This is a genomic window from Mycobacteroides salmoniphilum, assembly GCF_004924335.1.
GTDB classification, from domain to species: Bacteria; Actinomycetota; Actinomycetes; order Mycobacteriales; family Mycobacteriaceae; genus Mycobacterium; species Mycobacterium salmoniphilum.
The window spans coordinates 226790-283424 of the sequence record NZ_CP024633.1; the positions used below are offsets into that span (position 1 = coordinate 226790).

Genomic DNA, 56635 nt, shown 5'->3' on the forward strand with positions numbered 1-56635 from the left:
GCTCCGGGGTGATCGTCACCTGATTGGCGACGACGTCGAATCGCTCGGAGTCCAATCCGGCGAAGATCGCGTCCCACGGGATCTCGACGAACTCCACCGGGCGGCCCAATTTCTCGCCGACAGCGCGAGCCACATCCACGTCGTATCCGGTCAGCTCTCCGGTGCGCTCGTCATGGAAGCTGAAGGGCGCATAGACCCCCTCAGTGCCGACCCGCAGCGTCTCCTGTGCCGGGCCTCCGCAACCGGCTACTGCCAGTAGTGCCAGAAGTGCGAGCGCGACGGCACGAAACACCGCGGGAGGCTAACACGAATCCGTGCCAACCAGGCTGCTTCGGATCAGTGCGGGTATATCCACGGGTCGCGCGGGATGCGCCCCGCGTCGAACTGGCCCAGTAGGTCGGCGGCGTCAATGGCCTCGTATCCGAGCGATTCGCCGATTACGCCGAATGCCCGTTGCGCACCCACATCGGCGATGGTTACCGCGCCATCGCGTTTGGCCAGCCGTGCGCCCGCGGTGTTGAGAACCAGCGGGACGTGGGTGTAGCTCGGTGCCGGGTAACCCAGCAGCGCGCCCAGGTAGGCCTGCCTGGGCGCGGAGGCCAGCAGGTCGTCGCCGCGGACTACCTGGTCGATGCCCTGCGCGTGATCGTCGACCACCACCGCGACGTTGTAGGCGGTCACGCCGTCACCGCGGCGCACCACGAAATCGTCGACCAGGCCCGTGTACTCACCGTGCACTGTGTCCGACACGGTGAGGGTGGAGTTCTCCGTACGTAGCCGCAGCGCGGGCGGGCGTTCGGCGCGGCCCACACGGCGCTGTGCACGTTCGGATTCGGACAAGTCGCGGCAGGTGCCTGGATATGCGCCGGGCGGGGCATGCGGTGCCGTCGGCGCTTGGGCGATATCTTTTCTGCTGCAATAGCATTCGTATAACAGGCCGCGGGAGTTCAGCGCGTCGAGCACCTCGCTGTAGGCGCTGGTCCGATCGCTCTGCCACACCACGGGTTCATCCCACTCCAGGCCGATCGCGGCGAGATCGGCCAGCTGGCGTTGCGCCACGGCGGTGCTGGTGCGGGTATCCAGGTCTTCCACCCGCATGAGGAACCGGCGCCCTGTCGATCGCGCCAGCAGCCACGCCAACAACGCGGTGCGCAGATTGCCTATATGCAGGTCGCCCGATGGGCTCGGCGCGAATCGACCGGCACCCGTCACACCAGGCCCGGAACAATCTCGTTGAGACTGAACGCGATTGGCCGTTCCAGCTGGTCGTAGGTGCACGAATGAGGATCGCGATCCGGGCGCCAGCGGTTGAATTGCGCGGTGTGGCGAAACCGCACGCCCTCCATATGGTCATAGCGGACCTCCACCACCCGCTCGGGACGCAGCGCGACAAAGGACAGATCCTTGCCGGCATTCCAGCGAGAACCCGCGTTCTTCTGCGGTGTGCGTTCACCGGACTCGTGGGCCGCCCAGTTCCAGGGGTGATCGTCGAGGGAGGTGACGAGCGGTTGCAGTTCCTGGAAGAGCCGCTTGCGTTCGGCCATCGGGAACGCACCGATCACGCCGACCGAAGCCAATGCACCGTCGTCCTGATACAGACCAAGCAGCAGTGACCCAAGGGCATCATCGCCCGACTTGTGAACCCGATACCCGGCCACCACGCAATCGGCGGTCCGCTCGGGTTTGATCTTGAACATCACTCGCTTGTTGGGCTGGTAGGCGATGGCCAACGGTTTCGCGATGAGACCGTCGGTACCGGCGCCCTCGAACTCCTCGAACCAGCGCTGCGCGAGGGTCTGATCGGTGGTGGCGGGGGTGAGATGAATAGAGGTGCCGGCCTTGGACAGGGCTTCGGTCAGTGCGGAACGGCGCTCGCTGAAAGGCCGCCCGGTGTAGTCCGCGTTGCCCAACGCGAGCAGATCGAATGCGATGAACGAGGCGGGCGTCTGCTCGGCCAGTAGCCGCACACGTGAATCCGCCGGGTGAATCCGCTGTTGGAGCGCCTCGAAGTCCAGCCCGGACTCGGTGGCGATCACGATCTCGCCGTCGATCACGCAGCGCTCGGGCAGCTCAGCCAGAACGGCAGTAACCAGCTCGGGGAAGTATCGGGTCAGCGGTTTTTCATTGCGGCTGCCCAGCTCTACGTCATTGCCGTCACGAAAGACGATCGACCTGAACCCGTCCCATTTGGGCTCATACGACGCATCGCCCGGGATTTTTGCGACAGGTTTCGCAAGCATTGGAGCGATTGGAGGCATGACGGGCAGGTCCATTCCCATATGATGACGGTAATGCCCACGCCCGCCGAGGAACTGGATGTCGACGGTATCGCCGTCCGGCTGAGCAGCCCTGACAAGGTGTACTTTCCCCAGTTGGGCCCCGATGGCGGCACCAAGCGTCACCTCGCCGAGTACTACCGGACCGTGGCACTGGGCCCGATGATGAACGCGGTGCGCGACCGCCCCACCCACCTGCAGCGCTTCCCCGACGGCATCGACGGCGAGGAGATCTACCAAAAGCGGCTGCCCAAGCACTATCCCGATTACCTGGACAGCTGCGAGGTGACTTTCCCCTCGGGCCGCACCGCCGAGGTCCTGCGGGTGACCACGCCCGCTGCCATCGTGTGGGCAGCGCAGATGGGCACGGTGACGCTGCATCCGTGGCAGGTGCGATATCCCGATCTGGATCACCCTGATGAACTGCGTATCGATCTGGACCCGCAGCCGGGGACCGGATTCGACGAAGCCAAGTCGGTGGCGCTCGACGTGCTGCGTCCGCTGCTCGACGAGCTGGGGTTCATTGCCTATCCGAAAACCTCCGGGGGCCGCGGCATCCACATCTATCTGCGCATCGAGCCCCGTTGGGATTTCATCGAGGTGCGTCGTGCCGGTATCGCGCTGGCCCGCGAGGTGGAACGTCGTGCACCTGAGCGGGTGACCACGTCGTGGTGGAAGGAGGAACGCGGCGAGCGCATCTTCATCGATTTCAACCAGAACGCGCGTGATCGCACCATGGCATCGGCCTATTCGGTGCGGCGCACCCCAATCGCCACTGTTTCCACCCCGTTGACGTGGGAAGAACTCGTCGACGCCGAGCCCGATGACTTCACCATCGCGACCGTGCCGGTGCTGCTGCGGAAACGTCCAGACCCCATGGCGGATATGGACGATGCGCCGCAATCGATCGAGCCGCTGCTTGAGATGGTAGAACGGGACGAGGCGAATGGACTGGGCGATATGCCTTATCCGCCGAACTACCCGAAGATGCCGGGAGAACCGAAACGCGTTCAGCCATCCAGGGATACCGATAGGAAGCACTAGTGACGGTCCGTAGTATGTCGTGGCGGGCGGCCGGCGCTTGGCTGGCGGCCGGGGTCCTGGCGGTGCTGGTGCAGCATTGGCTGATTCCGCTGAACGCCCCCAACAGCTTCGGATTGTTCAGCAACGGCGGCGATCTCATGACCTACCGGTTCGGCGGTCTGCGGGTTCTGCACGGTGAGCCGTTGTATGCCACGGAGATTCCGGATGCGGGATGGTTCACGTATACGCCGTTCGCGGGGTTGCTTTTCGCCCCATTGGGATTCGTTCCGCTGGGCACCGCAAAGGTCATCTGGTTCCTGGTGAATCTGGGAGCGCTCTTCGCCATTATTTGGCGCTGCTGGCGGGTTCTCGGATTCTCGGCCGATGGTCGCCTGGCTGTTGCCTGTGTAGGAATGAACTTGGTGGCCTGGGATGTTCAGCCAATCCATGGAACGCTGTGGCAGGGGCAGGTCAATGTGGTGTTGGCCGCGCTCATCATCTGGGACCTCACCCGGCCCGAGGGTGCGCGGTGGCGCGGCTGGTCGGTGGGTGTCGCTTCGGGAGTCAAACTCACGGCGATCATCTTCGTTCCTTACCTGCTGATTTCCCGTCAGTGGCGGGCCGCGGTGACGGGGATGGTGACGGCGGTGGGCACCGTGGCGCTGGGATGGATTGTGCTGCCGTCGGATTCGTCCGACTACTGGCTGGGTGCCGTGCGAACCACCGGCCACATCGGCTCTCTGGATCATCCCGCCAATGCATCAATCGGCGGTGCGTTATCGAATATCTATACGCCGCAACCCATGCCAACGTGGCTGTGGGTCCTCCTCGCGGGCGCGGCTGCGCTGCTGGGGATGGCCGCCGCACGGCGGGCGCACCGGAATGGTCGGGAGCTGCTGGCGGTCACGGTGGTGGGCATGGTCGGCTGTGTTGTCTCTCCGTTGGCGTGGGGGCATCACTGGGTGTGGACGGTGCCGCTACTGGTGTTGTTGGTCAACCAGATTCTGATCACCCGTGGTGTTCAGCGGTGGCAGTGGACCGCGATCACGGCCATCGCCGCAGCGGCCGTGTCCATGTGGTGGTACCTGGTGCTGTACGTCCGCGCGATGCGGATAGACCCCGATTTCGGTTCCTACATCACCGCGTGGGACGCCGTGATCGCGCAGATGTCGCGCGCGGAAAGGGTCTTTGACTCTGCCCTCTATCCGTTGCTGTTCTTTGTGGTGGCGATCTGGATACTCGCAACCACATCGTGGCGTGCCGGTACCGTGCAGGAATGAAGCGTTGGGCGGCGACCTGTGTCATTGCGCTGCTCGCGGTGGGTGGCTGTTCGTCATGGGACGAACCCAATTCCACCCAGACCTCCTACACGCCGCAAAAGACCGGAGCATCGCCGATTCGCTATGACTCCGCACCGCTGGAGCAGCGTTTCCCGAAGCTACCGAAACCGGTGACCGGTGAATGGGTGCAGGGCTTCTTCGGCGATGAGCCCTTGCCCGGTCCGAACACCACGTATTGGGTCGATGCGATCATCGAAATGCCGCCGCAGCAGTTGGCCGCGTACATAGCGCCCTTCCGCTCCAGCATGGCGCTTGCCGTCAGGCCTCGTCTGTGGAAGACGCTCGATACTGGTGTGTCCTCCTCCGCGCAGTTCGAACGCAGCGACGAACTCGACCGGATGTTGTCCACCAACACCGCCAAGGGCGGGTGGGAGGTCAAGGCGTTCGCGCCCAAAGATGGTTCGGTACTCGTCTTGTCCGCTCAGGGTAAGGACGTGACCTAGGACTTGCGGGTGCGACGGTTCCGGAGACCGCGCGCCGGTTCGGGCGCTTCCTCGTCGTCTGTATTCCTGGTGCCCTCTGCGGTTTCGTCGGCAGGTGACTCCGCTGCCTCCGTCGCCACGGAGTCTTCAGAATCCTCGGCAGGGGTCTCGTCGGCCGTCGTGGTGTCGTCGGTGCCCGTGCCGGGTTCCGCGACCTCGGTGGCCTTCTTCTTGACCGGACGGGGCTTACGCTCTTTTTCCGGGGACTCGGCCACAAACGCCAGGTGATACGCCGCGAAGGCCAGTACTCCGATGGCCGCCGCCGCGCCGTACACCCCGAATTCCCAGATGCCGAACCGGTCCAGGTTCAGCCAGATCTCGGCGAGCGCGGTTCCGAGGATGAGGGCCCCGGCAAGGAAATGGCCGGTGAAGGCGGCCGCGCGCAGCGTGAGCGCCAGCTGTGGCGTCGCGAACTCAGGCTGGCGACTGCTCCGCCAGGAGAGCAGCGCCGGGACACCCGCGGCCGCCAGCAGTAGGCCGGCGAGGATACGCAGCCCGGTACCGACGGCGTGGCCGGTGGCACCGTTCAGTTCGGGCCAGCGGGGCAGCACGAAGAAGAAAAAAAGCAGTCCCGCGATCAAGGAGAGAGCGGCATGGCTGCTGGTCAGAACGGTGGTCGCCGTCCGGCGTCCGGCAGCCATTGCCCTCCTTGATGCGGTCCTGCAGTGGCGGAGGATAGGGGATTTGAACCCCTGAGGGCTATTAACCCAACCCGCGTTCCAGGCGAGCGCCATAGGCCACTAGGCGAATCCTCCGTCGGTCATGGTAGCGGACTGCGCTGAGTGCCAGTGTCCACCATCCCCTTGACCGGCCCCGATGCACGTCGCGTGCTCGCGACGAGTACCGCTCCGCCGATCAGCGCGGCCACCAGCGCCCCGAGCAGCGGCCGGAATCCGAGGGCGTGCGCGAGGTAGGGCGCCGAGCTGGCGCCGAGAAAGACGGTGAAGCCGTACAGGGCAGTACCGGCACCGCGCCGGGGAGCCGCCCGATCACCGAACATGGTGACCATCGCCGTCGACGCGATGGCGATACCGGCGACAAAGATATTGCTGCCGACGACGATGACCGGAACCGAATCGGCCCCCAGGGCCTCGACCGCTAAACCCACCGCTGCCAGCACGTACCCCACCAGCGCCCCGGTTTCGGTGCCGACCTTGCCCACCCACGACCCGACGAACGGCGCCACCAGCATTCCGGGAATGCCCGCCAGCCGAATGGTCGTGACGGTGGACTCCGGCAGCCGCAGTTCGTCGACGAGCTGATTCGCCAGGCTCGTGTACATCGCGACGAACGACAGCATCAGCACGAACACCGCCGCCAGCGGCACCGTGATATCCCGGCGAGTGAGCAGGCGGACTTGCGCGGCGAAACCGGAAACCACCCGCGCCGAGGGATCCCCGCCGTGCTTCTCGCGCATGACGAGTGCCAGCGGACCGACATTGAGCGCGAGCCCGGCCGCACTCACCCAGAACAACCACTGCCATCCCCATGCCTCGGTGATGAGGGAGGCCAGCACCTGCCCGAGCACCCCGGCCATCAGATACGCGGTGGACACCGCGCCGATCGCCGTGGTCGCTGTCCTCCGGGGCAGAGCCTCCCCGAGATAGCTCAGCGCGGACGGTGAGAACGCTCCGCCGGCGAATCCCTGCAGCACTCGCAGCACTCCGAACAGCGCGGGTGTGGGGGCGACGGGCACCAGAAAGGTGAGGACGGCCATCACCAACACACCGGCGATCAGCACTCGCCGACGACCGAATCGATCGGTGATCGGACCGAACAGCAGAAAGCCCGCGGCGTAGCCGAACAGCGCCGCGGAGAGTGCGGGCGTCATGTTCTGTCCGTCATAGGACGCCGATACGGCGTCGTGAATCGGAATCCACACGTAGAGCTGCATGGTGACCTGCAGTGCACACAACACGATCAGGACAACCCGCGTCATTTCTGCACTATTGGCGGGGCGTGGGGTCAGCGGCAACCAACAGCGGCGTTGTCCGTCACCTTTCCGAGCGTGTTGACCCGAATACGACGATTCCCAGCGATTCCCCAGAATGCGCGGGACCTCCTTTCAGGAACCCCACGGACAATCAGGGCGTGCCGCCGTCGGGGACCTGGGTATTGGCCGAGCTGCCTGCGTACGCGCGGAACAATCCGCTCTACTCGGGCCCTTCGCTCATCCATGGCTGGCTCCCGGTGACGATTCAGGTCCTGGCGGCGCTGGCCGTGGTGGTCGGTCTCTACCGCAGACCCCGGAGCTGGCTGCGGGTATGGGTGCCCAGTGCCGCCATATGCGGTACGAGTGTGGGCGCGCTGGCGTACTGGTACATCACCTCGCAAGGAATGGCGGACAACCCGCCACCGCTCATGCTGTGGATCTGGATCGGTTTCGCCGCAGTGGCATTGGTTGTCCTGATCGCCGGCTGGATGCCGGCGCAATGGATACGCCGGGGTGCGATGGTCCTTGCGGTGCCGCTGTGTCTTGTCGCGGCGCTGACCGTGCTCAATCAGTGGATCGACTACTACGACACGCTGCGTTTGGCGTGGGCCGCGGTGACCGCTGGGCCGTTACCCGACGAGGCCGAGCTGGCGGCGGTACAGGATCTGAAAGGCAAGGGTGCCACCGAAACCGGACGTGTTGTTCCGGTCGATATCCCGGCTGAGGTCTCTGGATTCCAACACCGAACCGAGTATGTCTATCTGCCGCCCGCCTGGTTCGCGCAGCCCGCGCCCCCGAAACTTCCTGCGATAGTCATGATCTCCGGCGCATGGTCGACTCCGGCCGACTGGGTACGCCAGGGCAACGCGGCCGCGGCCATGGACCGTTTCGCGCAATCTCATGACGGCGTCACCCCGGTGCTGGTCTTCGTCGACACCGGCGGTACCTTCAACAACGACACCGAATGCGTAGATGGACCACGCGGAAACGTCGCCGAACACGTCACCAAAGAAGTTATCCCGTATGTGAATTCGGAGTTCGGGACGAGCCCGGGCCCCGACAATTGGGGTGTCGTCGGCTGGTCGATGGGCGGAACGTGCGCGGCGGACTTGGTCATTACGCACCCGGAACTGTTCCATGCCTTCGTCGACATGGCCGGTGACCTCACTCCGAACGCGGGCACCAAGGATCAGACTGTGGAGCGGCTCTACGGTGGTGATGAGAAGCGGTGGGCGCTGTTCGACACGCTCTCGGCGATACACGGTCATCGTCGATACCAGGATGTGGCGGGTTGGCTCGACGTATCGACGACCGCGAAGATCAGGGCGGGCCAGGAGCAGCTCACCGGTCCGGTCGCGGCGAGTCGACTGTGTGAGGCGGCACTGCCCGCGGGCATCGACTGCGCGGTGGTGCGGCGCACCGGCAACCATGACTGGGCATATGCGCAGGAGGCGTTTGCACAGGCCTTTCCCTGGGTCGCCGGCAGGCTCGGAACCCCCGGGGTGCCGCGCACGCCACTGCCGATCAACGGGTCGTGAATTGCAAGCATTGGCAACCTAATCCGTCACATTGTGAGCGCAGCGGGCTTACCGCAAGATGTGCGTATGCGCGCCGCCTATATCGAGCAGCGGGGACCAGCCGAAAACATCCAGTACGGCACGCTTCCCGAACCCGTGGCCTCTCCCGGTGACGTGCTCGTCCAGGTCGACGCGGTGGCGGTCAACCCGGTAGATACCTTTGTGCGTTCGGGCTCGTACCCCACCGCGATTCCGCTGCCGTTTGTGGTGGGGCGCGACCTGGTGGGGACGGTTGTCCAGGCATCCGAGGGATTCCACGCCGGTGAGCGGGTGTGGTGCAGCAGCCTTGGATATGACGGAAGGCAAGGGGCCACAGCAGAATTTGCCGCCGTGCCGGCCGATAGGTTGTACGAACTGCCGTCGGATGTGGATCCGGTGGTCGCTGTCGCGGTGGCGCACCCCGCTTCAACCGCCTATCTGGCGACCGTCGAATACGGGGATATCAGAGCCGGGGAAACGGTGCTGATCGTCGGGGCCGGCGGAAACGTAGGGTCGGCAGCAGTTTCCTTGGCGGCCGGTTCGGGCGCGCGGGTGATCGCCGTGGCATCGTGGCGCAGCCTGGATAGATGTGTGCAACTCGGTGCCCACGAGGTGTATGACTACACCTCCGATTGGGTGCCGCTGGTCAGCAAGAAGCACCACGGTGCCGTCGACGTCTATCTGGATACCTCGGGCATCAACGATGTCGCCGCGGCGGTGGATCTGCTTGCACCACACGGCCGGATCGTCCTGATATCGGGCGACGGAACCCCGGAGACCCAGCGGCCGGTGCCGCTCGGTCCGTTGTATCGCAAGAGTGGGTCCATTCGCGGGTTTGTCATGTCCAGGGCGTCCACCCGCCAGCTTGCCGAGGCGGCCCAGCGCGCGGCAGTTCTGCTCGCCGGTGGCGTCATTGCTCCGAATTCCATTGATTTGATGCATTTTTCGGAGACAGCGCGGGCGCATCGGCGTATCGAGACGGAAGTCATGGGCGGCACCCGGCTGGTGCTGCTTCCCGCCTGATTCCCGGCCGCAACCTGGTGTTTACTCCACACCGGTGTACCGACTTGACGGACCCGAAAACCAACTTGACGGACCTTCTCCGGATACATCGCTGCCCCCTGTTGCCGGTGCCAGCCTTTGATGCGTGAGCCTCTTCGAAATCGAAACCAGCGCCTTCTGCACCTCATCGCCCGAAGACCTGTACGCATTGGTCAGCGACCTCCCCGAGAGTGGTCGGTGGAGCCCTGAATGCATTGGTGGACAATGGATATCCGGCGAACCCGGACAGGTTGGCGCGGTCTTTCGCGGCAATAACAATCGCGCGACCGATGTCGTCGCATGGGCACCGGTGGTGCGCGGAGGCTGGCAGACCGAGAGTGAGATCGTGGCCGCTGAAGCGCCGAAGCAGTTCAGCTGGTCCATCCTGAACCGTTCCGGAGAACGGCAGGAGAGTGTCTGGAGCTACTTCGTCGACGCCGCCGAGGGTGGGTCGATCTTGCGGCACCACTACCGGATGGGCAAGCCCACGGAGGGTATTACCGAAATCATGTCGCACCTCGACGAAGAGGGTAAGAAGCGGTTCGTCCGTGAATGGGGCGACAAACTCCGCGCGGATATGCAGGCCACCGTGGACTCCATCTCGCGCATCACCGAGGAAGCCCATGCCACCCAGAAAGCTGGAGTACCCCAATGATTCTGCAGCGCATTGGAAATCGCGGTATCAAGCTCGGCTCACTGTTCGAGCGCGCGGCGCGTAGGCACCCTGCCAACACGTTGACCTTGGACCATCGACCCTCGTTGGCCCCGCAGCTGGAGGGTACGTCGACCATCGCCCAGGTGGCCACGGCCGTTGACGACATCGCGCGGCGGCTGCGAGCGGCCGGTGTCGCGCCCGGGGACAAACTGGTAATTCACAAGTCCGACGGTTTCGACATCACGCTGGCGGCCTGTGCCGCGGCCCGTGTCGGTGCGGTTCCAGTTCTGTTGTCCCCCAAGCTGGACGGCGCGACAGTGGCGACGCTTATTGGACGGGTCGGCAACCCGACCTTGCTGACGGACGCCGCGAAGCTCGAGGGCGACCTGGCCGGACAGCCGATCACGGAGATCACCTCCCGAATCCTGCTCGCCGAAGGCGAGCACCCAGAGGCCGTGACGCTGTCGACGCTCACTCCCGCGGCGCCCGCGCCGGCCTTTGTCCCCAGCCCGCACGATCCGGCGCTCATCACCCACACCTCGGGTACCACCGGGGTGCCCAAGCTCGCGGTGCACACTAACTTCACCTTCGAGGCGCGGTACCGTCCCCAGGCCGCCGTCGCCGCACTGGTACGCCGCCGCGAACCCCTGGTCATCCACGTGTCCTTCGTGCATTCGCGCCTGGTGACCGCACTGGCGATCGCGATGCTACGCGGCTTCCCCGTGGTGGTACTCGTCGACGACGAACCCGAGCACGCCGCGGAGATCTTCCTGCGTGTGAAGCCGGGAATCCTTGAGGCTCATCCGAACACATTCATCAACTGGGAGGTGCTGGCCGACGATCCGCGGCGCCCGCTGGCTTCGGTCAAATACTTCAGCAGCACCTTCGATGCCATTCACCCACGCACGGTGCGCACCCTGCTGGCGGCCACCCAACGCCGTCGGCCACTTTTTGGGCAGCTCTACGGTCAAAGTGAGGTGGGGCCGATCGTCGCGCGCGGCTTCAGCCGCCTCCGGTCCGCAGACTCCGATGGGCGTTGTGTCGGCTACCCCTTCCCCGGCATGACGGATGTGCGAATCGTGTCCCGCAATGGGCAGCCGCCGTCCTCGGAGAACCCCGGTTACATCGAGGTGCGGACCGACGGCCGGATTCGTACCTACCTGGGGGAGCAGGACCGCTACGACAATCAGCTCGACGACGGCTGGTGGCGGATGGGCGATGTCGGCTACCGCACCCGCTGGGGATGCATTCACCTCCTTGACCGCGAAGTCGATCTCATCGACGGCTTCGGCAGCACCCTGGCTGCTGAGGATCGCCTGTTCCTCGCGGTGGACGAGCTCTCGGAGGTGATCATCGTCGCCGGTCCGAATGGTCTTGCGCAGCCGGTCGTGTGCACGAAAAACAATGTGCCGCTGAATCTGCACGCCTGGGATGCTGCGGCGGCGCAGTTGCCGCCGATGGCCCCGCCGCTGCAGCTGCGCCTCGATGAGCTTCCGCAGACCGCTACCACGAAGATCAAGCGACTGGAACTGTCGGCGCGAATCGGCGCGGGGGCTATCTGATGTCGCGGCTCATTGTGGTCGGTGGTGGTATCGGTGGACTTGCCGTCGCGTTGAGTGCCGCCTCCTCGGGTAACGAGGTGGTTCTCCTGGAGAGGGCGCGCGAGTTCACGGAGATCGGTGCCGGTATCCAGCTTGCCCCCAACGGATTACATGCTCTCAACCTGCTTGGCGTGGGCGACAAGATCGAGAGTATCGGAGTCCAGGTGGACTCCCTGCGGCTTTTCGACGCCACCGCCGATCGGCTGATCAACACCATGAGTCTGGGTGCGGACTATCAGCATCGGTTCGACAGCCCCTACCTGGTGGTACATCGCGCCGAGCTGCATCGCATTCTGGTTGACGCCTGTGCTTCGGATAGCCGCATCGAATTGCTCAGCCGCAGTGAGGTCTTTGGATACCGGCAGGATGGCGAGGGAGTACGGGCATTGCTTGCCGACGGCACCACCGTGGGGGGCGACGGTCTCATCGGCGCCGACGGCATCAACTCCTCGATCCGCCGGGTGCTGCTTGACGACGGCGAACCGCGGGTGGCCGGGATCACGGTGTACCGCACCACGGTGCCCATCGACAAGGTCGACGAGAGCCTGCAATCCAATTCGGTGACCTGGTGGACCGGACCCGGCTGCCATCTGGTGACCTACCCGATCGCGGGCGGTTCGCTGCTGAATCTGGCGGCGAGTCGTACCGACGGTGTCACGCAGGCGTTCTCGGGCGTCTCGGTGAGTGAGGCGCGCGTGCGCAGTGAGTTGGCGCCGTTGCGCGGAACGGCGCGCAGCCTGCTGGAGCTAGGGCACGACTGGAGATCCTGGTCGCTCGTGGATCGTGACCCGGTACGGCAGTGGTCGGATCGCCGGGTGGTGCTGCTGGGCGATGCGGCGCATCCCATGCTGCACTACGCGGCACAGGGCGCCAGCCAGGCGCTCGAAGACGCGGTGGTTCTCGGCGCGATCATCGGCGCCGATCCAGACCGCCTCCCGGGCCGGTTCAGCAGGTATGTCGAGGCGCGCCGTGACCGCACCGCCGACGTGACGCTGGCGGCCAGGGACAGCATCGGCATCTGGCACGCGGCGGGGGACGCGGCCGTCGAGCGCAACGAGAAGCTGGGTGCCATGCGAGATTCCGATCTGCATGACGAGCTGGCATGGATGCACGGAGACACCGATTTCGGGCTGGCCGCGGTGGCGTCGGCGGTAGGGGTGCGGTAGATGTCGGACCAACAGATTTGCATTATCGGTGCGGGACCTCGCGGTCTGGCAGTGTTGGAGCGCCTGTGCGCCAACGAGCGCCACGCACCCAGCGCGGACCGAATCGTCGTGCACGTTGTCGATCCGTACTCGCCGGGAGCCGGATCGGTCTGGCGCACCAATCAGTCCTGGCATCTGTTGATGAACACCGTGGCGTCGCAAATCACCGTGTTCACCGACGACAGTGTGGCTATCGAGGGGCCCATCGAGCCGGGGCCGACGCTCTACGAGTGGGCACAAAGCCTCGCGTTGCTCGGTGATCCATCACGTAGCGGCGAGAAGGCGATTGCCGAGGCGCGTACGCTGCGGTCCAACTCGTACCCGACGCGCGCCCTCTACGGGCACTACCTCAGCGACAGTTTCGCGCGGGTGGTCGGATGGGCGCCCGATCACGTCACGGTCCTCGTCCATCGCTCCCGCGCGGTGGCACTGGCGGACACTCATGGGGATATCGATGGCCCACAGGGGGTTCGGCTGGAGAACGGGACCAGGTTGCATGATTTGAGCGCCGTCATTCTCGCCGTCGGACATGTTCCCGCGGGCTTGCGTCCCGGCGAGGCGCGTGCCGCTTCCCTCGCCCGTATTCATGGACTGACCTACGTCACCCCGTCCAACCCGGCCGATATTGATTTGTCCGCCATCACACCCGGTGAACCTGTGGCTGTGCGGGGACTGGGGCTGAACTTCTTCGACTATATGGCTCTGCTGACGGTGGGCCGTGGTGGAAAGTTCGAGCGGGAGCACGGAACGGAAGAGGGGCGGTTGGTGTACCGCCCCTCGGGACAAGAGCCGATTCTGTACGCCAGCTCTCGGCGTGGCATCCCGTACCACGCACGCGGGGAGAACCAGAAGGGTTCCTCCGGCCGCTATTTCCCGCGTCTGCTCACCGTGGAACGGATCGCTTCGCTCCGCGAGAGCCTCGGCGGTCTCCTGCAGTTCCGCCGCGACCTCTGGCCGCTCATCGCGCGGGAGGTGGAATGCGTCTATTACGAAGGGCATTTGACCCAACGCGGAGCGCCGGTCCAAGAGTTCGCCGAGCAGTACCTCGCTGCGGACGAGGGTGACCTGCCGGCGATCTTGTCGGATCACGACCTACTTGAGATCGCCTGGGAATGGGATGATCTCGACCGTCCGTGGGGTGACCGTGCGTTCAGCGGCCCCGAGGATTTCACCGCATGGATCCTCGAACATCTGCGTGCCGACGTGGTGATGGCACGTGAGGGCAACGTCGACGGTCCGGTGAAGGCGGCGCTGGATGTGTTGCGAGACCTGCGCAATGAGATCCGGCTGGCGGTGGACCATGGCGGGCTGGACGGCAAGTCGTATCGCGACGAGTTGGAGAGCTGGTACACCCCGTTGAATGCCTTCCTGTCCATTGGCCCGCCGGCCCAGCGGATCGAGGAGATCATCGCCCTGGTAGAGGCCGGGGTCATGCATCTGGTGGGACCGCAGATGCAGGTGCGCTTCGATACGCATGACCCGGCCGTGGTCATCGAGTCGCCACTTGTGCCGGGGTCGGCTGTCAGGACTCGCAGCCTCATTGAGGCACGATTGCATGAACCAGATCTGCGCCGCAGCAGTGACCCCCTGCTGATCTTCTTGCAGGAGACCGGTCAATGCCGCCCGTACGAGATCCCCACGGATGATCACAAGGCCTACCAGACAAAAGGATTGGCGGTCACCGAGCGTCCGTACAGGTTGATCGGTGCCGACGGTCGGGTTCATCCGCGCCGGTTCGCCTACGGGGTGCCCACCGAGTCGGTGCACTGGGTTACCGCAGCGGGAATCAGGCCGGGAGTGGATTCGGTGACACTGGGCGATGCCGATGCGATCGCCCGCGCCGCGTTGGCCAGTGCACCCACCCCGGTTGCCGATGTGGGTGATCACGGAGTGTTGGTGTGAGCGGTTTCCTGGAGACCGGACTTCTCTCGCCGGTCAGTGCTGGCACCGTCGCCGAGGGTGAGTTGACCGATGCCGCGTGGTTGCAGGCGATGCTCGACGCGGAGGCCGCGCTGGCAGCCGCGCAGGCAGATATCGGAGTTCTGCCCAGGGGCGCGGCGGATGTCATCGCCAAGGCCGTGGCCGGACACGATATCGACGTCCGTGCGGTGGCATTGTCGGCGCGGGAGACCGCCAACCCCGTCGTCGGCCTGATCAAGGAACTGACCCGGGTGGTGGCGGAGATCGATCCGAATGCGACCGATTATGTGCACCGCGGGTCGACCAGCCAAGACATCCTTGATACGGCGGCGATGATGCTGGCCAAGCGGGTGCTGGCGCTCATCGCGACGGATCTGGGCTATGTGGCCGAGGCTCTTGCGGTCCTGGCCGTCGAACACAGGGACACGGTCATGGCCGCCCGTACCCTCGCGGTGCAGGCCGTTCCGACAACGTTCGGGCTCAAGGCATCCGGCTGGCGCGAGCTGATCCTGGAGGCGCGCGCACGCGTGCTCGCGGTCGCGGGTGCACTTCCGGTCTCGCTGGGTGGTGCCGCCGGCACCCTGGCCGGATACCTCGAATACGCGGGACCGCACCGCGCAGATCCCGGGGCATTCGTCGAGACACTGAACACGGCCTTCGCACGGAGGACGGGCCTGGCCGCCTCGGGATTGCCCTGGCACGCGTTACGTGCCCCGATCGCCGATATCGGCAGCACCACGGCCTTTGTGACGGGCGCTCTGGGCAAGTTCGCCATCGACGTGCTGACCTTGAGCCGCACCGAGGTCGCGGAGGTACTCGAACCGGCGCCACCGGGTCGCGGTGTCTCCTCGGCCATGCCGCATAAGCGAAACCCGGTGCTGGCCACGATGATCAGATCGGCGGCGCTGCAGGTTCCGGCACTCAGCACCATTCTGACGAACTCGTTACTCAGCGAGGACGAGCGGTCTGCCGGTGGCTGGCATGCGGAATGGTTGGCCCTGCGCGAATGTCTGCGCCTCACCGGCGGTGCGGCGCAGACGGCCGTCGATCTGAGCCGCGGCCTGCAGGTGCGTGCCCAACGCATGTCGGACAACCTCGGGTTGCTCGGCGGGCAGCCCTCCGCCGAGCGGCTGTCGGCGGCGCTGTCCGCACAGTTGGGCAAGGGGCCGGCGAGGGCCCTCGTCTCTGCGGTCGTCGACGAGGCAGTCGCACGCGGCGTGAGTTTGCGCGAAGCAAGTCTTGCCCGACCGGAGATCATCGCATGGTTGAGCGAGGCCGAGATCGATGGACTGTTGGACCCCGTAACATACGTCGGAGCGGCAGGTCAGCTGGCACAAGCAGCCGCCACGCGGCAGATCTGAGGAAGCCACCTGCGCGAACTTTCGTTCAGGCTGATTCTTTGCGAACTGTTCGCGCGCAAGAGTCTTGACGCTGCCGTACCCCACATTTACCGTTGCCACGCACACACGGCAGACGGGTAGTTGGGATTGACTGACATACAGGTTGGTGGGGCGCGCGAGGGAGGCCCCACCGCATTAGCCGTGCTGCGACTGTTGGCGTCCGGAACGGCGCCCGATGTCTTCGAGGCCCGGCTCAAGGAGATGGCCCGCGAGTCCTCGCCCCCGTGGAGCGCCGCGGATCTGCACCGCGCCCGCGGATACGCCGAACGCATATACGGCCTTATCGAAGGGCAGAACCAGCGGGAGGCCCGACTGTCCAATCTCGTGGGTGTGGCCATCGAGCTGCTTGGTTGCCGCGATATCGACGAGGCATCGACGATCTTGGTAGAACGTGCACGGATCATGCTCGACGCCGACTTCGCGTTCATTTCGGTACGCGATGACTCCGGACCCGATGTGCGGCACCACGTCCGTTATGTCGACGGGTCTACCACCGCGATCAACCGGGGTCTGTACTTCCCGATTGGCGACGACGTCGGATTGGTGAGTCAGTACCGCCCCGGCCACGGCCCGGTATGGACCACAGATTACCCGTCCGACACCAGGTTTAGCCGGGCCAGCGATGGCGACGCCGCGATGCGCTCCGAAGGTGTGCACAGTCTGATGGTCATGCCGATGGAACACGAGGGGCAGCACTTCGGCAACCTCTACGTCGGATCACGTACGGTGCGCAGCTTTACCGGTGCCGAGCGATCGCTCTTCGCCAGCCTCTGCTCATTCGCGGGTATCGCGTTGGCACGCGCCGACGAATTCTCCAGCAATACGGCACAAATCGGCGAACTAGAGCAACGCCTCGAGCTGCGGACCAGGCTTCTCAACGCCGGCGCGGGTCCCGGTGGCATGGATAGCTTTGTCCTCACGGCGGGGGAGCATCTCGGTGTCGCGATGCGGGTGACCGGGCACGACGGCGACGAGATCGCTTCGTATAAATGGGAATCCGATCCGGAAGACTTCGTGACAACCGCGCTCACGGTGGGTGATGACTACCACGGCGAGCTGTCCGTCGCGAGCCTGAATGACGACCCAGTCTCGGTGTACCCGTTGAAAATCCAGGATCTCACCACCACGGCCGCGGTGGTCATGTGCGGTGACAATCGAATGTCGTTGTCGGTTTCCCAGCTGCGTGACGACCTGCTCCACGACGTGCTGGATTACCGCCAGCGTGACAGTCGATTGGTTCAGACCTACGCCCGCCGTTTGTCTTTGGACCTCAATCAGCCCCATGTCGTGGTGATCCTCAGGCCCGAACGTGGCGGATTGGATCGCGCATCGCTGTGGTCTGCGTCGTTCGCCGCACGTGTGCGCGGGCTGCGGACCACCCAGGACGAGGTGGTGGTGTTGCTCGTTCCGGGAGCGGATCCGGGGCGGACCGCCCAGGCGGTATGGGACGAAACAACCACACACCTACGCATGCCGGTGACGGTGTCGGCCGCCGGACCGTCGGATCGTGTCGAGTCCATCGAAGAGACGTATCAGGACGCGATGCGCTGCATGGACGCGATGAGTGCGCTGGGTGCTCTCGGAACCGCCGCCGCCGCAAATGAACTGGGCTTTCTGGGAGTGCTGCTCTCGCGGCACCAGGACGTCGAGGGTTTCGTCAGGTCCATGGTCGGGCCCGTCATCGACTACGACGAAGACCGCGATACCGACCTGCTTCAGACGCTCGACGTCTACTTCACCGTTGGTGCCAGCCCCACGCGTGCCGCGAAGATCCTGCACACCCATCCCAACACGGTGGTGCGTCGCCTCGATCGGGTGAACGAACTACTGGGTGACGGGTGGCAGGATGCCGAGCGGCTCCTGGACACGCAGCTCGCCATCAAGTTGTGGAAAGTTCGCGGTTCGCTGCTCACTCGCCAGACCGGGTGACACCAGGCACCCCACCGCCGCGGCGATGGACACGAGCGTGGCGTGACGATGCCATCCGGTGAACGAGCGTCCCGCGAAGTCCTGCATGCCCATGCGGTTCGCCAGGTGCAGGTATCCCTGTTGCACGTGATCGGCGAGCGCCACCTGATGTGCCTGTGACGAGGTGGAGAACTCGGGGTCGTTGGTCAACCAGAGTTCGGTGCGGGCGCGCGAATGGTCCAACGGCGTCATGCCGACGAGCGTCAACGGTGTCCGTGACCGTACCGCCGAGGGGTCCGCCAGCTGAACCTTGGCGATGCTGATCAGGTGTCGGCGTCCCTGGTAGACGTACTGCTCGGTGCGCCGCGAGCCCTTGGTGGCCTGCACGATCTGCGCGGCGGGCAGGACGCGCCCCTGGTAGCCGGCGAAGGCCGGGTCGACTACTTGAAGCTGCAGGTCGCTGGGTACGCGCGTGGTCGCCACCTGATGGGCCAGCGTTCCGAAGAGCTGTGTCAGGTCCGCACCGCTGGCACCGAGCAGGTCGAAGATCACCGGTGCTTTCGAGGGACGGGCCACCTTGAGGAATTCCTGGAACGACGACAGCGCGCATCCGCTCACCGACTCCAGGGGGTAGTCCTCGGGGATCGAGGTCTTGGTCTTCTTGGTCGCGGATTCCAGCCAGGGCTGCGACAAATGCAACCGCCAGCTCACCGGTACCGCGAATCCGTCGGCGGCAAGCCACACACTGAGGGCGAGCTGGCCGTTGACCGCGCGCCCGGCGCGAGGGCAGTACCGTCGGTCCACACCCACGGAGTGCACGCCCGCCTTGGGAATGAGCATCGGGGTCACCACCCATGCGGCCGCGTGGTACGCGCTGGTGAGGTAGGCGGTCAGGTCCCGGCGCACCGCCCACCAGTCCCAGGTGGAGCTGTTCACGAAGTGATGCAGGTTCTGCTCGCTCACTTCTCTGCCCATGGACTGGCCCATGGAGGCCGCCATGTTCCGCGCCGACTTACGTCCGCGCACCTTCAGCAGGCCGGTGACGTAGTCCTCGCCCTTGGCGCGCTGATCGCAGCGCGGCAGTGATCGCAGCACTTCGGGGCATACATGCGAGGCCACGGACGCCATGGCGTCGACCGAGCTGACGCGGGGCCGCGTATCGAACAGTTCGGTCGCGGCCTGGGCCTTGGTCGCAGATGTCATGTCTGAAGCACCTCAATGAGTTAGCGGATGTTCGGAGTCGTCCCAAGGATGGGCCAGAGTCGCGTCGAGGGCCAGGTATTGGCACCACACAAAGTGACGGACTATGCGGGTGCCCCACTACACCAAGCGTGGTGGACTAATGCGAGATGACGGATTGATGAACAACCCCGTGACCTGCAAATCATTGTCTGCAGGCTGAGTCATTAGGTGGCGCAATCGGGTGTCAGGGGGGTCAACTTGACGGATTCCCTCCGAACTGACGAACTGAATTCACGATTGTTTGGTGCGTGACGCCCCATCTCGAAGATAGAGAGGTGATTACCCGGCGGGCGTTGCTAGGAACGACATTTGCGTTGGCTGGCGCGGCGGCACTTGCCGGCTGCGGCTCGCAGGCCAGCGCGGCGGACCCGCAAGTCTCTGTGACCGGTGGCGCGATTCGTGGGGGAACTGCCGGCAAGGTGCACGTGTTCCGGGGCATTCCCTACGCGCAGCCGCCGACCGGGGAGAATCGATTCCGGTCCCCGCGCCCGCCGGTTCCGTGGCGAGATACCTTGGACACCACAAGATTCGGATCGGACTTCATTCAGCCGGCCGGTGGTGATCCGGTGCGTCAGGAAGACGCACTGTATGCCAACGTATGGACGCCCACGGTCGATGGGGCAGCGAAGCTGCCCGTGATCGTCTATATCCACGGCGGCGGCTGGTCTCGGGGAGCGGGCAGTCTTCCGGTCTACGACGGGGCGGCGCTCGCCGAGCGCGCCGGTGCTGTCGTCGTGAACTTCAATTACCGGCTGGGTGCCTTCGGCTTCTGCGGTCACCCCGCCCTCGAAGACCCCGATACCGGACTGCACACCAACTGGGGCCTCCAGGACCAAATTGCGCTGCTGCGCTGGGTTAGTGAGAACGCCACGGCGTTTGGTGGCGACCCGGGGAACATCACACTCGTCGGGACCTCGGCGGGCGGTGCCAGCACCTGGCAGTTGTCTCTACATCCACAGACGCGGCCGCTGCTGCGCCGAATCATCAGCATCAGTCAGGCACATGTGTGGAGTCCCTACTTGAGCTTGACGCCGGCCGACGCCACCGCGGTGTTCGATGCGCTGGCCGCGGCTCAGGGGGTATCGGTCAAGAACCTGAAAGACGTACCGGCGGACCGGATACGCGACTGGTGGGTCGCCCAGTTCGCCCAACCGAGGTCGCAGCGGGTGGTCAAGAGTGGCCGCCAGTATCGCGGACCCGTCCTCGATCCGGTGCTGCTCCCGGCCTTCGATGTCAATCAACCGATGCCGGACATCCCCACCATCTCCATCTACACCAGCACAGAGGGATCGTTCTTCACCGGCCCTAACGCGCCTGACCCGCAACCGCAGCCGACCGATGCCGCCTCACTGCGCGCCGCCTTCCGTGACATTCTCGAGCAGGGGGCGACGCCCATATCCGATGAGACTGTCGCCGATGCCGTTGCGGTGTACACGGATTCGGCGAAGCAGGATGGCAGGCCGGCGGATCCGCTCTCGCTGTGGACCGAACTGTGGGGAGACGCGCTGATCCGCCACGACGTCCTCGCCTTCACTCGTCGTGCGACGGTCGAGCGGCGTGCACCGCTGTACCTCATGGAGTACGCCCACTCGGTACAACCGCCGTACTTCGGTGTGCCCCACGAGTCGACATCACCGTTCCTCTTCGGTACTTTCGCGCACCCGTCCAATGTGGCCAAGTTCGGCGACGGGCCCAAGGAGCGTGAAACTTCCGCCGCCTTTATGGATGTGGTGACGGAGTTCGCGCACGGCCGTGCACCGGCCAGCCCGCGGCTTCCTCAATGGGATCCGGTTGGCCAGGACTTGCGGCAGCTTGTGCTGCGTGACGGCGCCGGAACCATCACCACTCCTGCCAAGACCACACAGCTGGGCGTTCTCGACGCAGTCCAGTGGGGCAAGTGAATCAGAAATCAATCGAATGGAGATCACGAGAATGTCTGCGTCATCACTGCTGCTCACTACCGGTCGCGCCGTGCAACAACCGGTCTGGGAGAACGACGTGCACCTGGAGCGTGTGCGCGCCGAGCTCAGCGAGCTGCCCGCGCTGGTCGGGGCCGACGAGATCAGGACCCTGCGCGCGCTGCTGAGCACCGTCGCTCGGGGCCGGGCCACCATCATCCAGGCGGGCGATTGCGCGGAGGATCCACAGGAGTCGACCAATGCTCACGTGGCGCGCAAGGTGGCGCTGCTCAACGTGCTCGCCGGCACCATGCGGATGAAGACCCACCGGCCGGTACTGCGGGTCGGCCGCATCGGCGGGCAGTACGCCAAGCCGAGGTCCAAGCCCACCGAGATCATTGACGGTGTCGAACTGCCCTCTTTCCGTGGGCATCTTGTCAATGGCCCGCAGCCGCACCCGGTACATCGGCGTGCCAATCCGGATCGGATGCTGGCCGGATATTGGGCGGCGAACCGGGTGATGGGTCACCTGGGGTGGCGGGTGCCATCCTCGCTGTCGGTCATCGAGCCGCCGGTGTGGACATCTCATGAGGCGCTGCTGCTCGATTACGAGGAGCCGCAGCTGCGGCGCGACGGTGAGAACCGCATGGTGCTCACGTCCACGCACTGGCCCTGGATCGGCGACCGGACCCGGCATCTGGACGGCCCGCATGTTGAATTGTTCTCCCGTATTGCCAATCCGGTGGCATGCAAGGTGGGGCCGTCGATGACGACAGAGGACCTGCTCGCGCTGTGCGACAAGCTGGATCCGGAGCACGAGAGCGGACGGTTGACGCTGATCGCACGATTGGGCGCTTCGGCCGTGCGTTCCAAGCTGCCTGATTTGGTTGCGGCAGTGCGTGAATCAGGCCACCCCGTGATCTGGCTGTGCGACCCACTGCACGCCAATACCGTGTCCACCGACTCCGGTTACAAGACGAGGCACGTCCAGACGGCCATCGACGAGGTGCGCGGCTTCCGTGAGGTGCTCGATGAGGCGGGCGTGCACTCGGGCGGATTGCACCTGGAAGCGACTCCGGATGATGTGGTCGAGTGCGTTTTTGACGATTCGCAGAATCACGAAGTAGGTCAACGGTATTCGACACTGTGCGATCCGCGCCTCAACACCGCTCAGGCCACCGAAGTGGTGTCGGCATGGTAGCGGTGGTGACGGGCGCCGGCGGGGGAGTCGGCTCTCGAGTGGTGACGACGCTGGCTCGCCGAGACGAGCGGGTTGTCGCGGTGGATATCGACGAGGTCGCCATCAAGCAGCTCGTCGAGTATGCCGCCGATGAGGGGCTGGACATCATCGGGCAGGTGCTTGACATCACCGACGACACCGCCGTGGCGGTGGGGGTGGCGGACATTGAATCTCGGATAGGTCCGATCACCTCGTTGGTCAACGGTGCGGGAATACTGAGAACAGGTGCGGCGGTCGAGTTCTCCGACGCTGACTGGGCTCAGACCTTCGATGTCAACGTGCGCGCACCCTTTGTGCTGAGCCGGGAGGTGGCGCGGCACATGATCCCGCGCCGCGCGGGCTCCATCGTGACGATTGCCTCCAATGCCGCGTTGGTGGCCCGCAAGGGGATGACGGCGTACTCCGCATCCAAGGCAGCCGCCAATGCCTTCACCAAGAGTCTGGGGCTAGAGCTTGCCGAGCACGGAATCCGGTGCAATGTAGTCGCTCCCGGCTCCACGGACACCCCCATGCTGCGCGCCATGCTTGGCGATTCCTCCGACTCCGGACTGGTTTCCGGCAGTCTGGATGACTTCAAGCCAGGGATTCCCCTGGGGCGCGTCGCTCAACCACAACACATCGCCGACGCTGTGGCCTTCCTGCTTTCCGACCAAGCCGCCCACATCACCATGCACACGCTGGTGGTCGACGGCGGCGCGACGCTAGGGGTTTGACCAATGACCACCGTTGAACGCGGCATACCGATCATCGCCGAATATGACCTGCCGACTGTGGATTTGCTGCCCGCCAACACGGCGACATGGCAGATCGACCCGGCTCGCGCCGTGTTACTCATCCACGATATGCAGCGCTACTTCCTGGCCCCACTGCCTGCTTCGCTGCGTGCCGACCTGGTGAGAAACGTCGCGGCCATTCGTGACAGGTCTGTGGCAGCGGGCATCCCGATCGCCTATACCGCTCAGCCCGGAAGCATGACTCAGGAACAGCGCGGTTTGCTCAAGGACTTCTGGGGTCCGGGGATGCGCGTGGACGAGGAGCACCGCCAGATCGTCGATCCGATCGCGCCCGATCCCGGCGATTGGGTCTTTACCAAATGGCGGTACAGCGCCTTCCACCGTTCGGCGCTGCTGGAGCGGATGCACGCCGCAGGGCGAGACCAGTTGATTATCTGTGGGGTTTACGCGCATGTGGGGGTCCTGATGACCGCGGTGGACGCGTTCACTCACGATATCGAGACCTTCCTGGTTGCCGATGGGATCGCCGACTTCGATGACGAATCACACTGGATGGCATTGGAATACGCGGCACGACGGTGTGCTGTGCTGACCGTTACCGATGAGGTGCTGACATGAGTGATCTACTGGGGCGTGTTTTGGCCGGGGCAACCGGGCCGTTCGCGCTGCTGCACCGGCCGGAATCCGGCGCGCCCGACGCCGTCGATGTGTTCATCGGGGAGGTGACGTCCTTCGAACGGATCGGCGACCTGCCGTTACGCGATGGACTGGTTGGGCATGACCTGCTGGCGTTGGTGCCCTACCGCCAGATCGTCGAGCGGGGATTCGTGGCGCCCGATGACGGTGCTCCGCTGCTGGCGCTTGCCATCGAGCAGCAGGAGTCGGCGCCGTTGTCTGCGGTGCTGGATCGAATTCCCGAGTACCCGGTGGTGGTGGGCCACAGCGATTTCGATATTGATGACGAGGAGTACGCACGTCTGGCCTCCGGAATCATCTCCGAGGAGATCGGCCAGGGGGCCGGCGCCAACTTCGTGCTCAAGCGAAACCTGCTCGTTCAGTTGCATGACTATTCGATCAACACAGCGCTGACGCTCTTTCGCAGGCTGCTGGAGCGGGAGAAGGGTGCGTATTGGACATTCCTGGTGAGTACCGGGGATCAGGTGTTCGTCGGTGCCACGCCCGAACGTCATATCAGCGTGCAGGATTCGCTGGCCGTGATGAACCCGATCAGCGGGACTTACCGGTACGGTGCCAACGGCCCGAATCTGGATGCCGTTATGGAGTTTCTCGCCGACACCAAGGAATCCGATGAGCTCTACATGGTGGTTGACGAGGAACTGAAGATGATGGCTCGTATCTGCCCGGATGGTGGTCAGGTGCAGGGGCCGTATCTGAAGGAAATGGCGCGGCTTGCGCACACCGAGTATCTGATTTCCGGTGTGACGAACCGCGATCCGCGAGAGATCTTGGCCGAGACGATGTTCGCGCCGACGGTGACGGGAAGCCCGCTGGAGAATGCGTGCCGCGTCATCCAGCGATATGAGCCGAAGGGCCGCCGATACTACAGCGGAGTCGCCGCACTGATCAGTACCGATACTGCCGGTGTACGGCAAATGGATTCGGCGATCCTGATCCGTACCGCGGAGATTTCACCGGACGGAGCGCTTGTGGCCGGCACCGGAGCCACCATCGTTCGGCATTCCAACCCCGCGAGTGAGGCCGCCGAAACCCGTAGTAAGGCGGCAGGATTGCTCTCCGCGCTGACGACACGTCGCGAACTTCGCAGTCATCCCCGGGTGACGGAGGCTCTCGCCAGCCGCAACACCGGCATCGGAACCTTTTGGCTAGGGCACGGGTCAGGGGAGAGCGCCGCGAATCTGGTGGGCCGGACCGCGTTGGTGGTCGACGCCGAGGACACGTTCACCTCGATGATCGGATTGCAGCTGCGGGCCTTGGGCTTACGGGTGGATATTCGTCGCTTTGACGAGGACATCAAGCCCGGTTCGCATGACCTTCTAGTGCTCGGTCCCGGCCCGGGTGATCCGACCGCCATGGATGTCCCGAAGATCGCGACGCTGACCGCGTTGACGAAGACCGCACTGACCCAGCGTATTCCGTTCCTGTCGATTTGCCTGAGCCATCAGGTGCTGTGCCGGCAATTGGGTCTGCCCGTCCGTCGCCGGGAGCAGCCCAATCAGGGCGTCCAGCGGCAGATCGATCTGTTCGGCACTGAGCGGCATGTCGGGTTCTACAACACCTTCGCCGCGGTGACGGGTGGAGAATGGGTGGATACCCCGGCGGGGCGAGTGCAGATCAGTTCCGAGGCCGTGACGGGTGAGGTTCATGCGGTGCGTGCCAAGCGATTTGCATCGATCCAGTTCCATGCCGAGTCCATCCTGACGCGGGATGGAGTGGGGATCTTCGCTGAGCTGCTGACGCCTCTGGCGACGGGGGTTCCGGTACTAGCATGACGAGTGTGCGCATAGACATTCACGCTCACCTGTGGTCCGACGACTATCTCTCGCTGCTCGATGAGCACGGGCGGCCCGGCACCGATGTCCATCGTGGTCTCGGGGCCGGGGCGGCGCGCGCCGATTTGGATGGACGTTTCGCGTTAATGGACGAGGCGGGTGTTGACCTGCAGATCCTTTCGGCAACACCGGCATCGCCCCATTTCGAGGACGAGTCCGCCGCCGTGGAGAGCGCCCGATTTATCAACGATGAGTACGCGAAGCTCGCCAGTGAGTACCCGGGACGGTTCCGGGCGCTGGCATCGTTGCCCTTGCCGCATATCCCGGCCGCGTTGGAGGAGCTGAGCCGCGCGATCGACGATCTGGGGATGTACGGTGCGGCGATCACGACCTCGGTGCTTGGTCGATCCATCGCCGATCCGATCTTCGATCCGCTGTACGAGGAGCTCAATCGCAGGAGCGCAATCCTTTTCGTGCATCCTGCGGGGTGCGGAGCCGACTCGTCCTTGATCACCGAGCACTCGCTCACCTGGTCCATCGGGGCGCCGATCGAGGACACGATTGCGATCATGCACCTGATCGTCGCGGGCATCCCGTCGCGTTATCCGGATATGAAGATCGTGACGTGTCATTTGGGTGGGGCATTGCCGATGGTGCTGGAGCGGGTGAACCGGCAGGTGACCGAGTGGGAAGCCACACATTGTCCGGAGGCGCCCAAGGATGCTGCCCGGCGGATCTGGTACGACACGGTGGGGCATGACCACACGCCCGCGCTACAGGCGGCTGTCGCGTCGCTGGGTGCCGACCGGCTGGTGTTCGGATCGGATTTCCCGTATCAGGGAGGCGCCAGGTACGTCAGTTCCGCGACGTACATCCAGGAGGGTCTGTCAGCCGAGGACGCGTCGTTGATTCTTGACCGCAACGGGGCTGAGTTATTGGGGTTGACGGGTCCATAGAGTTGGACCGTGCAGGTAGACCCGGTCATCGAGATCGAGAGGCGCGTTCGGCTGTCGCTCGCAGGCAGGGGAAGGACGCTGCGCATAGCCTGCGGTGGCTCGCAACGGATGCGCGTGTCGCCGGGTTGTGCGCCAAACATCTTCTGACTCACTAGTTTCTCTCGTCACAACCCGGACCGTTCTTGTCGGTGGGCACCGTTAGTATTCGAACATGGGTTCGATCGCAGCGTTGGAGGCGGCGGTTGATGCCTTCTGCGTTGAGTCGATTCGGGAGCTGACTGCCGCTGAGGCGTTGACGGTGCTGGCCCGTGTGGAGGTGGTGCAGCGTCGGTTGTCCGCGGGCGGGCTCGGGCTTATCCCCAAGGTCACGGCCCAGGCCTCGCCGGTGGAACTCGGTGGCACTTCTTATGCGGATGTGATTGCGCGGCGGTTGCATATCGGTAAGGGTGCGGCCCGGCGCCGGATCGGTGATGCCGAGCAGTTGGCGCCGCGGCGGGCGTTGACCGGTGAGGTGCTGGCACCGCAGCTGCCGAATGTGGCCGCCGCGCTATCTCGCGGCGATGTCGGGGACGAGCATGTGCGGATCATTCGGCAGTTCTTTGATCGGCTGCCGGTGGTGGTGGATGCCCCGACCCGCCAAGCCGCCGAACAACAACTAGCGGCCATGGCCGTCCAGTTTCGGCCCGAGGCACTGCGTATCGGTGCCGACCGCATGATGGCCCTGTTGAACCCGGATGGTGAGTTCTGCGATGTGGATCGGGCGCGGCGGCGCGGAGTCACGATCGGGCAGCAGGGCTTTGACGGCATGTCACCCATCAGCGGCCTACTGGATCCGGAGACGCGTGCGTATCTGGATGCAGTGTTCGCCAAACTGGCCGCACCCGGCATGTGCAACCCTGCCGATCAATCACCGATGCTCAACGGGGAGCCCGACCCGGAAGCGGCCGAACGTGATCGCCGCAGCAGTGCCCAACGCCACCAAGACGCACTACGCACCTGCCTGCGATCGACGCTCGCGTCCAGAGATTTGGGTTCGCACCATGGACTGCCGGTCACCGTCGTGGTCACCACCACCCTGGCCGAGCTCGAACACGCCGCCGGCATAGCGGTCACCGGCGCCGGCACCAGGCTGCCCCTGCGCGATGTGATCCGCATGGCCACCCACGCCCACCACGACCTGACGATTTTCGATGATGACGGTCGACCGTTGTATCTGGGATGTTCTAAACGCATCGCATCGGCAGATCAGCGGATTGTGTTGCACGCCCAAGACCGCAGCTGCACCCACCCCGACTGCCACGTGCCCGGATACCTGTGCGAAGTCCACCACATCACCGAATGGGCCGATGGCGGCCCCACCAACATCGACAACCTCACCTTCGCCTGCGGCCCCCACCACCGCCTCCTCAACCACGGCTGGACCACCCGAAAACACACCAACGGCACCACCGAATGGATACCCCCACCGCAGCTCGATATCGGTGACTCAATCGCCAACAACCACCACCATCCGGGACGGCTGACGCCCGCCTACTAGACTGGTCGGCGGACCCCGCGCGGCGTCTATCCTGTGAACTCCCCCAGGGCTGGAAGGCAGCAAGGGTCAACGGGCTCTGTCGGGTGCGCGGGGTCCCCTTTCCGAAGATCGCGACCTCCAGATGCCCCGCAGGGCGAATAGGGGAAAGCCGTGTCGTTCCTGTCGCTCGGACCTGACGAACTCGCAGCTCAGCATCGGTTGCAGCAGGAGAACTACCACCAGCTCAAGGCCAAGGGGCTAGCGCTGGACCTCACCCGAGGCAAGCCGGCGCCCGAGCAGCTGGATCTGTCGAACGGCCTGCTGGCACTGCCCGGTGACGGCGACTTCCTCGACGGCAATGGCACCGATACGCGCAACTACGGCGGAGGCAACGGCCTCCCGGAGCTGCGTGCAATCTTCGGTGAGCTGCTCGGCGTTCCCGCGCCCAATCTGGTCGCCGCCAACAACGCCAGCCTGTCTCTCATGCATGACGTGATCGTGTACTCGCTGCTCCACGGAACCGTCGACTCGCCCCGGCCCTGGGTCGACGAGCCGTCAGTGAAGTTCCTGTGCCCGGCGCCCGGATACGACCGTCATTTCGCGATCACCGAATCCTTCGGCATCGAGATGATTCCGATCCCGCTGCGCGAGGACGGCCCCGATGTCGACCTCATCGAGGAACTCGTCGCCACCGACCCGACCATCAAGGGCATGTGGAGCGTTCCCGTTTTCTCCAACCCGACGGGAACCGTGTACTCATGGGAGGTCGTTCGTCGGTTGGCCCAGATGAATACGGCCGCACCGGATTTCCGGCTGTTCTGGGATAACGCATATGCGGTGCACACACTCACGCATGATTTCGTCCGGAATGTGGACCTGCTGGGCATCGCCGAAACCGCCGGACATCCCAACCGCCCCTTGATCTTTGCCTCCACCTCGAAGATCACCTTCGCCGGTGCGGGTGTCAGCTTCATGGGAGGATCGCTCGCCAACATCGCGTGGTACTTACAGCATGCCGGTAAGCGCAGCATCGGACCCGACAAGGTGAATCAGCTGCGGCACCTGCGTTTCTTTGGCGATGCCGAGGGTGTCAAGCTGCACATGCAGAAGCATCAGCAGATCCTCGCGCCCAAATTTCAACTGGCGCTTGAGATTCTGGACGACCGATTGAGCGAGAGCAAGATCGCGTCGTGGAGTGAGCCCAAGGGTGGATACTTCATCAGTCTCGACGTTCTCGACGGCACTGCCAAGCGCACCGTGGCTCTGGCCAAGGAGGCCGGGATAGCGCTTACCGAGGCAGGGGCCACGTTCCCGTACCGAAACGACCCGAACGACAAGAACATTCGACTGGCGCCGTCATTCCCCCCGTTGGAGACCGTTGGTGCTGCTGTCGATGGTCTTGCGACGTGCGCGCTACTGGCGGCAACAGAAAAGCTGTTGGAGCGTGCCGACTAGGGCGCCCTTTGTACCCTGTCGACCTGTTTGTTGAGCAGCGACAACGCCAGCTTGTCGTTGTCGCTGGTCCAGGGCTCCATGGCGTGGAGGACTTTGACGGTCACCGTGGTTCCGCGCGGATGCGCGGTGAGCGTTTTGATGGTGATTTCCACAGTCTGCTCACCGTCCATACCCAGACCACCGGTGAAGACGGTTGCCGTCGCGTCGACAGAGGCCCCGGTTACCTTCTCTATCTTGACGCTGCCGGTCCCCTCGATCCCGTCGAGATCGAGCGTGACGGACCCGCACCGCCCGGCCTTCTCCTGGATCGTCTGGGATGAGTCGGCAATGCCCTTGCCCACCACGACGTCCACGCGCAGAGCCCCGTCTTCGTACTGTGCGGCCGCCTGCTCAAAGGGGACTGTGTCGTGGTTGACAAAGATGTTGCACTCGACCGGCTTCACCCTCGGCCCGTCATCGCCCGGCCGCTCGACCACCTTGTACGAGCCAGAGCCCTCGGGAAATTCGTCACGTGGCAGCAGCAGCGTTTCGAGAGAACCCTTGGGCAGCCCGGCCGAGCCATCCGACGTCGGTTCACCCTCGACGACGCTGGTGCACGCCGACGCGAAGATCAGCGCAGCGGATATCGCGCCAAGGGACAGCATGCGAGCCACGGGACATCCCCCATCCAATGTGTGCGGATTCGCCTACGGCGCCTTTTGTACCTTGGCGATCTGCTTGTTGAGTAGATCCAACACCAGCGCGTCTTGCTCAGCTGTCCACGGATCGATGAATCTATCGACCTCGATCCTGACGGTCGTACCCCGAGGATGGGCGATCGCGATATGAGACTCGACGCCGATTTGATCTCCCTCGGGTCCGAGAAGGCCGCCGACCTTCACCAACTTGGCCTCCGCCGAGGCACCAGGCAAATCGGCGATGGAGACATGTGCCTTCATGGCCACCCCGTCGCCTTCCATCTGGACCGACGCGCATTCCTGGGCCCGCTTGGCAAGGTCATCGAATGACTGCTTGATCCCGAGGCCGACACTGCTCTCCGCCGTCACGGTGTCCGAGTCGTATTTGGCCCGCGCCCTGTCGTAGTCGCCATCTCCCTCGGAAATGAACTCGTAGCACCCGGGCGGGTTGACCTTCTCCGGCTTGGACTTGCTCGTCTTGTCCGTATCGAGTTTGAGCTTGTCCTCGATGCTGAACGTCCCATTGCCCGCCGGGAAGTCCTCGCGAGTCAGCAACAGCGCGGTCGCCGGGCCCTCGGGCAACTTCACGCTCGGCTCGTCAGCCTTCTGGGTACTCGACGACGGTGCCGGGGGATCACTCGGCGTGTCCTTGGAACAAGCGGAGGTGAATGCGAGTGCGATGACACTCGCGCCAACCGCCAACACAGTGTTCATATCAACGCGACGTGTCTTCATGCGCGGACTCTAGCGAACAAGATCACGCAATGTAGTCGTTTGTTCGTCAGGTGGCCCGCCAAGGACGTCTGCGGTCGCCGGTACCCTTGCTCTCCGTGGCCCTGTACCGCAAGTATCGCCCGGCGACTTTCGCCGAAGTTATCGGCCAGGAGCACGTCACCGGACCGTTGACTACCGCGCTGGACGCCGGCCGAATCAACCACGCTTATCTGTTCTCGGGGCCCCGTGGCTGCGGTAAGACGTCCTCCGCGCGCATCCTGGCCCGCTCACTGAACTGTGTGCAGGGCCCCACCTCGACGCCGTGTGGAACCTGCGATTCATGTGTCGCGCTGGCGCCCAACGGCTCAGGGAACGTCGATGTCATCGAACTGGACGCCGCCAGCCACGGTGGAGTGGACGACACCCGTGAGCTACGTGACAGGGCCTTCTATGCGCCCGCGCAGTCGCGCTACCGCATCTTCATCATCGACGAAGCGCACATGGTCACCACCGCGGGTTTCAACGCGCTACTCAAGATCGTCGAGGAGCCGCCCGAGCATCTGATTTTCGTCTTCGCCACCACCGAGCCGGAGAAGGTGCTGCCCACCATCCGGTCGCGCACCCACCACTACCCCTTCCGCCTGCTGGCGCCGAAGACGATGCGGACGCTGGTCGAGGGCATCTGCGCGCAGGAGAACGTCGCCGTCGACGATCCGGTGTATCCGCTGGTGATCCGTGCCGGCGCCGGGTCCCCCCGTGACACCCTGTCGGTGCTCGACCAACTACTTGCCGGTGCGGACGAGGAACGCGTCACGTACCAACGGGCGCTCGCGCTGTTGGGCGTCACCGATATCGCGTTGATCGACGATGCGGTCGACGCCCTCGCCGCCGGTGACGGCGCCGCGGTGTTCGGAGCCATCGAAGGCGTGATGGATGCCGGACACGATCCGCGTCGATTCGGCACGGACCTGCTCGAACGATTCCGCGATCTGATTGTCCTGCAAGCTGTTCCGGATGCCGGGGAGCGCGGTGTGGTTGATGCGCCACAGGATGTACTGGACCGGATGCGTGAACAGGCCGAGCGCATCGGTCCCGCGACACTGACCCGGTACGCCGAGGTGCTGCATGCCGGGCTCGGGGAAATGCGTGGTGCGACGGCACCCCGGCTGCTGCTGGAAGTGGTGTGTGCCCGGTTGCTGCTGCCTTCGGCCGCGGATGCGGAATCGGCTGTGCTGCAACGCGTTGAACGCATCGAGAAGCGTCTGGATATGTCGGTGCCCGAGGCCGAGGGGGGAGGCGCGTCGTCGCGTTTTGTCCGTAGGTCGCAAGCCCCCGCCGCGGAAGCACCCGCACCGCCCGCCCCTGCTGCGGCGCCTGAGGCCCCCGCGCTGACACCCGCACCCGCGCCGCCTGCGCCCGCTCCTGCACCGGAACCAACTCCAGAACCCGAACCTGAGTTGATCCCGGAACCGGCACCGCCCGCTCCCACGCCGGCGCCAGAGCGGGAGCCCACTCCGGAACCTGCACAGCCCGCCCCTGTACCGGTGCCCGAGCCTCAGCCGACCCCGGAACCAACTCCCGAACCAGAGCCGGAGCCCACCCCAGACCCCGAGCCTGCTCCGGCGCCTGAGCCACGGCAGCCCGGCGCCCTCGATACCACTGCTGTGCGCAACGCCTGGGCCGAGATCCGGTCCAAGGTCAGGGATCGCAGCCGTACCACCGAGGTCATGCTCTCCGGCGCCACGGTGCGCGCCATCGAGGGTAAAATCCTTGTGCTGTCCCATGATTCACCGCCGCTGGCCAAGCGCATCACCGAGTCGCGCAATGCCGAGGTCATCCGGGACGCGTTGAAGGATGCGCTCGGTGTGGACTGGGAGATCCGCTGCGAGGTGGGCAGTGGAGAAGCCGGCGCTCCTGCTTCCACACAGAAGGCCAACAAGGCCGCGCCGCGGGTGGTAACCAGGCCCAGCCGCCCCACACCCGAGCCCGAACCGGCCCCCGAGCCAGAGCCGGAACCCGCGTCCCCGGAGGACGAGGAGGAGCAGATGCTCGCCGAGGCAGGGCAGGGCGAGGCCGGTCCTCGGCGCGACCCCGAAGAGGTTGCGCTGGAACTACTTCAGAACGAGTTGGGTGCTCGCAAGATCGATCCCAGCTAGGGCTGCCACCACGGGCGTAGCGGCAGTGCGGAACCGCCGCGCTCGTCGAGCTTTGTGGCCAGCACCTGGTGCAGCTGAACGACGTTGCGCTCGAAGCCCAGTCGTGAGCCCGCCATGTACAGCCCCCATACCTTCGCGGTAGCCTCGCCTACTTCGGCGACCGCCTCATCCCAGTGCTCGACGAGGTTGGCGCACCACTCCGCGAGCGTCAGTGCGTAGTGGTGACGCAGGTTTTCCTCGTGGAGCACTTCCAGGCCTACGTTTTGTATCTCGGTGATGATCTTGCCCGACCCGGTCAACTCGCCATCGGGGAAGACGTAGCGGTCAATGAAATACCCTGCAACAGCTGAGGTTCGGTTATCCGGCCGGGTAATGCAGTGGTTGAGCAGCAGCCCACCGGTCTTCAGGTGTGACTGCAGAAACCGGAAGTAGGCGGGGTAGTTCGCGATGCCGATGTGTTCGGTCAGCCCAATCGAGGAGACCGCGTCGAATCCTCTCTCTGTGATATCGCGATAATCCGCATGACGAACCTCGGCAAGGTCCGAGAGTCCTTGATCAGCAATGGCTTTCTGTGCCCAGGCCGCCTGCTCTGCCGACAATGTGACACCGATTGCGTGCACGCCGCGCCGCGCGGCATACCTGACCATCGACCCCCAGCCGCAACCCACATCGAGCAGCCGGTCGCCGGGCTTGAGCGCCAGTTTGTCGAACACCAGCCGGTACTTGTTGTCCTGCGCTTCCTCCAGGGTGGCGTCCACGTTCGGATAGCACGCGCACGTGTAGGTCATGGATGGCCCGAGTACCCACTCGTAGAACACGTTCGACACGTCGTAGTGGTGATGGATGGCTTCGGAATCACGTGTCTTGCTATGCCGGAACCCCTCGACCATCCGACGCCAGCGGGGCAGGGCCTCCTGCGGCGGCGGCGCGATAGGGCGCAGATGCTCGAAACCGATCGACCTGACGATATTGGCCAGTACTCGCGCCGGTGGACGTTTGAAGTCCAGCCTGTCGGCCATGGCCTTCAGTAGTTCGTAGGGATCGCCCGGGTGCACTCCCTGCATTTCGATATCGCCGGAAACGTACGCTCGTGCCAGCCCCAGATCACCTGGCGCCGTCGCCAAATACGTTGTGCCACGGGGTGTCAGCAAGTCGAGTCCCAGTTCGGCATTTTCCGGTCCGGCCTTGCTGCCGTCGTACGCGCTGAAGCGCAACGGCAGGTCCCCGGCCGCCATGATCTCCAGAATCTCGGCTAACGAGAGCCTGCCGTTCTCGCCCCGCTCATTTTTGGCCTGAGTAGTTGTCATTGTCGCCGCACCGCCTTCGCGTAGAGATCCAGCAATCGGTTATCGGGGTCGTACGTCTTCTTGAGTGTCCGATAGTGCTCTCCGCCGTACAAGGCTTCGAACTCATCACGGGGGTAGAAGGATTCGGAGTATAGGGACTTGTGTCCACCGAGCTCGCTGACCTTGCGTTCGATAAGCCGGTTAGTGGCTCCTTCGGTGGAACCCGCGGGCACCGAAGACCAAAATCCGATATTGACGTATGTCTGTCCCGATCGTATCGGGTACAGCGGCCATCCCTCACTGTCACGTAACCGTAACGGACACAGCCACACCGGCTCGATCGGTACCTCATCGAGGAACCACCGCAGGAATTCCGCGGTGTTCATGATTGGTACCTCGACGTCCTGCACGACGCGTTCCCGGGCTGCGCGCCCGTTAAACCTCTCGATGCGGTCGGCAATGTCGTAGCGTTGGTCGAGGCCGATCATCTTCCAATAGACGCTGCTGCGCCGGTACTTTCGTGGCCAAAGCCTGCGGATGCGCGGATTCTGAGCACCGAATGCGCGGGAACACCAGAACCAGTCGGTGTCCCAACGCCATAGGTAGTCGTGAATGGTCAGTCGATCGTTGCTGGTTCCGTCCGCGTGCCGGATCGATCGATAGTAGATCTGTTGTCCCGTGTAGTCGCTCACCGGGCCCGGTGCATCCGTCTGGGTGCCCAGGGTCAGATACGACTCCCCGGCCGTGAACACCACCCCGTCCAGGTAGTCCACTCGTTCGCCCTGGAAGGTCGCCGAGCCCGCGATCGACTCCATCACCGTCACCAGTTCATCGAGATTGTGGAATCGGATGTGCCGCAGGGCAACGAACGGAGCCACGGGCTCCAGTTCGATGCGCAGCCGCACCGAATAGCCCAAGGTGCCGTACGAGTTGGGGAAACCCCGATACAGATCGACGTGCTGGTGTGGCGATGCGGTGATGATCTCGCCCGTGCCGGTGAGGATGTCCATCTCGAGAACAGACTCGTGGGGAAGCCCATTGCGGAAGGACGCGGATTCGATTCCGAGCCCGGTGACCGCGCCACCGAGCGTGATGGTCTTGAGCTGTGGCACCACCAACGGTGAGAGCCCGTGGGGAAGTGTGGCGGCGACCACGTCCTCATAGGTGCACATGCCGGCCACGTCGGCAGTCCTGTTGACGGTGTCCACGTCAATGACACCGGTGAGGCCCGAGGTATTCAGGCCCGGTGTAATCGACTTTGCCCTTGCGCGGAACAGATTTGACGTGGGCTTAGCCAAACGAACGGTCGCCGTCGCGGGAATGGCCCGGTAACTCCGTAGTAGCCGGTTCACTCCCTCGGCGTGCGCCGATCCTGATGCGATAGGCACAGTTACTACGCTAGCCCGGTTCCGGGCCGGGCGCACCCGAGATGGTGTTTCGGCGACCAAGCGCAACTAACCGAGGGTCAATCGTCCTAACCGAATCGGTGCTCCGCCAAGCTGTTCATCGATGCGGAGCAGCTCGTTCCACTTGGCAGTGCGTTCGGATCTGGTGATGGAGCCAACCTTGAGTTGCTCGGCGCCCCAGCCGACGGCCAGGTGCGCGATGGTGACATCCTCGCTCTCACCCGATCTCGCGGAGACGATGGTGTCCCATCCGCAGTCGTGAGCGGTGTCGTGCGCAGACTTGGCAGCACTGAGTGTTCCCGCCTGATTTGGCTTTACCAGCAAGCCGTTACATGCTCCGGCCTCGGTTGCTCGGAGCACGCGCCCGGCATTGGTCACCGTGAAATCGTCACCGACGACCAGGACACGGTGTCCCACTGCTTGGGTGAACTCCGCCAGGGCCGCCGGATCGTCCTCGGCCAGGGGATCCTCGATGGAAGCGATCGGATACTTATCGATCCAGCCGATCAGAACTTCCGACCAGGCGTCTGAGTCGAGTTCGGTGCCGTCGAGGCCAAGACGGTAGCGGCCACCACTACCGAACTCGCTCGACGCGATGTCCAACGCGATCGTGACCTGGACGCCCGGCTGCAACCCGGCCCGCTCGATGGAGGCGACCAGCAGCTCCAGCGCATCCTCGTTGGAGTCCACCGCCGGCCACCACCCGCCTTCATCGGCCACTCCGGCGAGCCGGCCCTGCTCGGAAAGCAATGCCCCGCAGGCGCGATGGATCTCCGCCACCCAGTTAAGTCCCTGTTCGACGCTGTCGGCGGCGGCCGGAACCACCATGAAATCCTGCACATCGGTGCGGCGCGCGGCGTGGGCGCCCCCGCCGATCACCTGAATCTCCGGCAGCGGCATCGCGGCCGTTCGGTCACCGATCAGATACCGCCACAACGGGATTCCATGCGTTGCGGCTGCGGCGTGTGCGGCCGCCATCGACATCGCCACCGCGGTGTTCCCGCCGATGACGGAGAACGCATCCGACGGGTCCGCCGTCGCGAGCGCCGTATCGACGGCCTTTTGATCGGTGGCATCGACGCCGACGAGATATTCCGACAGGCCGCGTGCTGCTGCGACCGCCGAATTCACGTCGTATCCGGCGAAAGGTCTGCCGCCATCACGTAAATCGGTGGCCTCACCGCTGCCTCGGGATGCCCCGGCGGGAGCGATCGCTCGTCCGATGCTGCCGTCGCCCAGCAGCAGTTCCGCTTCGACAGTCGGCCGCCCCCGCGAATCCCACACCCGTCGAGCGTGCACACCGCTGATCAGTGTTCCGGTCATAATCCCTCTAACTGTTGTGCGACGGCCAGCGGGTCGGTGGCCGATTCATGGACGGCTTGCCCCGCGCGGGCTCGCAATGAATCCCTCTGGGCAGCAGACAAATAGTCCACGGGGGAACGTCCGTCGACACGGGCGAGAGTCAAAGCCGGCAGGAGGCGTGCGGTACGGGCGGCCACTGCGTCCACTGGCTCCCAGGAGACCCCCTGTAGGTACGTGGCGAACAGTCGCGCACTCGTCTCACGCAGCTGCTCGCGGTACTCCGGCTTCCATATTCGCTTGAGCAGCAGGTGATTGAGGCAGAACGCAAGATCGAAGGCGGGGTCGCCGTACCAGGCGCATTCGGCGTCGGTCAGCACCGGTCCGTCTGAGGTGACGATGACGTTCTTGGGGCTCACATCCCCGTGTACCAGCGCGAGGTGCGTTTCCGCGAGATCGTCGGCCAATCGCATCAGGATCGCCGCGTGTTCCGGGAGGCGCTCTGCGGTGTAGCGCAGGTATGGTTCGATCCGCAACGCCTCGAAGAGGTCATCGGATGCGAATTCGCTTGCCGCTGTGGCATCACCGGCCGTACGGGCGTGGACGGCGGCGAGGCGTGCACCGAGCACCGCGCCGACGTCCGGGTCGATGCGCCCACTCGCCAGATCTTCGCGCCAGGACGGGATGGGCCCCAGATCGGTCATGGCGAACGCGTGCAGATCTTCGGCGGACGTGACAACCCGAGGTGTGAAGAACGGAACGATTGTCGATACACGCATGAGGTAGCGGGCCTCAAAGGTGTTGCGTTCCAGTGGTGCCACCCAATGGGCCTGCACGCGGAGCCGTTCAACGGATCGCTTGGCCACCAACGATTCACCCGAACTCAGCCGTACGCGCCACACATCGGAGGACACCCCGCCGGTCAACGGTTGCGCATCCAGGGGCGCGAGTCCAGCGGGGGAGAGAAGTTCGACCACCCAGTCAGGTGGTGCCATGCGCGCCTTCGGATTTCCACCACAGCGCGTTGAACCAGATGCGGGCGAGCGTGTCGATGGCCTCCTCATCGGTGACCGAGCTGCGCCCGGCCTCGCCACCCTCGACCAGCCAGACGTAGCAGAAGTAGTCCATCATCGCCCCGATCGCCGACGCGGTGATATCGGGATCCAGCCCCGGGCAGTACTCGTGTTTCTGCAGTCGCCGAATGTTCTTGGCGATCATCGTGCGCGCCGGGGCGCGTAAGTCCCGCCAGTACTCGACGAATGTCGGATCGATCTGGGCCGCCTGGAACACCCCGGAGAGAACCGGCGCATGGTCGCGGTAGGTGGTCCAGTACACGGTGACGATGTCCCGGATTACCTCGTACGGTGCGCGATCACCCGTCTCGACGGTGTCGCCGCGGGTGTACGCCTCGTCGCGGAACTCATCGACCATGGTGCGCAGGAGCTCGGCCTTGTCGGTGAAGTAGTTGTAGAAGACCCCAACGGATTTCCCGGCCTCGGTGGTGATGTCGATGACCCGGGCTTCGGCGTACCCGACCCTGGCGATGACTTCGCGCGCCGCATCCATCAAGGCGCGGCGCGTGCTGCGGCCACGTTGTGTCGAGGGCTGTTCGACGGGCACAGGCCGGATCGCTGAATCGCTAGACATCACCACCTGCCCAGGTTACATTAAACCTGAATCGAGATTCAGTTTCAGTCCGATCGCGTGTCATCCCCTAATGATTACGCAGGTTGCGAGGTTTTGATGACGAGTTCGACAGCAGTGCAGACCGATGCCGTTGCGCGGGCACGCGAGCTGACGCCCAATATCGCCGCACGGGCGCTGGAGGCGGAGCGCTTGCGCCGGATGCCCGACGAGACCATTGCCGAACTGTCCCAATCGGGTCTGTTCAGCCTGATGGCGCCGCGGCGGTATGGAGGCGACGAGGCCAGCCTGGAAACGTTGGTCAGCGCGGTCATCGAGGTGGGCAAGGTCTGTGGATCGACGGCCTGGACATTCTGTATCTACGGAATTCACAACTGGCTGGCGGGATTGTTCCCCGAGAAGCTGCAGGACGAGATGTTCGGGTCGGTGTCCCCTGGCTCGCCCTTGCTGTTTCCGGGCAGCTGGTCGCCGTCGGGCGTCGCGGTACCCGTCGACGGCGGCTACAAGATCAGTGGGCGTTGGCAATTCGGCAGTGGCGTCTGGCACTCATCGTGGGCTTCGGTCGCTGCGGTGGTGCAACATAGAGAAGGCACAGAGCCGCCGAAGTATCCGGATCTGCGCACCTTCATGATTCCCCGAGATGATCTCGAGGTCATCGACACCTGGTTCACCTCCGGCCTGCGGGGCACCGGAAGCATGGATATCGCCGTCAACGACGTGTTCGTCCCCGAGCATCGGGTGCAGGAGTTCGGCCCGCTGGCACGCGGGCAGTCACCGTCGGCCGATCTGCATGGCGCCGCGATCTACCGCATACCGCTGTTCTGTGCGCTCTCCAATGTCGCGGCCGCACCCGCGGTGGGCATGGCACTGGGCACAGTGGAGCTGTTCACCGAGAAGATCAAGACCCGGGTGATGCGCTACTCGATGCAGGAGCAGTCCAAACTCGCCACCGCACACCGCCGCATGGGACATGTTGCCGCGCAGGCGGAGTCGGCGCGTACCCTGCTGCTGCAGACGGTGCGCGATGTGGAGGGCAAGCTGGGTTCGGGCGAGGGGTTGACGACGGAGGATCGGGTGGCGGTGCGTCGCAACTGCGCCTACGTCGTCGAGGTCTGCAAGCAGGCCATCGCTGAGGCTGTCGAGGCGTGCGGTGCTTCCGCACAATACGAAGACTCGCCATTGCAGCGTCATCTGCGCGATGTGAACACGCTGTCCACACATGTTGTCTACGACACCGATTCTGCCTATGAGCTGTTCGGACGGGTGGAACTCGGGCTGCCCCCGGGATCTGTCGCGTTCTGATGCCACTCGAGCTCACCGGTCTGCACTGCGTACTCGCGGACCGGATCCTGACCGTGACAATCGATAACGGTCCACTCAACCTGCTCGACGGGCCACTCATGTCGAGCCTGTCGCGCCTGGCCCGATGGCTTGCCGATCGTGACGATGTGACGGTGGTGCTGTTCGGCAGCGCCAATCCTGACTTTTTCATCGCCCACCTGAATGTCGAGATCCTGCAATCGGATTCGGCGCGAACGGCGGAGTCTGTCGAATCCTTCCAACGACTGGTCGGCAGGTTCCGCGCGCTGCGCCAGGCCACCATCGCGCTCGTGGAGGGCCGGGTCGCGGGCGGGGGAAGTGAGTTCCTCCTCAATCTGGACATGCGCTTCGCGGTTCGCGGCAAGGCCGTCTTCAATCAGGTGGAGACGGGTCTGGGCATCGTGCCGGCGGGTTCGGGCCCGCAGCACCTGGTCGAGAGCATGGGTCGGGCGCGCGCACTTGAGGTGATTTTGGGTCACGAGGATTTCGATGCTGACCTGGCGGAGCGATACGGCTGGGTGAATCGTGCTCTGGACCCCGATGACGGGTGGCGGTTCGTGAATCGGCTCGCCCGGCGTATCGCCGTCAATCCGCTCGCACTGATCGCCGGTGCCAAGAGCACGGTAGATGCGCTGGTCACCGACCTGGAGCCGGGGTTGGCCGCGGAGCGGGCAGCCATCGTTGACGCGTTCGCCGACATGCACAGCACCCAAAGAATCGCGCTCTTTCTGCAACGGGGCGGCCAGACGGTGGACGGTGAACGTGGCCTCGGCGATCTCGTGGGTGACCCTTAGACTGCGACTACAACCAGTAGTAGAACCAAGTCGTAGCGAGGGAGAACTCATGGGTCAGGTCAGTGCGTCCAGTTCGGTGTTGATCGACGCGGCACCCGAGGCAGTGCTCGCCGCGGTTGCCGACTACCAGAATGTGCGCCCGAAGATCCTGTCCGGCCACTACCGCGACTACCAGGTGCTCGAGGGCGGTCAGGGCGAGGGCACCGTCGCGGCCTGGAAGCTGCAGGCCACCGAGTCGCGCGTGCGGGACATCAAGTCCAGCGTCAGCGTCGCCGGACACACCGTCATCGAGAAGGACGCCAACTCCACGCTGGTGACCAGCTGGACCGTCGCACCTGCCGGAACCGGCTCCACCGTCACCACCAAGACCGCGTGGACGGGTGGCGGCGGCATCAAGGGATTCTTCGAGAAGACCTTTGCGCCGCTGGGGCTCAAGAAAATTCAGGCCGAGGTGCTGGACAACCTGAAGAAGACGGTCGAAGGGTCGGCGACCTAACCGCCGGGTGCAGGCGCCGCCGCCGGGTCTACCCCCGGCGCCGGTGCGGTACCGCTGAGGTAGGCGACGATGCCCTGAACGACGGCCTGCGCGTACTTGGCACGGCCCTCGGGGCTCGTCATCATCGCGGAGTCCTGGGCGTTCTTCATGTTTCCGAGCTCGACGAGCACCTTCGGGTGCTGGGCCAGGTTGAGGCCCGCCAGGTCGGAGCGGCCGTAGAGCCCGCCGGTGCCGATGTAGGTCGCCGGTGTCAGGCCCGCCGCTTGCAGGCTGTCGCGCATGGTCTTGGCGAATCGCACCGTCGGCTCGCCCTGCACGGCGTTCACCGGTGGGTTCGAGAAGTTGACATGGAAGCCGTGGCCGCCGGCCGGGCCGCCGTCGGCGTGGATGCTCACCACCGCGTCCGGATTGAAGCTGTTCTCGATCTCCGCGCGCTTGTCGATACACGGTCCGAGCTTGTCGTCGTCACCACGGGTCATCGCCGTGCGCACGCCGAGTTGGGTCAGCTGCTGACGGATGAGCAGCACGGTGTTCCACGCGAAGGTGTGTTCGGGGTATCCGCCGTCGGTGACGGTTCCGCTGGTCTGGCAGCTCTTGGTGCCGCCGCGCCCGTCGGGTACCTGGTTGTTGATCGAGCCGTCGTTGGCTCCGTTATGGCCGGGATCCAGCACAACGATGCGGCCGGCGATGCCGGGAGCCGCGCCGGCGGTGAAGGTGGTGGGGGCCGATGAGGTGACGATGGGCAGTACCGTGACCGATGCCGCCGTTAGCAGCGTCACGCCAGTCAGGCCCGCGGCACGCCAAAAACTCACTCGCACCTGGCCACGGTAGCCCGGACGGCGGCTACCCTTGTTGACGACCCGCCGAGGCCCGGCGAGCGTGACCAACTTGATACCCGCCCGTTTAAGGAGACACATGCAACCCGGAGGCGCCCCGGATATGTCCGCCCTGCTCGCGCAGGCACAGCAGATGCAGCAGCAGCTGATGGCTGCCCAGGCGCAGATCGCGGCGGCCGAGGTCACCGGGGAGTCCGGTGGCGGCCTGGTGCGGATCACCGGCAAGGGCACTGGCGAAGTGACCAGCGTGCAGATTGACCCGAAGATCGTCGATCCCGAAGATATCGAGACGCTGCAGGATCTGGTCATCGGCGCGCTCGCCGATCTGACCGCGAAGACGCAGGAACTCGCGAGCCAGCGGTTGGGCCCGCTCGCCGGCGGCCTCGGTGATCTTGGTGGAGGGCTGGGATTGCCCGGTGTTTGAGGGGCCGGTCCAGGACCTCATTGACGAGCTGGGCAAGCTGCCCGGCGTAGGACCCAAGAGCGCGCAGCGCATCGCCTTCCATCTGTTGGGTATCGAGGCGCCGGATATCGATCGACTGACCGCAGCGCTGACGCGGGTGCGCGATGGCGTTCAGTTCTGTGAGGTCTGCGGGAACGTCTCCGATAAGGAACGCTGCCGTATCTGCTCGGATCCACGACGCGATCTCGCACTGGTTTGTGTGGTCGAGGAGCCCAAGGATGTCCAGGCGGTCGAGCGCACCCGAGAATTCCGCGGTCGTTATCACGTGCTCGGTGGCGCGCTGGACCCACTCTCGGGTGTCGGCCCCGATCAGCTGCGTATCCGGGAACTGTTGACGCGCATAGGAACCGAAGAAGACGGGGTCTCTATCTCGGAGGTCATCATCGCCACCGATCCGAACACCGAAGGTGAGGCGACGGCCACCTACCTGGTGCGGATGCTGCGCGATTTCCCCGGGCTGAGCGTCACCCGGTTGGCGTCCGGCCTGCCGATGGGCGGGGACCTGGAATTCGCCGACGAGCTGACCCTGGGGCGCGCCCTCTCCGGCCGCCGCCCCCTCTGACTTCGCTTTCCGGCGCTCAGGGGACGATGAGAAACTGCGCTTGACCAGGGTTGCCCTGCGCTCCCGACACCGTCACCGAAGTCCCCGGATCGCCGGGTGAGCCCGGATTGGGTTGAGGTCCTGGCCCGCTGCAGTCTGAGGAGGACGAGAACACGCCGGTCGTCGCGCCATTGGCGCCCACTGATCCGCCAGGCCCGCTGCCGCCGCCGATCCCGCCATTGCCACCGGTGCCCGGCGACACATCCATCGGATGAGTGCCCAGGGACAGGTCGTGTTGGCATTTGACGAGAATGACGCCGCCATTGCCGCCGGGGCCGGCGAAATTTCCATCTCCGCCGCGGCCCCCGGTGCCGCCATTGCCGCCAGTTCTACCGAATTCGCAGTCGTCTCCGTCGCCGCCTTTGCCTCCGGTGCCACCGGTTCCGCCCACGCCACCGACTCCGCCGTTCCCGCCGCGGCCGCCCTTGGCTTGAAGCGATACGCCGTCCATGAAGGTCTCTACCTCGAAGTCGATCACGCCGCCGTGGCCGCCTGGACCGCCCGGACCACCGGCCACACCGTTGCCGCCGGTCCCGCCGGTCCCGCCGCGGGTGGCGCAGTCGTCGTCAATCCAATTGCAGTTCGCCATGGCCCCTGCCGCGCCCGTGGGCCCTTGGGGCCCCTGCGCTCCTGTTGCTCCGGCATCGCCGTTTGGGCCATTGCTGATGATGTTCGCCATGGTTGTTACTCCTTCTGTCTATGCTAGGTTGCCGCGGACGGATGTCGCGCGAATCTTGATGTAGCTGGAGGTGACAACGAGTCGCCCCCCGGAATGGATTCGGATATCGTTGGCCCACAGGCTCTTCGCCTTCGATCCCAACGTCAGCGTGGCGTTCCTACCGATCTCGATGTCTTTGAACAGCACGACTACCAGCGGTATTCGGGTGACGTGTGTGGCGAACCGTTGGGCGAATGAATGGGTGATCTTCGCCTCCAGGCTGTCGGCCTCCAGGGGTACCCCAAGTGCATCGCCAACTGCGCGTGACAGATTCGTATGCGTCACCGGTCGGATTTCGCGATAGAGCCGGCCGAGCCGTGCTGGGTAGCTCGCCCGTCCATCGCTCTTGCCCGCACACGGTGCGCAGCACGAATCTTCGGCGTCGGGGTGTTCGGTGACAGCTTCGGCCATGCGGCGGGCGATCTCGTGTGCCGCGATGTCGTCGGCCGCTATGGCTTGGCGTGCGGTGCGCTCCTCCAAACGCTCAGGGACCAGGTGTAGCGCCTGAAGGTCGTCGAACCCGACGATTTCCAGGCGGTGTGTCACCTCCGCCCATTCGCGGTCGCCAGGCTCGACGTTCACCAACTTCTCTTCTGGCACAGTAAGACTGCGCCGCTCGGCCTTTAAGAACCGTGCTACAGATTCACTTGTCACAATCGCTCCTTTGGGCGTTCGGCATGTACCTTGAATGCCCACGGAACGTATTGCGCGTGCGGCCGGGCCTACGTGAGTAATCGACTACTCGAATTCACGATCCGGCGCGCGGCGCGCGGCGCGCGGCGCACTAGCAGGCCGAGTTGGCCGCGAAACGGCACAGGTGAGTGTGTTCGCCGCTTAAGGCTTGAGTCGTTCCTTGCGCAGCCGCGCTACCTCATCCAGATTCAGCGCGGTCAGCTGCGGCACACCCATGGCACGAGCGAGTAGCAGGTCGGCCAGCTCGGGATTGCGCGCCAGGCACGGACCGTGCATGTAGGTGGCGATCACGCTGCCTTGCACCACACCGTCGGTGCCGTCGCCGGCACGGTTCCCCGCGCCGCGGGCAACCCTGGACAATGGTGCCGCCGCAGGTCCCAAAACCGTTCCCCCGCGGTGATTTTCGAACCCGGTGAGCGTGTCTTCGAGCTCATCCATGATGGGCACGCCGGCTAATTCGCCGATGGTGCGCTTGTCTTGCGGGCTGGTGGTGACATCGAGCAGACCGACGCCTTCGACTCGCTCACCGGATGACGTTTCGTACCAATGCCCGAGCACCTGGATGGCCGCGCAGATGGCCAGCACCGGTGCACCGCGTTCGGCGGCGCGCTGCAATCCCGGATGCGCGATGAGATGGCGGGTGGCGAGCCGCTGGGCGTAATCCTCTGCCCCGCCCAGCGTGTACACGTCCAGCGAGTCGGGGACGGGGTCGGCCAGGGTGATCTCCACGATCTCGGCGTCGATGCCGCGCATCCGTAGCCGTTGCCGGAGCACCACGGCATTGCCCGAATCGCCGTAGGTGCCCATGACGTCGGGAAGTACCAGCCCGACTCGTACCGTGGATTCGCTCATGCCGCACCACCTTTGGCCAGCGCACGATTGAGGTTGAGAAAGGCTGTGTAGTTGGCGATCACGTCGACCTTGCCGGGCGGACAGGCCTTGATGGCCTGTACCGGGTCGTGGTGCAGGGCGTGTGTGACGCTGGCGTACGTCAGGCGGACCGCCAGATCGGTGCCGCGCTCTCCGGATGCGACGACGGGCGGAACGGTGGTCTTGTCGTCGTCGGCGCGGTTATCGCATGCGAAATGTTCGAAGTTGACATCCCACAGCCAGGACAGGTCCTCACCATCGGGCACCTGTCCGTTGACCGCGATGACGAGCCCGTCGGCGTCGGTATCCACCATCGACAGTGCCTCCTGCCAGCCGGCCGGATTCTTGGCCAGCAGCAGCCGCACCGTGTGGTCGCCGAGCTCGATGCTCCGGTAGCGGCCCGCCACCTGATCGACGGCCGACACCGCGTCGACGGCCGGGCCGGGGCGGGCGCCGAGCTCGATCGCCACAGCGACCGCGAGCGTGGCGTTTCCGCGGTTGGCGGTACCGGGCAGTGTCAGAGACATCGGCAGGCTGATTCCGCTGGGCCCGTAGATGCGATCGTCGTCGAACCACCAGTCCGGATCGGGGCGGGAGAAGTCGGTTCCGGTGCTGTACCAATGGTTTCCGTCGCGGACAATGAGTTCTCCGCTGCGCGGACAGCTCACCGAGTCTCCGGCCCATCCGCCGCCTGCTGCCACCCAGATGACATGGGGGCTGTCATATGCGGCCGATGTCATGAGGACGTCATCACAGTTCGCCACGATGACCGCATCGCGGTGCCTGGACAACCCCTTGCGCAGGGTGCGCTCGATGTTGTTGATCTCGCCGACGCGGTCGAGCTGATCACGGCTGAGGTTGAGCAGCACGATGGCCGCCGGGTTGACGGCGTCCGCGACATGCGGCACGTGCATCTCGTCTACCTCGAGCACCGCGACCTCGGCCTCGCGGGCCCCGGCCAGCGCGGCAACCAGCCCGGCATCCATGTTGGAGCCTTCGGTGTTGGTGGCCACCGGTCCCACGGTCGCGAGCGCGGCGGTGGTCATCCGGGTGGTGGTGGACTTGCCGTTGGTGCCGGTGATCAGGACCGTGCGACGTCCGCGGCCCAACTGCGCCAGCACCGAGCTGTCCAACGTGAGCGCGACGAGCCCGCCGATCATGGACCCCGCGCCGCGACCACTGATCCGGGAGGCCCAGCGCGCTGAGCGTCCTGCGGCCAGTGCGATTCGGCCGCGCACGGACAGGTGGTCTTGGGTCACTCGGGGAGTTTATTGGAGGCCTCGCGAGGCGACGATGTCACCGTCGTCGAGGAAGCGTTCACTGCCCGTGCGGCCGGAGCAGATGGCCACACGGGCAGTGCTGAACGGCTCCTAGGCGACGGCGCTCTGTAGCGATCGCTTGACCTCGTTGACCGTGGTCAAGAGGGTGGCGCTGGCCTCGGCCAGCTTCTCCTTCTGCTCGTCGGTGCCGGTCACGGCGATAACGCGCGCCAGCCCGGCGATCTCGGTCAGGCCCGAGCGGAGCTTGAGAACGTTGACGAGCTTCGGGAAGAGCTTGGCTCGCAGTGCCTGCGCGGTCTGGCTGGTTATGCCCCGCTTCGCGAGGAGCTTGCGGCCGAACTCGGTCAGGGTGGCTACGCCGTCCTCGGTCTTGACGACGCCGCGATGAGCCAGCCGTTCGAGGACTCGCTCCACCACGGGCTCGGGAAGGGTGATCTCACCCTCGGTCGCATCCGAGACCCGCTGCACGATTTCTGTGGCACTGGCCGGCCCGTCAAGCAGCAGTGAGGCGGTGACCGCGCGCTTGATTCGAAGACCGAATCCGCCGGGTCCGCCAAATCCGGGTCCACCGAACCCTGGGCCGCCAAATCCGGGTCCACCGAAGCCAGGCCCGCCGAAACCGGGTCCACCGAAACCGCCGAAACCGGAGCCGGGACCTTCGAAGCCTGCAAATGAATCAGACATCTAACTCTCCTTTTCTGATGATCAGGCAGCTGACCTGTCGCCGACTGGACCTGTATCAACCTCCTTGATACAGGCGCCTCATGAGACGTGTCAAGGTTCTTGATATGAGTACGCTGAGAATTTCGCATGGGGCGGTAATCCATTGCACCGCAACGGCTCGCCCGCTTGGCCGCTGCCGGGCCCTCGTGCGCAGCCGACAAACGGGACGTGTCGGCCGGGCGCATTGCCCGTGTATGCCGAGTCAATGGGCGCGAGTCTGCGTGCGTCCTGGAAGGTTCATGCCAGGATGCTTGCGATGACTGAATCCGATGCGGCCGAGCCACTGGGGTACCTGATGTTCCGGGCTGGTGCCGTGATGCGCCCGCAGGTCCTTGCTGCGCTGCGGCCGCTCGGGCTCGGGATGCCGGAGTTCATGTGCTTGCGGATGCTCAACGAAAGCCCCGGGCGTACCAGTGCTGAGCTGGCACGCGAACACAATGTCTCGGCGCAGGCGATGAATCAGGTTCTCAACGGATTGCAGAACGTCTCGCTGGTGTCCCGGCCGACGGTGCCGGCGTCGGGGCGGGCCTTACCGGCCCGGGTTACTGCCAAGGGCAAGGCGTTACTCCAACGCGTGGAGTCGGCCATCTGGGCCGCGGAGGACGAGATGTTCGGCCGATTAAGTGTCGACGATCAGCGGGAACTCAGGCGAATACTGGGCCGGCTGATCGACGGTACCGGCGAAAACGAGTGAGCGTCCACCCAACCAACCAGCCGGTTGGGGTGCGCGGCTAGGGTAACGCGTGTGTTCCGCGCCACATCCGAGACGACGCCACAGGACTGGGCGGCCCTCTCGGCATGGGTGGCGCGGCAGGGGCACGCCCTCGACGCCTCGTCTGCGCGACAATTCGCCGGCGGTAAGGCCAATCTCAACTATCTGGTGACACTCGACGGCCAGCCGGCCGTGTTCCGCCGCCCGCCCGCAGGCCCGATTGCCGAGGGCGCCAACGATATGGCCCGTGAATGGCGGGTGCTCTCGCGGTTGAACGCGGGCTTCACACTCGCTCCGCGGGGGCTGCTGTACTGCGACGAACTCGGTGTCCTCGGCGCCCCCTTCCAGTTTCTGGAGTACCGGGAGGGCCTGGTTATCGGCGGGGAGATGCCGCCGGGTCTGCCTGATGACGCTCCGGTCCGGCTCACCTCCACCCTGATCGAAGCCATGACGTCTCTGCACCGCGTGGCACCAGAGGCCGTGGGATTGGCCGACCTCGGCAAGCCCGATGGCCTGCTGGAGCGTCAGTTCACCGGCTGGACACGCCGGGCCCACGCCGTCTGGCCCGAGGGCCTGCCCGGGGTCGTCACGAATCTGACCTCACAGCTGGAACGGCAGATTCCCGAGCCCGCGGGAGTCTCGCTGCTGCACATGGACCTCAAGCTGGACAACATGCTCGTCGATCGGGAAACGTTGTCTCCCAAAGCTATTATCGACTGGGATATGACCACCCGTGGCTGCCCACTGTTCGATCTGGCGATCCTGGTGTCGTACTGGATGGAGCCGGGCGACCCGGCGGCCGTGCGTGCTGTCCATCAGATGCCCACCACAACATCAGGATTCGGAAGTCGCCGGGACGTTATCGATGCCTACTTCGCCGCGGCCGGAACGCGGCCGCGCCCGTTGCACTGGCATGTGGCGTGCGCGCGGCTTCGATTGGCCGTCGCCTGGATGCAGCTGTACCGCAAGTGGCAGTCCGGCGATCTCATCGGTGCCGGATACGCAGATTTCGAGAACATCGCCATGTCCGTCCTTGACTGGGCGGCAACACAATTCACCGAGGGAGAGATATGATCGACTTCAGCATTCCGGAAGAGCTGGCCGCGAAGGCGCAGCGGGTGCGCGAGTTCGTCACCGAGACCGTGATTCCCTACGAGCGCGACCCCCGTCTGACCGCGCACGGGCCCACCGACGAGCTGCGGAACGAGCTCGTCGGCAAGGCTCGCGACGCCGGGCTGCTGACCGTGCAGGCGCCGGAATCCTATGGAGGTTGGGGTCTTTCGCATATCGGCCAGGCGGTGATCTTCGAGGCAGCGGGCTGGTCCACCCTGGGCCCCCTCGCCATGAACTGCGCCGCGCCCGACGAAGGCAACATGTTCCTGCTCGGCAAGATCACCAACGAAGAGCAGTCCGAAAAATTCCTGCGCCCCGTCATTGAGGGACACCAGCGCTCGGTGTTTGCGATGACCGAGCCCGACGGAGCGGGCTCGGACCCGTCGCAGCTCAAGACCTCGGCCACCTTCGACGGCCGGAACTTCGTCATCAACGGACGCAAGTGGCTCATCACCGGCGCGCGCGGGGCCAAGACCTGGATCATCATGGCCAATCTGGAGGCCAACGATCACCTGCCCGAGGGTCCCACGCTGTTCCTCTGTGACGGCGACCCCGGAGGCCGGGGAGAAATCGTGATCGAACGCATCATGAACACGATGGACCGCAACTACGCCGAGGGGCATGCGGTCGTGCGGTTCGACAATCTGACCCTGCCGCGTGAGGCGCTGCTCGGCGAGACCGGCCAGGCCTTCCGGTACGCGCAGCTGCGTTTGGCTCCGGCCAGGTTGACGCACTGTATGCGGTGGCTCGGCGCTGCGGCCCGCGCTCAGGACATCGCGGTCGACTACGCGCGCACCCGGACCTCGTTCGGCAAGACCATCGGTGAGCACCAGGGCGTTTCCTTCATGCTCGCCGACAACGAGATTGCGCTGCATCAATGCCGCCTCACCATCTGGCACGCCTGCTGGATGATGGATAACGGTGCCAAGGGCCGGCACGAAAGCTCGATGGCCAAGTCATTTGTGTCCGAGGAGCTGTTCAAGGTCACCGACCGGTGCGTGCAGGTGCTCGGTGGTATCGGTATCAGCGACGAGACGCCGGTGGAGATGATTTTCCGCGATATGCGCGCCTTCCGCCTGTACGACGGCCCCACCGAGGTGCACAAGTACGCGATTGGGCGACAGGTACTTCGGACCCCGCGTGCCTAGGGCGGCGCGCCGGGACCGATGTTGTCGGTCCCACATGCCATCCTGAGTCATGCCGATCTGGGGGCAGACGCCCGACCACAGCCCCAAGTGGGTGGTCGTTGACCTGGAGACTTCCGGCTTTCAGCCAGGTCGGGCACGTGTCATCAGTGTCGCGGCGTTGGCGCTGGATGCCGACGGGACCATCACCGACAGCGTGGTGAGTCTGCTCAACCCGGGTGTTGATCCGGGCCCGACGCATGTGCACGGCCTCACTCCGGAAATGCTGGAGGGACAGCCCGAGTTCGCCGATGTCGTCCCCGATCTCATCGCGCTGCTGCGGGGCCGGACACTGGTTGCTCACAATGTCGGGTTCGACTACTCGTTCCTCGCGGCAGAGGCAGAACTGGCCGGCGCCGAGCTGCCTACCGAGGCGGTGATGTGCACGGTCGAGCTGACCCGGCGTCTCGACCTGGAAACGCCGAACCTGCGCCTGGAAACCCTTGCCGCGCATTGGGGCGTCGAACAGCTCAAGGCTCACGACGCCTATGACGACGCCCGGGTGCTTGCCGAGGTGCTACCGAAGGTGCTTGATCGAGCGCGGGAACGCGGAACCTGGCTTCCCATCCGCGAGACCACCCGTAAGCGCTGGCCCAACGGCCGTGTGACACACGACGAGCTGCGCTCGCTCAAGACCGTGGCATCGCGTCAGCCGTGTCACTGGCTCAATCCCGGCCCGTTCATCGCGGGTCAGCCTCTGGTGCAGGGCATGCGGGTGGCCTTGAGTTCCGAGGTCGCTCGCACCCACGAGGAGCTGGTCGAGCAGATCATGCAGGCTGGCCTCGCTTATGCCGATACGGTCGACGAGGACACCTCGGTAGTGATCTGCAACCAGCCAAACCCTGAGCAGGGTAAGGGATTTCATGCACGATCGCTCGGTGTGCCGTTGCTGGATGACCAGACCTTCATGACCGAAGTGCGGCGCGTTGCCGGCGGTACCGACATTGAGCAGTTCTCGGTTCCCAGCCGCGCCGGAGCGCAGTATTCGCTGTTCTGATGCGCCGCATCCTCTGTGTGGTACTCGCGCTGACGCTGCTCGTCGGTGGGTGTGCGACCCGCTCGCGCATTGCCGTCACAGATCTAGACGCTCAGACATCGGCCCGGCTCGACACCGCCATCAACGAGGTGCTGTCGAGCGCCTCTGTCCCCGGCGCGATCGTCGGTGTGTGGGGCCCCAGGGGTCAGTATGTGCGGACGTTTGGAGTCGCGAACACCGCGACCCGTGCGCCGATGCGCCCCGACTTTTATCACCGAATCGGCAGTGTGACAAAGACGTTCACGGTGACTGCGGTGTTGCAGCTTGTCGATGAGGGCAAACTGGGACTCGACGATCCGATTGCCAAGTATGTGGGCGGGGTTCCGGGTGGAGACAAGATCACCCTGCGTGAGCTCGCCCGGATGCAGAGCGGACTGTTCAACTATTCGATGTCCCTAGCCTTCAACCGCGACTTGGAGGCCGATCCGAGGCGCCGCTACAGCACCCGACAACTGCTCGATTACGCCTTCACTCAGCCGCCGAATTTCCCGCCGGGGCAGGGCTATGAATACAGCAACACCAATGCGGTGCTATTGGGGCAAGTGGTGGAGAAGGTCAGTGGACAGAAGTTGCCCGAGTTTGTGCGTGAGCACATCGCCGAGCCGCTGGGCTTGAGTCACACCAGTTTTCCGGACACCAACACCATTCCCGATCCGCACGCGCAGGGTTACACGCAGCTGACGCCGACCGGGCCGCTTATCGATAGCACCGACTGGAGCCCATCCTGGGCGTCATGGGCGGGAGCGATGATCTCGACGCTCGAAGATCTCAGGATCTGGGTGCCCGCTCTGGCGACCGGCAGGCTCCTCACGCCGGCGACCCAGGAGCAGCGCCTGCAGACCGTGGCGATGCCCCCCGTCCCCGACGATATCCGTTATGGCTTGGGGATCTTCGAGGCGCGGGGGTGGATCGGCCACAACGGCAGCATCCCCGGCTTCCAGACACTGGCCATCTACTCGCCGGCCGAGCAGACCACGGTAGTGGCGCTGCTCAACACCGATGTGGCCAAACAACCCGCGCAGCCCAGCACATTGTTCGGCACGGCGATCACCAAGGTGATCAGCCCGGAGCACGTCTTCTTGTTGGAGAACGCGATTCCGCAGCCGCGCTGACTCGGCGTCAGGCGTAGGGCAGTAGCGCCATCTCGCGCGCGTTCTTGATCGCGGTGGCAACCTGGCGCTGCTGTTGCACGGTCAAACCGGTCACCCGACGGGCCCGGATCTTGCCGCGCTCGGAGATGAACAGTCGCAGGGTGTTGGTGTCCTTGTAGTCGACCGATGAAAGACCCAATTTGGCAAAGAGATTCGGCTTGGGCTTGGTATCGGCGACCTTGACGCGACGATTGCGAGGTGTCTTGGTAGCCATCACCAGCTCGCTTTCCGGACACCGGGCAGCGACCCGTCGTGCACGAGTGCACGAACCCGCACCCGGGACAGCCCGAACTTGCGCAGGTAACCGCGGGGCCGGCCGTCTACCGCATCGCGATTGCGCAGCCGTACCGCGCTGGCGTCGCGCGGCTGGCGGGCCAGCTCGGCCTGTGCGGCCAGACGTTGCTCCTGGCTGCTCGATGGTTGGCGGATGATCTCCTTGAGCTCTGCGCGTCGCTCGGCATAACGCTCGACGATGACGCGCCGCTGCTCGTTCTTGGCGATCTTGGATTTCTTGGCCATCTCAGCGCTCCTCTCGGAAGTCCACGTGCTTGCGCACCACGGGGTCGTACTTGCGCAGGACCATCCGGTCTGGGTCGTTGCGCCTGTTCTTACGGGTCACGTACGTGTATCCGGTACCCGCGGTGGATCGCAGTTTCACGATGGGCCGGATCTCATTGCGCGCCATCAGAACTTCCGCCCTTGCGCGCGTAGCCGTGCCACCACGGCCTCGATGCCGTCGCGGTCGATCACCTTGATGCCCTTGGTGCTCACCCGGAGCTTGATGCGCCGGTCCTCTGAGGGCAGGTAATACGTCTTGAGCTGGATATTGGGTGACCAGCGGCGACGGGTACGGCGGTGCGAATGCGATACCGCGTTACCGAAGCCCGGTGACCGTCCGGTCACCTCGCAATGCGCGGACAACGGACCTCCATTCATGCCCATTTGATAATGGGAATCGTTTTCGACAAGTACTGATCTGGACTGTACCGTGAAGCCCGTAGTAATGAAAATCGTTTCCAATAGGCCCCAAGAGGGAGAAGTCATGCGCACGCCGGTGCTACTCGTATCCGGACAGGCCGATACCGATGCGGTCGTGGATGTCTTAGCGCGCGACCCGGGAACAGTCGTCGTCACGCACCGGTTTGACGGGCATATCGTCAAGCGGTCCGTCGTATCGGGCGGTGGAGTCCGGGAGCCTCAGGTCGCCGTTCTGGAACTGGCCCACGGCTGTGTCTCCTGCACCGTCCGTGACGATCTGCTCGTGCTGCTGCGCACGCTGCATCGCCGCGAAGACGTGGGGCGGATCGTTCTGCATCTGGAGCCATGGTTGGAAGCCGATCCGATCTGTTGGGCGATCAATACGGTGCCCGTTCGCATGGGGCCGGGGTACATCGATGGACCGGCGGCGCGCGATGTGAAAATTGCCGGGGTGGTCTCCTGCGTCGACACCGCGAACTGGCTGGAGCAGGCGCTCGGTGACGACGAGCTCAACGACGGCCGGACGGTGGCCCAGGTGGTGATCGGTCAGGCGGAGTTCGCCGACGTCCTGGTGGTGCGCAATCCCGAACCCGAGGTGCTCTCGGTGCTGCGGCGCCTGGCGCCGCGCGCACGCATCACCGCCCGCATCGGCCGAGTCGAACAGGCCCTCGACCATCTGGAGGACGATGCGCGATGTGGCCAGGCAGACGACCCGCATGGTGCGCTGCTCGCGGGACAGCCCTCCCTGGCCGTTGACGGCCGGATCGGGCTGGTGGAGTTCAATGCGCGCAGGCCATTTCACCCGGAAAGGCTGCATGCCGCGATCGACCTACTGCTCGACGGCGTGATCCGTACCCGGGGCCGGTTGTGGCTGGCGACCCAGGACCGGCAGGCGATGTGGCTGGAATCCGCGGGTGGCGGACTCCGGGTGTCTGCGGCCGGAAAATGGTTAGCGGCAATGGATTCGGTCGAGGCACGGCAGACCGATCCGGAGCGGAGGGCATTCGCCGACCTCATGTGGGATTACCGGTTCGGGGACCGGCACACCGCGATGACGGTGCTGGTGTGCGGTGCCGAGAGCGCCGAGGTGCTGGACGCTTTACGCGGTGCGCTGCTCACCGATGATGAAATGGCAAGCCCCGCAAGCTGGGAAGAGTTCAACGATCCGTTCGGCGATTGGCATGAGGACCCGTGCGAGCACGTGTCCGAGTTTGAGGATTTCCTCTCCTACGGCGAATACAACACAGAAGGGAACCACTGATGAAACCCGGAGCACACCCCGACTATCACCCCGTCGTCTTCCAGGACACCACCACCGGAAAGATGTTCCTGACCCGCTCGACGGCCACAAGCAGCCGCACCGTCGAGTTCGAGGGGCAGGAGTATCCGCTGATCACCGCCGAGGTGACGGCGGACTCCCATCCCTTCTGGACCGGAGACCGGCGGATCGTCGATACCGCCGGCCAGGTCGAGAAGTTCCGCAGGCGCTACGGGACCCGCTAGGTACGAGCAGCGCGGTTGACCGCCGACACCACTGCCCGCAGTGAGGCGGTGGTGATCGACGGCGCTATACCGACACCCCATACCGTCTGTGCCTCACCGCCATCGGGGCCGGCAACCATGGCCTCCACATAGGCGGCGGCCTGCGCGTCATCTCCTGCACTCATGGCGTGCTCGGAGTAGTCCAAGACGTTGACGGCGTAGCCCACCGTGGACAGCGCGTCCACGAAGGAGGCCAGCGGGCCGTTGCCGGTGCCGTTGACTTCGGTTTCCTTGCCGTCGATCTTCACCACGGCGGCAATGGAATCCGTGCCGCCGTCCTCCTCGGAGGCGGTCACCTTCTGGCGGATCCGCTCCAACGGGATGATCGGTGCCAGGTACTCCTCGGCGAAGACGTCCCAGATCTCCTTGGGATTCACCTCGCCGCCCTCGCCGTCGGTGATCCGCTGGATCGACTGTGCGAATTCGATCTGCAGGCGGCGCGGCAGCACCAGTCCATGATCGGACTTCATGATGTAGGCGACGCCGCCCTTGCCGGACTGCGAGTTGACCCGGATCACGGCCTCGTAGTTGCGGCCGACGTCCTTGGGGTCGATGGGCAGGTACGGCACCTGCCACAGGATGTCGTCGACGTCGGAATCCGCCTCGTCCGCATCGCGTTTCATTTGATCCAGGCCCTTGTTGATGGCGTCTTGGTGGCTGCCGGAGAAGGCGGTGTAGACCAGGTCGCCACCGTAGGGGTGCCGCTCGGGGACCTTCAGCTGGTTGCAGTACTCGACCGTGTGCCGAATCTCGTCGATGTTCGAGAAGTCGATCTGGGGATCCACGCCGCGGCTGAACAGATTCAGACCCAGCGTCACCAGGCATACGTTTCCGGTGCGCTCACCGTTGCCGAACAGACAGCCCTCGATGCGGTCGGCACCCGCCTGGTATCCCAATTCTGCTGCGGCGACCGCTGTTCCGCGGTCATTGTGCGGGTGCAGGCTCAGGATCACCGAGTCGCGCCGAGCCAGATTACGGCTCATCCACTCGATGGAATCGGCGTACACATTCGGGGTTGTCATCTCAACCGTCGACGGCAGATTGAAGATGATCGGGTTTTCCGGTGTCGGCTCGATGATGTCGCCGACGGC

Annotated in this window: 56 protein-coding genes, 1 tRNA gene and 1 other RNA gene (2 of these 58 cut by a window edge); 33 read left to right on the forward strand and 25 right to left on the reverse strand. The window is 64.7% G+C overall.

Going from position 1 to position 56635, the window contains the following annotated elements; all coding sequences use genetic code 11:
- The 3 genes in view from DSM43276_RS01125 to DSM43276_RS01135 are tightly spaced (at most 44 nt apart) and all read right to left on the reverse strand, a layout consistent with a single transcriptional unit that may run on beyond the window.
- Positions 1-292: the 5' portion of an ABC transporter permease subunit gene (locus tag DSM43276_RS01125; protein WP_078330366.1), read on the reverse strand. Its footprint begins 1154 nt before the window's first position; only the first 292 of its 1446 coding nucleotides appear in the window; its start codon is at positions 290-292; its stop codon lies off the left edge, out of view.
- 44 nt (positions 293-336) lie between these two features.
- On the reverse strand, positions 337-1212 hold the full coding sequence (gene gluQRS, locus DSM43276_RS01130; RefSeq protein ID WP_078330367.1) for a tRNA glutamyl-Q(34) synthetase GluQRS: 876 nt from the start codon (positions 1210-1212) through the stop codon (positions 337-339).
- Positions 1209-2273: an ATP-dependent DNA ligase gene (locus tag DSM43276_RS01135; RefSeq protein WP_078330390.1), complete on the reverse strand. Its 1065-nt coding sequence runs from the start codon at positions 2271-2273 to the stop codon at positions 1209-1211. The genes gluQRS and DSM43276_RS01135 overlap by 4 nt, the downstream gene beginning before the upstream one ends.
- 18 nt (positions 2274-2291) lie before the next feature.
- Between DSM43276_RS01135 and ligD the strand changes: the two genes are divergently transcribed.
- Genes ligD through DSM43276_RS01150 form a run of 3 tightly spaced genes read left to right on the forward strand, consistent with a single transcriptional unit; the run spans position 2292 to position 5082 of the window.
- A complete protein-coding gene (gene ligD / locus DSM43276_RS01140; RefSeq protein ID WP_078330391.1) occupies positions 2292-3320 on the forward strand; it encodes a non-homologous end-joining DNA ligase in 1029 nt (342 codons plus the stop codon).
- Positions 3320-4579: a glycosyltransferase 87 family protein gene (locus DSM43276_RS01145; protein WP_078330368.1), complete on the forward strand. Its 1260-nt coding sequence runs from the start codon at positions 3320-3322 to the stop codon at positions 4577-4579. Before ligD ends, DSM43276_RS01145 begins: the two co-directional genes overlap by 1 nt.
- A complete protein-coding gene (locus tag DSM43276_RS01150) occupies positions 4576-5082 on the forward strand; it encodes a hypothetical protein (protein WP_078330369.1) in 507 nt (168 codons plus the stop codon). The genes DSM43276_RS01145 and DSM43276_RS01150 overlap by 4 nt, the downstream gene beginning before the upstream one ends.
- Here the strand turns inward: DSM43276_RS01150 and lucA are convergent.
- The 3 genes from lucA to DSM43276_RS01165 form a co-directional block, all read right to left on the reverse strand.
- Positions 5079-5762 carry a lipid uptake coordinator LucA gene (gene lucA / locus DSM43276_RS01155; protein WP_078330370.1) on the reverse strand — a complete coding sequence of 228 codons (684 nt, stop codon included), beginning with the start codon at positions 5760-5762 and terminating at the stop codon, positions 5079-5081. The two genes, DSM43276_RS01150 and lucA, sit on opposite strands and share 4 nt — an antisense overlap.
- Before the next feature lie 25 nt (positions 5763-5787).
- A tRNA-Ser gene (locus tag DSM43276_RS01160) sits at positions 5788-5876 on the reverse strand.
- A 5-nt stretch (positions 5877-5881) separates the two neighbouring features.
- Positions 5882-7060 carry an MFS transporter gene (locus DSM43276_RS01165; protein ID WP_078330371.1) on the reverse strand — a complete coding sequence of 393 codons (1179 nt, stop codon included), beginning with the start codon at positions 7058-7060 and terminating at the stop codon, positions 5882-5884.
- A gap of 152 nt (positions 7061-7212) precedes the next feature.
- On the opposite strand from DSM43276_RS01165, the gene DSM43276_RS01170 reads away from it, so the two are divergent.
- The 8 genes from DSM43276_RS01170 (at position 7213) to DSM43276_RS01205 (ending at position 18361) form a co-directional block, all read left to right on the forward strand.
- A complete protein-coding gene (locus tag DSM43276_RS01170) occupies positions 7213-8592 on the forward strand; it encodes an alpha/beta hydrolase (protein WP_234803065.1) in 1380 nt (459 codons plus the stop codon).
- A gap of 66 nt (positions 8593-8658) precedes the next feature.
- Positions 8659-9633 (forward strand): NADPH:quinone reductase, encoded by a 975-nt coding sequence (locus tag DSM43276_RS01175; protein ID WP_078330372.1) that lies wholly within the window; start codon positions 8659-8661, stop codon positions 9631-9633.
- Between the two features lie 124 nt (positions 9634-9757).
- Entirely contained in the window at positions 9758-10306 is a 549-nt protein-coding gene (locus DSM43276_RS01180) for an SRPBCC family protein (RefSeq protein WP_078330373.1), read from the forward strand.
- On the forward strand, positions 10303-11868 hold the full coding sequence (locus DSM43276_RS01185) for an AMP-binding protein (protein WP_078330374.1): 1566 nt from the start codon (positions 10303-10305) through the stop codon (positions 11866-11868). The genes DSM43276_RS01180 and DSM43276_RS01185 overlap by 4 nt, the downstream gene beginning before the upstream one ends.
- Positions 11868-13073 carry an FAD-dependent monooxygenase gene (locus DSM43276_RS01190; protein WP_078330375.1) on the forward strand — a complete coding sequence of 402 codons (1206 nt, stop codon included), beginning with the start codon at positions 11868-11870 and terminating at the stop codon, positions 13071-13073. The genes DSM43276_RS01185 and DSM43276_RS01190 overlap by 1 nt, the downstream gene beginning before the upstream one ends.
- On the forward strand, positions 13074-15014 hold the full coding sequence (locus DSM43276_RS01195; protein WP_078330376.1) for an FAD/NAD(P)-binding protein: 1941 nt from the start codon (positions 13074-13076) through the stop codon (positions 15012-15014). It begins immediately after the preceding gene.
- Positions 15011-16393: a lyase family protein gene (locus DSM43276_RS01200; protein ID WP_078330377.1), complete on the forward strand. Its 1383-nt coding sequence runs from the start codon at positions 15011-15013 to the stop codon at positions 16391-16393. Before DSM43276_RS01195 ends, DSM43276_RS01200 begins: the two co-directional genes overlap by 4 nt.
- Before the next feature lie 240 nt (positions 16394-16633).
- A complete protein-coding gene (locus DSM43276_RS01205) occupies positions 16634-18361 on the forward strand; it encodes a helix-turn-helix domain-containing protein (RefSeq protein ID WP_078330393.1) in 1728 nt (575 codons plus the stop codon).
- On the opposite strand, the gene DSM43276_RS01210 is transcribed toward DSM43276_RS01205, so the two are convergent.
- Positions 18257-19543, reverse strand: a complete 1287-nt coding sequence (locus tag DSM43276_RS01210; RefSeq protein WP_078330378.1) for an IS701 family transposase — start codon at positions 19541-19543, stop codon at positions 18257-18259. The genes DSM43276_RS01205 and DSM43276_RS01210 overlap by 105 nt on opposite strands.
- A 314-nt stretch (positions 19544-19857) precedes the next feature.
- On the opposite strand from DSM43276_RS01210, the gene DSM43276_RS01215 reads away from it, so the two are divergent.
- From DSM43276_RS01215 to DSM43276_RS01255, 9 genes are all read left to right on the forward strand, one after another.
- Positions 19858-21483 carry a carboxylesterase/lipase family protein gene (locus tag DSM43276_RS01215; protein WP_078330379.1) on the forward strand — a complete coding sequence of 542 codons (1626 nt, stop codon included), beginning with the start codon at positions 19858-19860 and terminating at the stop codon, positions 21481-21483.
- A gap of 16 nt (positions 21484-21499) precedes the next feature.
- Positions 21500-22681 (forward strand): 3-deoxy-7-phosphoheptulonate synthase, encoded by a 1182-nt coding sequence (locus tag DSM43276_RS01220; RefSeq protein WP_078330380.1) that lies wholly within the window; start codon positions 21500-21502, stop codon positions 22679-22681.
- Positions 22675-23433, forward strand: coding sequence for an SDR family NAD(P)-dependent oxidoreductase (locus tag DSM43276_RS01225; RefSeq protein WP_078324326.1), 759 nt, complete (start codon positions 22675-22677; stop codon positions 23431-23433). The genes DSM43276_RS01220 and DSM43276_RS01225 overlap by 7 nt, the downstream gene beginning before the upstream one ends.
- A 3-nt stretch (positions 23434-23436) precedes the next feature.
- A complete protein-coding gene (locus tag DSM43276_RS01230; RefSeq protein WP_078330381.1) occupies positions 23437-24072 on the forward strand; it encodes an isochorismatase family protein in 636 nt (211 codons plus the stop codon).
- Positions 24069-25925 (forward strand): anthranilate synthase family protein, encoded by a 1857-nt coding sequence (locus tag DSM43276_RS01235; RefSeq protein ID WP_078330382.1) that lies wholly within the window; start codon positions 24069-24071, stop codon positions 25923-25925. The genes DSM43276_RS01230 and DSM43276_RS01235 overlap by 4 nt, the downstream gene beginning before the upstream one ends.
- Before the next feature lie 5 nt (positions 25926-25930).
- Positions 25931-26881 (forward strand): amidohydrolase family protein, encoded by a 951-nt coding sequence (locus tag DSM43276_RS01240; protein WP_078330394.1) that lies wholly within the window; start codon positions 25931-25933, stop codon positions 26879-26881.
- A gap of 211 nt (positions 26882-27092) precedes the next feature.
- On the forward strand, positions 27093-28418 hold the full coding sequence (locus DSM43276_RS01245; protein WP_136628966.1) for an HNH endonuclease signature motif containing protein: 1326 nt from the start codon (positions 27093-27095) through the stop codon (positions 28416-28418).
- Positions 28419-28425: 7 nt separating this feature from the next.
- Positions 28426-28520, forward strand: an RNA gene (ffs, locus tag DSM43276_RS01250) — signal recognition particle sRNA small type.
- A 48-nt stretch (positions 28521-28568) separates the two neighbouring features.
- Positions 28569-29852, forward strand: a complete 1284-nt coding sequence (locus DSM43276_RS01255) for an aspartate aminotransferase type Ic (protein WP_078330568.1) — start codon at positions 28569-28571, stop codon at positions 29850-29852.
- On the opposite strand, the gene DSM43276_RS01260 is transcribed toward DSM43276_RS01255, so the two are convergent.
- Together DSM43276_RS01260 and DSM43276_RS01265 are read right to left on the reverse strand one after the other, a co-directional pair.
- The gene (locus tag DSM43276_RS01260) at positions 29849-30496 is read right to left on the reverse strand and encodes a hypothetical protein (protein WP_412458684.1); all 648 of its coding nucleotides are present in this window, start codon (positions 30494-30496) and stop codon (positions 29849-29851) included. The two genes, DSM43276_RS01255 and DSM43276_RS01260, sit on opposite strands and share 4 nt — an antisense overlap.
- Before the next feature lie 42 nt (positions 30497-30538).
- Entirely contained in the window at positions 30539-31264 is a 726-nt protein-coding gene (locus tag DSM43276_RS01265; protein WP_078330566.1) for a hypothetical protein, read from the reverse strand.
- A 95-nt stretch (positions 31265-31359) separates the two neighbouring features.
- Here DSM43276_RS01265 and DSM43276_RS01270 point away from each other — a divergent pair, with 95 nt between their 5' ends.
- A complete protein-coding gene (locus tag DSM43276_RS01270; RefSeq protein ID WP_078330574.1) occupies positions 31360-33399 on the forward strand; it encodes a DNA polymerase III subunits gamma/tau in 2040 nt (679 codons plus the stop codon).
- Here the strand turns inward: DSM43276_RS01270 and DSM43276_RS01275 are convergent.
- The 5 genes from DSM43276_RS01275 to DSM43276_RS01295 all read right to left on the reverse strand — a co-directional run bounded on the left by DSM43276_RS01275 (position 33396) and on the right by DSM43276_RS01295 (position 39043).
- Positions 33396-34706 (reverse strand): class I SAM-dependent methyltransferase, encoded by a 1311-nt coding sequence (locus DSM43276_RS01275; protein ID WP_078330565.1) that lies wholly within the window; start codon positions 34704-34706, stop codon positions 33396-33398. The genes DSM43276_RS01270 and DSM43276_RS01275 overlap by 4 nt on opposite strands.
- Positions 34703-36073, reverse strand: a complete 1371-nt coding sequence (locus DSM43276_RS01280; RefSeq protein WP_078330564.1) for an FAD-binding oxidoreductase — start codon at positions 36071-36073, stop codon at positions 34703-34705. The genes DSM43276_RS01275 and DSM43276_RS01280 overlap by 4 nt, the downstream gene beginning before the upstream one ends.
- Positions 36074-36139: 66 nt before the next feature.
- Complete coding sequence (eno, locus tag DSM43276_RS01285; protein ID WP_078330563.1) at positions 36140-37414, reverse strand: phosphopyruvate hydratase; 1275 nt, start codon at positions 37412-37414, stop codon at positions 36140-36142.
- Entirely contained in the window at positions 37411-38385 is a 975-nt protein-coding gene (locus tag DSM43276_RS01290; protein ID WP_078330562.1) for a phosphotransferase, read from the reverse strand. Before DSM43276_RS01290 ends, eno begins: the two co-directional genes overlap by 4 nt.
- A complete protein-coding gene (locus tag DSM43276_RS01295; RefSeq protein WP_211196701.1) occupies positions 38372-39043 on the reverse strand; it encodes a TetR/AcrR family transcriptional regulator in 672 nt (223 codons plus the stop codon). Before DSM43276_RS01295 ends, DSM43276_RS01290 begins: the two co-directional genes overlap by 14 nt.
- Positions 39044-39133: 90 nt before the next feature.
- Here DSM43276_RS01295 and DSM43276_RS01300 point away from each other — a divergent pair, with 90 nt between their 5' ends.
- The 3 genes from DSM43276_RS01300 to DSM43276_RS01310 are packed head-to-tail and all read left to right on the forward strand — an operon-like array spanning position 39134 to position 41644.
- Positions 39134-40336 carry an acyl-CoA dehydrogenase family protein gene (locus tag DSM43276_RS01300; RefSeq protein ID WP_078330561.1) on the forward strand — a complete coding sequence of 401 codons (1203 nt, stop codon included), beginning with the start codon at positions 39134-39136 and terminating at the stop codon, positions 40334-40336.
- The gene (locus DSM43276_RS01305) at positions 40336-41148 is read left to right on the forward strand and encodes an enoyl-CoA hydratase/isomerase family protein (RefSeq protein WP_078330560.1); all 813 of its coding nucleotides are present in this window, start codon (positions 40336-40338) and stop codon (positions 41146-41148) included. The genes DSM43276_RS01300 and DSM43276_RS01305 overlap by 1 nt, the downstream gene beginning before the upstream one ends.
- Before the next feature lie 49 nt (positions 41149-41197).
- Entirely contained in the window at positions 41198-41644 is a 447-nt protein-coding gene (locus DSM43276_RS01310) for an SRPBCC family protein (protein WP_078299210.1), read from the forward strand.
- On the opposite strand, the gene DSM43276_RS01315 is transcribed toward DSM43276_RS01310, so the two are convergent.
- Complete coding sequence (locus DSM43276_RS01315; protein WP_234803069.1) at positions 41641-42531, reverse strand: Rv3717 family N-acetylmuramoyl-L-alanine amidase; 891 nt, start codon at positions 42529-42531, stop codon at positions 41641-41643. The two genes, DSM43276_RS01310 and DSM43276_RS01315, sit on opposite strands and share 4 nt — an antisense overlap.
- Before the next feature lie 28 nt (positions 42532-42559).
- On the opposite strand from DSM43276_RS01315, the gene DSM43276_RS01320 reads away from it, so the two are divergent.
- Positions 42560-42904 (forward strand): YbaB/EbfC family nucleoid-associated protein, encoded by a 345-nt coding sequence (locus DSM43276_RS01320; protein WP_078290051.1) that lies wholly within the window; start codon positions 42560-42562, stop codon positions 42902-42904.
- Positions 42897-43505, forward strand: coding sequence for a recombination mediator RecR (gene recR, locus DSM43276_RS01325; protein ID WP_078290052.1), 609 nt, complete (start codon positions 42897-42899; stop codon positions 43503-43505). The genes DSM43276_RS01320 and recR overlap by 8 nt, the downstream gene beginning before the upstream one ends.
- A gap of 16 nt (positions 43506-43521) precedes the next feature.
- Here the strand turns inward: recR and DSM43276_RS01330 are convergent, their stop codons facing one another.
- The 5 genes from DSM43276_RS01330 to DSM43276_RS01350 form a co-directional block, all read right to left on the reverse strand.
- Entirely contained in the window at positions 43522-44223 is a 702-nt protein-coding gene (locus tag DSM43276_RS01330; RefSeq protein WP_078324339.1) for a hypothetical protein, read from the reverse strand.
- 18 nt (positions 44224-44241) lie between these two features.
- The gene (locus DSM43276_RS23730; RefSeq protein ID WP_109556203.1) at positions 44242-44844 is read right to left on the reverse strand and encodes a hypothetical protein; all 603 of its coding nucleotides are present in this window, start codon (positions 44842-44844) and stop codon (positions 44242-44244) included.
- A 252-nt stretch (positions 44845-45096) separates the two neighbouring features.
- Positions 45097-45807 (reverse strand): type 1 glutamine amidotransferase, encoded by a 711-nt coding sequence (locus DSM43276_RS01340; protein ID WP_078330559.1) that lies wholly within the window; start codon positions 45805-45807, stop codon positions 45097-45099.
- Complete coding sequence (locus DSM43276_RS01345; protein ID WP_109556201.1) at positions 45804-47084, reverse strand: Mur ligase family protein; 1281 nt, start codon at positions 47082-47084, stop codon at positions 45804-45806. Before DSM43276_RS01345 ends, DSM43276_RS01340 begins: the two co-directional genes overlap by 4 nt.
- Positions 47085-47195: 111 nt before the next feature.
- Positions 47196-47789 (reverse strand): hypothetical protein, encoded by a 594-nt coding sequence (locus tag DSM43276_RS01350; RefSeq protein ID WP_078330558.1) that lies wholly within the window; start codon positions 47787-47789, stop codon positions 47196-47198.
- A gap of 286 nt (positions 47790-48075) precedes the next feature.
- Here DSM43276_RS01350 and DSM43276_RS01355 point away from each other — a divergent pair, with 286 nt between their 5' ends.
- The 5 genes from DSM43276_RS01355 to DSM43276_RS01375 are packed head-to-tail and all read left to right on the forward strand — an operon-like array spanning position 48076 to position 52985.
- A complete protein-coding gene (locus DSM43276_RS01355; RefSeq protein WP_078330570.1) occupies positions 48076-48522 on the forward strand; it encodes a MarR family winged helix-turn-helix transcriptional regulator in 447 nt (148 codons plus the stop codon).
- Positions 48523-48546: 24 nt separating this feature from the next.
- Positions 48547-49614 (forward strand): phosphotransferase family protein, encoded by a 1068-nt coding sequence (locus tag DSM43276_RS01360; protein WP_078330557.1) that lies wholly within the window; start codon positions 48547-48549, stop codon positions 49612-49614.
- Positions 49611-50801, forward strand: a complete 1191-nt coding sequence (locus tag DSM43276_RS01365) for an acyl-CoA dehydrogenase family protein (protein WP_078330556.1) — start codon at positions 49611-49613, stop codon at positions 50799-50801. The genes DSM43276_RS01360 and DSM43276_RS01365 overlap by 4 nt, the downstream gene beginning before the upstream one ends.
- Positions 50802-50850: 49 nt before the next feature.
- Positions 50851-51834: a DEDDh family exonuclease gene (locus tag DSM43276_RS01370; RefSeq protein WP_078330555.1), complete on the forward strand. Its 984-nt coding sequence runs from the start codon at positions 50851-50853 to the stop codon at positions 51832-51834.
- The gene (locus DSM43276_RS01375; RefSeq protein WP_078330554.1) at positions 51834-52985 is read left to right on the forward strand and encodes a serine hydrolase domain-containing protein; all 1152 of its coding nucleotides are present in this window, start codon (positions 51834-51836) and stop codon (positions 52983-52985) included. The genes DSM43276_RS01370 and DSM43276_RS01375 overlap by 1 nt, the downstream gene beginning before the upstream one ends.
- A 7-nt stretch (positions 52986-52992) precedes the next feature.
- Here DSM43276_RS01375 and rpsR read toward each other — a convergent pair whose 3' ends face one another.
- The 4 genes from rpsR to rpmB are packed head-to-tail and all read right to left on the reverse strand — an operon-like array spanning position 52993 to position 53945.
- Positions 52993-53238 carry a 30S ribosomal protein S18 gene (rpsR, locus tag DSM43276_RS01380; RefSeq protein ID WP_078290059.1) on the reverse strand — a complete coding sequence of 82 codons (246 nt, stop codon included), beginning with the start codon at positions 53236-53238 and terminating at the stop codon, positions 52993-52995.
- Positions 53238-53543 carry a 30S ribosomal protein S14 gene (gene rpsN / locus DSM43276_RS01385; protein WP_078290060.1) on the reverse strand — a complete coding sequence of 102 codons (306 nt, stop codon included), beginning with the start codon at positions 53541-53543 and terminating at the stop codon, positions 53238-53240. Before rpsN ends, rpsR begins: the two co-directional genes overlap by 1 nt.
- A 1-nt stretch (position 53544) precedes the next feature.
- The gene (gene rpmG / locus DSM43276_RS01390) at positions 53545-53709 is read right to left on the reverse strand and encodes a 50S ribosomal protein L33 (RefSeq protein ID WP_005063154.1); all 165 of its coding nucleotides are present in this window, start codon (positions 53707-53709) and stop codon (positions 53545-53547) included.
- Complete coding sequence (rpmB, locus tag DSM43276_RS01395) at positions 53709-53945, reverse strand: 50S ribosomal protein L28 (protein WP_005083638.1); 237 nt, start codon at positions 53943-53945, stop codon at positions 53709-53711. Before rpmB ends, rpmG begins: the two co-directional genes overlap by 1 nt.
- A 121-nt stretch (positions 53946-54066) precedes the next feature.
- Here rpmB and mrf point away from each other — a divergent pair, with 121 nt between their 5' ends.
- Together mrf and DSM43276_RS01405 are read left to right on the forward strand one after the other, a co-directional pair.
- Positions 54067-55263, forward strand: coding sequence for a ribosome hibernation factor-recruiting GTPase MRF (gene mrf / locus DSM43276_RS01400; protein ID WP_078330553.1), 1197 nt, complete (start codon positions 54067-54069; stop codon positions 55261-55263).
- Positions 55263-55505 carry a type B 50S ribosomal protein L31 gene (locus tag DSM43276_RS01405; RefSeq protein WP_078330552.1) on the forward strand — a complete coding sequence of 81 codons (243 nt, stop codon included), beginning with the start codon at positions 55263-55265 and terminating at the stop codon, positions 55503-55505. The genes mrf and DSM43276_RS01405 overlap by 1 nt, the downstream gene beginning before the upstream one ends.
- On the opposite strand, the gene leuA is transcribed toward DSM43276_RS01405, so the two are convergent.
- A protein-coding gene (leuA, locus tag DSM43276_RS01410; protein ID WP_078330551.1) for a 2-isopropylmalate synthase crosses the window boundary here: on the reverse strand, positions 55502-56635 show its 3' portion. The gene runs 699 nt beyond the window's last position; only the last 1134 of its 1833 coding nucleotides appear in the window; its start codon lies beyond the right edge, outside the window; the stop codon is at positions 55502-55504. The two genes, DSM43276_RS01405 and leuA, sit on opposite strands and share 4 nt — an antisense overlap.

Bases quoted from the DNA above. Each gene is read 5' to 3' on its own strand.
- DSM43276_RS01135 (WP_078330390.1), bottom strand. From the start codon at position 2,273: ATGGACCTGCCCGTCATGCCTCCAATCGCTCCAATGCTTGCGAAACCT.
- ligD (WP_078330391.1), top strand. From the start codon at position 2,292: ATGCCCACGCCCGCCGAGGAACTGGATGTCGACGGTATCGCCGTCCGG.
- DSM43276_RS01150 (WP_078330369.1), top strand. From the start codon at position 4,576: ATGAAGCGTTGGGCGGCGACCTGTGTCATTGCGCTGCTCGCGGTGGGT.
- lucA (WP_078330370.1), bottom strand. From the start codon at position 5,762: ATGGCTGCCGGACGCCGGACGGCGACCACCGTTCTGACCAGCAGCCAT.
- DSM43276_RS01165 (WP_078330371.1), bottom strand. From the start codon at position 7,060: ATGACGCGGGTTGTCCTGATCGTGTTGTGTGCACTGCAGGTCACCATG.
- DSM43276_RS01175 (WP_078330372.1), top strand. From the start codon at position 8,659: ATGCGCGCCGCCTATATCGAGCAGCGGGGACCAGCCGAAAACATCCAG.
- DSM43276_RS01185 (WP_078330374.1), top strand. From the start codon at position 10,303: ATGATTCTGCAGCGCATTGGAAATCGCGGTATCAAGCTCGGCTCACTG.
- DSM43276_RS01190 (WP_078330375.1), top strand. From the start codon at position 11,868: ATGTCGCGGCTCATTGTGGTCGGTGGTGGTATCGGTGGACTTGCCGTC.
- DSM43276_RS01195 (WP_078330376.1), top strand. From the start codon at position 13,074: ATGTCGGACCAACAGATTTGCATTATCGGTGCGGGACCTCGCGGTCTG.
- DSM43276_RS01205 (WP_078330393.1), top strand. From the start codon at position 16,634: ATGGCCCGCGAGTCCTCGCCCCCGTGGAGCGCCGCGGATCTGCACCGC.
- DSM43276_RS01210 (WP_078330378.1), bottom strand. From the start codon at position 19,543: ATGACATCTGCGACCAAGGCCCAGGCCGCGACCGAACTGTTCGATACG.
- DSM43276_RS01220 (WP_078330380.1), top strand. From the start codon at position 21,500: ATGGAGATCACGAGAATGTCTGCGTCATCACTGCTGCTCACTACCGGT.
- DSM43276_RS01225 (WP_078324326.1), top strand. From the start codon at position 22,675: ATGGTAGCGGTGGTGACGGGCGCCGGCGGGGGAGTCGGCTCTCGAGTG.
- DSM43276_RS01230 (WP_078330381.1), top strand. From the start codon at position 23,437: ATGACCACCGTTGAACGCGGCATACCGATCATCGCCGAATATGACCTG.
- DSM43276_RS01235 (WP_078330382.1), top strand. From the start codon at position 24,069: ATGAGTGATCTACTGGGGCGTGTTTTGGCCGGGGCAACCGGGCCGTTC.
- DSM43276_RS01245 (WP_136628966.1), top strand. From the start codon at position 27,093: ATGGGTTCGATCGCAGCGTTGGAGGCGGCGGTTGATGCCTTCTGCGTT.
- DSM43276_RS01260 (WP_412458684.1), bottom strand. From the start codon at position 30,496: ATGCTGTCCCTTGGCGCGATATCCGCTGCGCTGATCTTCGCGTCGGCG.
- DSM43276_RS01265 (WP_078330566.1), bottom strand. From the start codon at position 31,264: ATGAAGACACGTCGCGTTGATATGAACACTGTGTTGGCGGTTGGCGCG.
- DSM43276_RS01275 (WP_078330565.1), bottom strand. From the start codon at position 34,706: ATGACAACTACTCAGGCCAAAAATGAGCGGGGCGAGAACGGCAGGCTC.
- eno (WP_078330563.1), bottom strand. From the start codon at position 37,414: ATGACCGGAACACTGATCAGCGGTGTGCACGCTCGACGGGTGTGGGAT.
- DSM43276_RS01290 (WP_078330562.1), bottom strand. From the start codon at position 38,385: ATGGCACCACCTGACTGGGTGGTCGAACTTCTCTCCCCCGCTGGACTC.
- DSM43276_RS01300 (WP_078330561.1), top strand. From the start codon at position 39,134: ATGACGAGTTCGACAGCAGTGCAGACCGATGCCGTTGCGCGGGCACGC.
- DSM43276_RS01305 (WP_078330560.1), top strand. From the start codon at position 40,336: ATGCCACTCGAGCTCACCGGTCTGCACTGCGTACTCGCGGACCGGATC.
- DSM43276_RS01310 (WP_078299210.1), top strand. From the start codon at position 41,198: ATGGGTCAGGTCAGTGCGTCCAGTTCGGTGTTGATCGACGCGGCACCC.
- DSM43276_RS01320 (WP_078290051.1), top strand. From the start codon at position 42,560: ATGCAACCCGGAGGCGCCCCGGATATGTCCGCCCTGCTCGCGCAGGCA.
- DSM43276_RS01330 (WP_078324339.1), bottom strand. From the start codon at position 44,223: ATGGCGAACATCATCAGCAATGGCCCAAACGGCGATGCCGGAGCAACA.
- DSM43276_RS01340 (WP_078330559.1), bottom strand. From the start codon at position 45,807: ATGAGCGAATCCACGGTACGAGTCGGGCTGGTACTTCCCGACGTCATG.
- DSM43276_RS01350 (WP_078330558.1), bottom strand. From the start codon at position 47,789: ATGTCTGATTCATTTGCAGGCTTCGAAGGTCCCGGCTCCGGTTTCGGC.
- DSM43276_RS01355 (WP_078330570.1), top strand. From the start codon at position 48,076: ATGCTTGCGATGACTGAATCCGATGCGGCCGAGCCACTGGGGTACCTG.
- DSM43276_RS01365 (WP_078330556.1), top strand. From the start codon at position 49,611: ATGATCGACTTCAGCATTCCGGAAGAGCTGGCCGCGAAGGCGCAGCGG.
- DSM43276_RS01370 (WP_078330555.1), top strand. From the start codon at position 50,851: ATGCCGATCTGGGGGCAGACGCCCGACCACAGCCCCAAGTGGGTGGTC.
- DSM43276_RS01375 (WP_078330554.1), top strand. From the start codon at position 51,834: ATGCGCCGCATCCTCTGTGTGGTACTCGCGCTGACGCTGCTCGTCGGT.
- rpsR (WP_078290059.1), bottom strand. From the start codon at position 53,238: ATGGCTACCAAGACACCTCGCAATCGTCGCGTCAAGGTCGCCGATACC.
- rpsN (WP_078290060.1), bottom strand. From the start codon at position 53,543: ATGGCCAAGAAATCCAAGATCGCCAAGAACGAGCAGCGGCGCGTCATC.
- rpmG (WP_005063154.1), bottom strand. From the start codon at position 53,709: ATGGCGCGCAATGAGATCCGGCCCATCGTGAAACTGCGATCCACCGCG.
- mrf (WP_078330553.1), top strand. From the start codon at position 54,067: ATGCGCACGCCGGTGCTACTCGTATCCGGACAGGCCGATACCGATGCG.
- DSM43276_RS01405 (WP_078330552.1), top strand. From the start codon at position 55,263: ATGAAACCCGGAGCACACCCCGACTATCACCCCGTCGTCTTCCAGGAC.